Source organism: Streptomyces sp. NPDC048111 (assembly GCF_043202815.1).
Classification (GTDB): domain Bacteria; phylum Actinomycetota; class Actinomycetes; order Streptomycetales; family Streptomycetaceae; genus Streptomyces.
Window position 1 is genome coordinate 1 of the sequence record NZ_JBIDBD010000041.1, and the last position, 47,665, is coordinate 47,665.

The 47,665-nt window shown below is 72.0% G+C and carries 40 protein-coding genes, 1 tRNA gene and 1 pseudogene; 19 read left to right on the forward strand and 23 right to left on the reverse strand.

Translation table 11 applies throughout. The annotated features are described in order from the left end of the window. Window positions 1-309: 309 nt before the first annotated feature. Window positions 310-1,527: an extracellular solute-binding protein gene (locus ACGF3I_RS32855; protein WP_393138552.1), complete on the reverse strand. Its 1,218-nt coding sequence runs from the start codon at window positions 1,525-1,527 to the stop codon at window positions 310-312. A 283-nt stretch (window positions 1,528-1,810) separates the two neighbouring features. On the opposite strand from ACGF3I_RS32855, the gene ACGF3I_RS32860 reads away from it, so the two are divergent. From ACGF3I_RS32860 to ACGF3I_RS32870, 3 genes are all read left to right on the forward strand, one after another. Continuing rightward, entirely contained in the window at window positions 1,811-2,869 is a 1,059-nt protein-coding gene (locus ACGF3I_RS32860) for an ROK family protein (protein ID WP_393138554.1), read from the forward strand. Next, complete coding sequence (nagA, locus tag ACGF3I_RS32865; protein WP_393138556.1) at window positions 2,869-4,014, forward strand: N-acetylglucosamine-6-phosphate deacetylase; 1,146 nt, start codon at window positions 2,869-2,871, stop codon at window positions 4,012-4,014. The genes ACGF3I_RS32860 and nagA overlap by 1 nt, the downstream gene beginning before the upstream one ends. A gap of 77 nt (window positions 4,015-4,091) precedes the next feature. Further along, the gene (locus ACGF3I_RS32870) at window positions 4,092-5,012 is read left to right on the forward strand and encodes a 1-phosphofructokinase family hexose kinase (protein ID WP_393138558.1); all 921 of its coding nucleotides are present in this window, start codon (window positions 4,092-4,094) and stop codon (window positions 5,010-5,012) included. Between the two features lie 27 nt (window positions 5,013-5,039). Here ACGF3I_RS32870 and ACGF3I_RS32875 read toward each other — a convergent pair whose 3' ends face one another. Both ACGF3I_RS32875 and cdgB read right to left on the reverse strand, forming a co-directional pair. Further along, window positions 5,040-6,035 carry a CBM35 domain-containing protein gene (locus ACGF3I_RS32875; RefSeq protein WP_393138560.1) on the reverse strand — a complete coding sequence of 332 codons (996 nt, stop codon included), beginning with the start codon at window positions 6,033-6,035 and terminating at the stop codon, window positions 5,040-5,042. Between the two features lie 111 nt (window positions 6,036-6,146). Continuing rightward, the gene (cdgB, locus tag ACGF3I_RS32880; protein WP_393138562.1) at window positions 6,147-7,820 is read right to left on the reverse strand and encodes a diguanylate cyclase CdgB; all 1,674 of its coding nucleotides are present in this window, start codon (window positions 7,818-7,820) and stop codon (window positions 6,147-6,149) included. A 329-nt stretch (window positions 7,821-8,149) separates the two neighbouring features. Here cdgB and ACGF3I_RS32885 point away from each other — a divergent pair, with 329 nt between their 5' ends. Both ACGF3I_RS32885 and ACGF3I_RS32890 read left to right on the forward strand, forming a co-directional pair. Next, complete coding sequence (locus tag ACGF3I_RS32885; protein ID WP_393138564.1) at window positions 8,150-8,716, forward strand: flavin reductase family protein; 567 nt, start codon at window positions 8,150-8,152, stop codon at window positions 8,714-8,716. Between the two features lie 175 nt (window positions 8,717-8,891). After that, entirely contained in the window at window positions 8,892-10,547 is a 1,656-nt protein-coding gene (locus tag ACGF3I_RS32890; RefSeq protein WP_393138566.1) for an FG-GAP repeat domain-containing protein, read from the forward strand. Window positions 10,548-10,631: 84 nt separating this feature from the next. Here the strand turns inward: ACGF3I_RS32890 and arfB are convergent, their stop codons facing one another. After that, window positions 10,632-11,066, reverse strand: coding sequence for an alternative ribosome rescue aminoacyl-tRNA hydrolase ArfB (gene arfB / locus ACGF3I_RS32895; protein ID WP_393138623.1), 435 nt, complete (start codon window positions 11,064-11,066; stop codon window positions 10,632-10,634). Between the two features lie 171 nt (window positions 11,067-11,237). Here arfB and ACGF3I_RS32900 point away from each other — a divergent pair, with 171 nt between their 5' ends. Further along, entirely contained in the window at window positions 11,238-11,813 is a 576-nt protein-coding gene (locus ACGF3I_RS32900) for a TerD family protein (RefSeq protein ID WP_393138568.1), read from the forward strand. A gap of 368 nt (window positions 11,814-12,181) precedes the next feature. Then, window positions 12,182-13,684, forward strand: coding sequence for a M4 family metallopeptidase (locus tag ACGF3I_RS32905; protein ID WP_393138625.1), 1,503 nt, complete (start codon window positions 12,182-12,184; stop codon window positions 13,682-13,684). 56 nt (window positions 13,685-13,740) lie between these two features. Here ACGF3I_RS32905 and ACGF3I_RS32910 read toward each other — a convergent pair whose 3' ends face one another. Together ACGF3I_RS32910 and ACGF3I_RS32915 are read right to left on the reverse strand one after the other, a co-directional pair. After that, window positions 13,741-15,183, reverse strand: coding sequence for a M1 family metallopeptidase (locus tag ACGF3I_RS32910; protein ID WP_393138570.1), 1,443 nt, complete (start codon window positions 15,181-15,183; stop codon window positions 13,741-13,743). 64 nt (window positions 15,184-15,247) lie between these two features. Further along, window positions 15,248-15,865, reverse strand: coding sequence for a heme-binding protein (locus ACGF3I_RS32915; protein WP_393138572.1), 618 nt, complete (start codon window positions 15,863-15,865; stop codon window positions 15,248-15,250). A gap of 244 nt (window positions 15,866-16,109) precedes the next feature. On the opposite strand from ACGF3I_RS32915, the gene ACGF3I_RS32920 reads away from it, so the two are divergent. From ACGF3I_RS32920 to ACGF3I_RS32930, 3 genes are all read left to right on the forward strand, one after another. Continuing rightward, entirely contained in the window at window positions 16,110-17,345 is a 1,236-nt protein-coding gene (locus tag ACGF3I_RS32920; RefSeq protein WP_393138573.1) for a sensor histidine kinase, read from the forward strand. After that, window positions 17,342-18,013: a response regulator gene (locus ACGF3I_RS32925; RefSeq protein WP_393138575.1), complete on the forward strand. Its 672-nt coding sequence runs from the start codon at window positions 17,342-17,344 to the stop codon at window positions 18,011-18,013. Before ACGF3I_RS32920 ends, ACGF3I_RS32925 begins: the two co-directional genes overlap by 4 nt. 810 nt (window positions 18,014-18,823) lie before the next feature. Further along, complete coding sequence (locus ACGF3I_RS32930; RefSeq protein ID WP_393138577.1) at window positions 18,824-19,324, forward strand: hypothetical protein; 501 nt, start codon at window positions 18,824-18,826, stop codon at window positions 19,322-19,324. Between the two features lie 158 nt (window positions 19,325-19,482). Here the strand turns inward: ACGF3I_RS32930 and ACGF3I_RS32935 are convergent, their stop codons facing one another. Together ACGF3I_RS32935 and ACGF3I_RS32940 are read right to left on the reverse strand one after the other, a co-directional pair. Beyond that, a complete protein-coding gene (locus ACGF3I_RS32935; RefSeq protein WP_393138579.1) occupies window positions 19,483-20,166 on the reverse strand; it encodes a pentapeptide repeat-containing protein in 684 nt (227 codons plus the stop codon). Between the two features lie 347 nt (window positions 20,167-20,513). Beyond that, window positions 20,514-20,996 (reverse strand): GNAT family N-acetyltransferase, encoded by a 483-nt coding sequence (locus ACGF3I_RS32940; RefSeq protein ID WP_393138581.1) that lies wholly within the window; start codon window positions 20,994-20,996, stop codon window positions 20,514-20,516. Between the two features lie 277 nt (window positions 20,997-21,273). Between ACGF3I_RS32940 and ACGF3I_RS32945 the strand changes: the two genes are divergently transcribed. Continuing rightward, window positions 21,274-22,020, forward strand: coding sequence for a rhomboid-like protein (locus tag ACGF3I_RS32945; protein WP_393138583.1), 747 nt, complete (start codon window positions 21,274-21,276; stop codon window positions 22,018-22,020). Here ACGF3I_RS32945 and ACGF3I_RS32950 read toward each other — a convergent pair. Next, window positions 22,017-22,745 carry a DsbA family protein gene (locus tag ACGF3I_RS32950; protein ID WP_393138585.1) on the reverse strand — a complete coding sequence of 243 codons (729 nt, stop codon included), beginning with the start codon at window positions 22,743-22,745 and terminating at the stop codon, window positions 22,017-22,019. The two genes, ACGF3I_RS32945 and ACGF3I_RS32950, sit on opposite strands and share 4 nt — an antisense overlap. A 191-nt stretch (window positions 22,746-22,936) precedes the next feature. Here ACGF3I_RS32950 and ACGF3I_RS32955 point away from each other — a divergent pair, with 191 nt between their 5' ends. Beyond that, on the forward strand, window positions 22,937-24,331 hold the full coding sequence (locus ACGF3I_RS32955; protein WP_393138587.1) for an NAD(P)/FAD-dependent oxidoreductase: 1,395 nt from the start codon (window positions 22,937-22,939) through the stop codon (window positions 24,329-24,331). Window positions 24,332-25,140: 809 nt separating this feature from the next. On the opposite strand, the gene ACGF3I_RS32960 is transcribed toward ACGF3I_RS32955, so the two are convergent. After that, on the reverse strand, window positions 25,141-27,315 hold the full coding sequence (locus ACGF3I_RS32960; protein WP_393138589.1) for a restriction endonuclease: 2,175 nt from the start codon (window positions 27,313-27,315) through the stop codon (window positions 25,141-25,143). Window positions 27,316-27,754: 439 nt separating this feature from the next. Here ACGF3I_RS32960 and ACGF3I_RS32965 point away from each other — a divergent pair, with 439 nt between their 5' ends. Beyond that, entirely contained in the window at window positions 27,755-29,104 is a 1,350-nt protein-coding gene (locus ACGF3I_RS32965; protein ID WP_393138591.1) for a VWA domain-containing protein, read from the forward strand. 101 nt (window positions 29,105-29,205) lie between these two features. On the opposite strand, the pseudogene ACGF3I_RS32970 reads toward ACGF3I_RS32965, so the two are convergent. Together ACGF3I_RS32970 and ACGF3I_RS32975 are read right to left on the reverse strand one after the other, a co-directional pair. Next, a pseudogene (locus ACGF3I_RS32970) lies at window positions 29,206-29,766 on the reverse strand (GntR family transcriptional regulator); the annotation flags it as partial. A 43-nt stretch (window positions 29,767-29,809) separates the two neighbouring features. Then, a tRNA-Thr gene (locus ACGF3I_RS32975) sits at window positions 29,810-29,883 on the reverse strand. A 297-nt stretch (window positions 29,884-30,180) separates the two neighbouring features. Between ACGF3I_RS32975 and ACGF3I_RS32980 the strand changes: the two genes are divergently transcribed. The 3 genes from ACGF3I_RS32980 to ACGF3I_RS32990 all read left to right on the forward strand — a co-directional run bounded on the left by ACGF3I_RS32980 (window position 30,181) and on the right by ACGF3I_RS32990 (window position 32,700). Next, entirely contained in the window at window positions 30,181-31,317 is a 1,137-nt protein-coding gene (locus ACGF3I_RS32980; RefSeq protein ID WP_393138593.1) for an ABC transporter ATP-binding protein, read from the forward strand. A gap of 210 nt (window positions 31,318-31,527) precedes the next feature. After that, a complete protein-coding gene (locus ACGF3I_RS32985) occupies window positions 31,528-31,935 on the forward strand; it encodes a hypothetical protein (protein WP_100577781.1) in 408 nt (135 codons plus the stop codon). A 33-nt stretch (window positions 31,936-31,968) separates the two neighbouring features. Then, the gene (locus tag ACGF3I_RS32990; protein ID WP_393138595.1) at window positions 31,969-32,700 is read left to right on the forward strand and encodes an NDP-sugar synthase; all 732 of its coding nucleotides are present in this window, start codon (window positions 31,969-31,971) and stop codon (window positions 32,698-32,700) included. Between the two features lie 479 nt (window positions 32,701-33,179). Here the strand turns inward: ACGF3I_RS32990 and ACGF3I_RS32995 are convergent, their stop codons facing one another. The 7 genes from ACGF3I_RS32995 to ACGF3I_RS33025 all read right to left on the reverse strand — a co-directional run bounded on the left by ACGF3I_RS32995 (window position 33,180) and on the right by ACGF3I_RS33025 (window position 39,819). After that, entirely contained in the window at window positions 33,180-34,667 is a 1,488-nt protein-coding gene (locus ACGF3I_RS32995; RefSeq protein ID WP_393138597.1) for a DoxX family membrane protein, read from the reverse strand. A 75-nt stretch (window positions 34,668-34,742) separates the two neighbouring features. Further along, window positions 34,743-35,699 (reverse strand): 23S rRNA (guanosine(2251)-2'-O)-methyltransferase RlmB, encoded by a 957-nt coding sequence (gene rlmB / locus ACGF3I_RS33000; protein WP_393138599.1) that lies wholly within the window; start codon window positions 35,697-35,699, stop codon window positions 34,743-34,745. A gap of 110 nt (window positions 35,700-35,809) precedes the next feature. Further along, a complete protein-coding gene (gene cysS, locus ACGF3I_RS33005) occupies window positions 35,810-37,210 on the reverse strand; it encodes a cysteine--tRNA ligase (RefSeq protein ID WP_393138601.1) in 1,401 nt (466 codons plus the stop codon). 81 nt (window positions 37,211-37,291) lie between these two features. Beyond that, window positions 37,292-37,696 carry a PPOX class F420-dependent oxidoreductase gene (locus ACGF3I_RS33010; RefSeq protein ID WP_393138603.1) on the reverse strand — a complete coding sequence of 135 codons (405 nt, stop codon included), beginning with the start codon at window positions 37,694-37,696 and terminating at the stop codon, window positions 37,292-37,294. Window positions 37,697-37,760: 64 nt separating this feature from the next. Continuing rightward, a complete protein-coding gene (ispF, locus tag ACGF3I_RS33015; RefSeq protein WP_393138605.1) occupies window positions 37,761-38,270 on the reverse strand; it encodes a 2-C-methyl-D-erythritol 2,4-cyclodiphosphate synthase in 510 nt (169 codons plus the stop codon). Next, the gene (ispD, locus tag ACGF3I_RS33020) at window positions 38,260-38,997 is read right to left on the reverse strand and encodes a 2-C-methyl-D-erythritol 4-phosphate cytidylyltransferase (RefSeq protein ID WP_393138607.1); all 738 of its coding nucleotides are present in this window, start codon (window positions 38,995-38,997) and stop codon (window positions 38,260-38,262) included. The genes ispF and ispD overlap by 11 nt, the downstream gene beginning before the upstream one ends. 339 nt (window positions 38,998-39,336) lie before the next feature. After that, window positions 39,337-39,819 carry a CarD family transcriptional regulator gene (locus tag ACGF3I_RS33025; RefSeq protein WP_003953493.1) on the reverse strand — a complete coding sequence of 161 codons (483 nt, stop codon included), beginning with the start codon at window positions 39,817-39,819 and terminating at the stop codon, window positions 39,337-39,339. 613 nt (window positions 39,820-40,432) lie between these two features. On the opposite strand from ACGF3I_RS33025, the gene ACGF3I_RS33030 reads away from it, so the two are divergent. After that, on the forward strand, window positions 40,433-41,104 hold the full coding sequence (locus ACGF3I_RS33030) for a DUF461 domain-containing protein (protein ID WP_393138609.1): 672 nt from the start codon (window positions 40,433-40,435) through the stop codon (window positions 41,102-41,104). Between the two features lie 91 nt (window positions 41,105-41,195). Here ACGF3I_RS33030 and ACGF3I_RS33035 read toward each other — a convergent pair whose 3' ends face one another. Further along, entirely contained in the window at window positions 41,196-41,876 is a 681-nt protein-coding gene (locus ACGF3I_RS33035) for a response regulator (protein WP_393138611.1), read from the reverse strand. Further along, entirely contained in the window at window positions 41,873-43,195 is a 1,323-nt protein-coding gene (locus ACGF3I_RS33040) for a sensor histidine kinase (RefSeq protein WP_393138613.1), read from the reverse strand. Before ACGF3I_RS33040 ends, ACGF3I_RS33035 begins: the two co-directional genes overlap by 4 nt. Before the next feature lie 198 nt (window positions 43,196-43,393). Here ACGF3I_RS33040 and phoU point away from each other — a divergent pair, with 198 nt between their 5' ends. Beyond that, complete coding sequence (gene phoU, locus ACGF3I_RS33045; protein ID WP_393138615.1) at window positions 43,394-44,071, forward strand: phosphate signaling complex protein PhoU; 678 nt, start codon at window positions 43,394-43,396, stop codon at window positions 44,069-44,071. Between the two features lie 395 nt (window positions 44,072-44,466). Here the strand turns inward: phoU and ACGF3I_RS33050 are convergent, their stop codons facing one another. Next, on the reverse strand, window positions 44,467-44,880 hold the full coding sequence (locus ACGF3I_RS33050; RefSeq protein ID WP_393138617.1) for a hypothetical protein: 414 nt from the start codon (window positions 44,878-44,880) through the stop codon (window positions 44,467-44,469). Window positions 44,881-45,192: 312 nt separating this feature from the next. Beyond that, window positions 45,193-45,951 (reverse strand): phosphoglyceromutase, encoded by a 759-nt coding sequence (locus ACGF3I_RS33055; RefSeq protein WP_393138619.1) that lies wholly within the window; start codon window positions 45,949-45,951, stop codon window positions 45,193-45,195. A 175-nt stretch (window positions 45,952-46,126) separates the two neighbouring features. On the opposite strand from ACGF3I_RS33055, the gene ACGF3I_RS33060 reads away from it, so the two are divergent. After that, entirely contained in the window at window positions 46,127-47,500 is a 1,374-nt protein-coding gene (locus ACGF3I_RS33060; protein WP_393138621.1) for an MDR family MFS transporter, read from the forward strand. Window positions 47,501-47,665: the final 165 nt, after the last annotated feature.

Genomic DNA, 47,665 nt, shown 5'->3' on the forward strand with positions numbered 1-47,665 from the left:
GGGCGGAGCCCCTCAGCGGGTCTGGGGCGCAGCCCCAGGGCTCAGCCGGTACAACCCGCTGCACGGGCGGGCGGGTGGGCAAACCCCCCGGGGTCCGAGGGGCGGAGCCCCAGGGAGCCGGGGCCCATCCAACCCCCGTCACGGGCGGGCGGGTGGGCAAACCCCTCGGGGGGTCTGGGGCGGAGCCCCAGGGAGCCGGGCCCCCGGCCCTGGGCAACCGCCGGGGCCCGGGGCGCAGCCCCAGGGGTCGGCTCGGGCAGCGGGTGCGGGGGCGCTTCGGGGTTTGGGGCGGGCCCCAAGGGACCAGGGTTATTCGGCGTTCTCCGCGTCCATCGCCACCTTGGCCACATCCTGCAGCACCGCCTTGGGCGACCCCCCCGGCGCCACAGCCGAGCCGATCTTCTTCTTCACCGTCTCGCTCACCTTCGGCCACGACGTCTTGCCCACCGGCGGCAGCTCGGACGTCGGCAGTGCGGCCAGGAACGGCTTGAGCTCCTTGTGCTTGGGGTCGGCCGCCATCGCCGAGGACGCCGACACCGTGGACGGCAGCAGGTCGTACTGGTCGGCGAACTTCAGCACGTTCTCGTCGGAGAACGTGAAGTCCAGGAACTTGCCGATCTGCGCCCGGTGCCCGCCCTGCTTGAAGCCCATGATCCAGTCGGCGACGCCCATCGCCGCCTTGGCCTGCCCGTTCTGGCCGGGCAGCGGGACCATGCCGAACTTGATGCCCTTCTTCTTCGCCTGCTCCATCAGCGAGGGGTGGCCGTTCAGCATGCCGACCTCCCCCTTCGCGAACGCGTCGAACGCGTCCTGCCGGTTCAGCTTGGCGGGGGCGACCGGGCCGGTCAGCTCGGGCTCGACCAGGTTGCTCTTGAGCCAGTCGAAGGTCTGGATGTTCTCCGGCGAGTCGATGTCGTAGCCGTCGACGGTGTTCGTGTAGCCGCCGTTGCCGCTGAGCATCCACATCATGGTCTCGGCCTGCGCCTCCTCGCTGCCCAGCGGCAGCGCGAAGGGGGTCTTGACGCCCTTGGCCTTGAGCGCCTTGGCGTCCGAGGCGAGCTCGGCCCAGGTGGTGGGCGCCTTGATGTGGGCCGCGTCGAACAGCGTCTGGTTGTAGAAGAGCAGGCGCGTGGAGGCCACGAACGGCATGCCGTACTGGACGCGCTTGACGTTGCCCGCGTCCGCGAGCGGGGAGAGGAAGTTGGCCTCGACCGGGATGGAGAGCAGCTGGTCGACGCTGTAGAGCTTGCCGCTCGCCGCGTAGTCGGAGTACGCGCCGATCTGGGCGATGTCGGGGGCGTTGCCCGCCTTCACCATCTCCGCGACCTTGGCGTCGACCACGTCCCAGGAGAAGATCTGGACGTCGACCTTGATGTTCGGGTTCTTCTTCTCGAAGTCGGCGACAACGTTGTGCCAGTACGTCTTCGTCGTGTTGCCGCCGGATATGTCGTAGTCGGCGGCCACCAGTTTGAGGGTGACGTCACCGGAGCCGCTCGACCCACCGCACCCCGAGAGCACTGCCGTCATACCGAATGCGGCAACCGCCGCGGTCAAGCCCAAGAAGCGCCTGCGCACGCGCTATCCCACCCTCGTTGTGATCCTGACGGATCCAGTCGGTCCCCCGTGACGTCCTGTATGTGAGCTGCGATGTTCCCTCATACGGGGGGATGAGGTCTACACCAGTCGCATATCGCTTCCGCAACGCCCGGTGCAAGAGTACATTGGGGCGCTTTCCGCGCAGAAAGCGCTTTCTACTCCGCTCGGTGAGTGGACTAGACCTTTAGTGGGTGTTGGCGCGAGACTGTCACCCGTGAGACACGTCATCGCCCTGGATGTGGGCGGCACCGGGATGAAGGCCGCCCTGGTCGGGGCGGAAGCCGCGCGCTCCGGGGGCAACCCCCCGGGACCGCCCGAGCTCCTGCACGAGGCCCGCAGACCGACCGGCCGCGAGCGCGGCCCGGAGGCCGTCGTCGAGTCGATCCTCGCGTTCGCCGCGGACCTGCGGGCGTACGGCGAGGAGCACCTCGGCGAGAGCGCGCTCGCGGCCGGCGTCGCCGTGCCCGGCATCGTGGACGCCGAGAACGGCATCGCCGCGTACGCCGCCAACCTCGGCTGGCGGGACGTACCGATGCGCCGGCTGCTCAGCGAGCGGCTGAACGGCGTACCCGTCGCGCTCGGCCACGACGTACGCACCGGCGGCCTCGCCGAGGGCCGGATCGGCGCGGGCCGGGGCGCCGACCGCTTCCTGTTCGTGCCGCTGGGCACCGGCATCGCGGGCGCCATCGGCATCGACGGCCGGGTCGAGCCCGGGGCACACGGCTTCGCCGGCGAGATCGGCCACATCGTCGTCCGCCCCGGCGGCATCCCCTGCCCCTGCGGTCAGCGGGGCTGCCTGGAGCGGCTCGCCTCCGCCTCCGCCGTGACGCTGGCCTGGGCCGAGGCGAGCGGCGACCCCGACGCGGACGCGGCCGACTGCGCCAAGGCCGTCGAGTCCGGGGACCCCCGCGCCCTCGCGGTGTGGCGCGAGGCGGTCGAGGCGCTCGCCGACGGCCTGGTCACCGCGCTCACCCTGCTCGACCCCCGGGTGCTGATCATCGGTGGCGGACTCGCCGAAGCCGGGGAAACCTTGTTCGTACCGCTGCGGGCGGCCGTCCAGGAGCGGGTCACCTTCCAGAAGCTGCCCGAGATCGTCCCGGCGGCCCTCGGCGACACGGCCGGCTGCCTGGGCGCGGGCCTGCTCGCCTGGGACCTGGTCGCCCAGGCCGCTCCCCCCTCCCCCGCCGCTCCCGGCCCCGACACCCGCACATCCGACACCGGCTCCCACACCGACACCGACTCCGGCTCCGACTCCAGTGAGGTAACCGCCTGATGGCCGCATCGAAAGTTCTCTCCGGCGCCCGCGTCGTCCTCCCGACCGGGGTCGTCGAGAACGGACGCGTGATCGTCGACGGCACCGTCATCGCCGGAGCCGCGCCGGGCGACGCGCCCTCGATCGACCTCTCGGGCCACTGGGTGGTGCCCGGCTTCGTCGACATGCACAACCACGGCGGCGGCGGCGCCTCGTTCACCAACGGCACGGTCGAGGACGTCCTGAAGGGCGTGCACACCCACCGGCTGCACGGTTCGACCACGGTGGTCGCCTCCACCGTGACCGGCGAGATGGACGTGCTGGCCCAGCGCGCCGGGCTGCTGTCCGAGCTGGTCGAGCAGGGGGACCTGGCGGGCATCCACTTCGAGGGCCCGTTCATCTCGCCGTGCCGCAAGGGCGCGCACAGCGAGAGCCTGCTGCGCCACCCGGACCCGGCCGAGGTCCGCAAGCTGATGGACGCGGCCCGCGGCACCGCGAAGATGGTCACCCTCGCCACCGAGCTGCCCGGCGGCCTGGACTCGGTGCGGCTGCTCGCCGAGCACGGCGTGATCGCCGCGATCGGCCACACCGACGCCTCCTACGAGCAGACCGTCGAGGCGATCGACGCGGGCGCCACCGTCGCCACCCACCTCTTCAACGCGATGCCCCCGCTGGGCCACCGCGAGCCCGGCCCGATCGCGGCCCTCCTGGAGGACGAGCGGATCACCGTCGAGCTCATCAACGACGGCACCCACCTCCACCCCGCGGCCCTCGAACTCGCCTTCCACCACAAGGGCGCCGACCGCGTCGCGTTCATCACCGACGCGATGGACGCGGCCGGGTTCGGCGACGGCCTCTACCACCTGGGTCCGCTGGAGGTCGAGGTCAAGGAGGGTGTGGCCCGGCTCGTGGAGGGCGGCTCGATCGCCGGCTCCACGCTCACCCTGGACCGCGCCTTCAAGCGCTCGGTGACCGTGGACGGTCTGTCCGTCGAGGACGCCGTACGGGCCCTGTCGGCCAACCCGGCCCGGCTGCTCGGCCTCGACGACAGGGTCGGCTCGCTCGAACCGGGCAAGGACGCCGACCTGGTGGTCCTGGACGCCGACTTCGCCGTCAAGGGCGTTCTGCGCAAGGGCAGTTGGGTCGTGGAGCCGCAGCTCGGCTGAGCGTGCCGGCCGCGGTGCGCGGACGGCGGCCGGTCCGGGGTCTGGGCCTGCCGCCGTCCGTTTGGCATGATCACCCCGTGATTGTGACCGTCACGCTGAACACCGCACTCGACATCACCTACCGGGTCCCCGCCCTCGTGCCGCACGCGAGCCATCGCGTCGAGGAGGTCGTCGAACGCCCCGGCGGCAAGGGCGTCAACGTCGCCCGGGTGCTCGCCGCGCTCGGCCACGAGGCGGTCGTGACCGGGTTCGCGGGCGGCCCGAGCGGCGAGGTGCTGCGCGCGCGGCTCGCCGGCCTCGCGCCGCGCGACGAGCTGGTTCCGGTCCAGGGCGACACCCGGCGCACCATCGCCGTGGTGGACGCGGCGAGCGGCGACACCACCCAGCTCAACGAGCCGGGCCCGCTCGTCTCGCCCGCCGAGTGGGAGGCCTTCCTCGCGGTGTACGGGCGGCTGCTGGCCGACGCCGACGCGGTCGCCCTGTGCGGGAGCCTGCCGCCGGGCCTGCCGGTCGGGGCGTACGCGCAGCTGGTGCGGCTGGCCCGTACCGCGCAGGTGCCGGTGCTCCTGGACACCAGCGGCGAGCCGCTGCGGAGGGGCATCGCGGCGCGGCCCGACCTGGTGAAGCCCAACCTCGACGAGCTGGCCCAGCTGACGGGTTCGCGCGAGCCGCTGCGGGCCGCGCGGGACGCGCGCCGGCGCGGGGCCCGCACGGTGGTCGCCTCGCTCGGCGCCGACGGCCTGCTCGCCGCGTCCTCCGAGGGCCTGTGGCAGGCGGCGCCGCCTGCCGCGGTGCGCGGCAACCCGACGGGCGCGGGCGACTCGGCGGTGGCGGGGCTGCTGTCGGGCCTGGTCGAGGGCCTCGACTGGCCGCAGCGCCTGACCCGCGCGGTCGCGCTGTCGGCGGCGACCGTACTGGCGCCCGCGGCGGGTGAGTTCGACCGGGAGGCGTACGAGAAGATGCTCGGCTCGGTGCGCGTGAGCGAGCACGCGCACTGAACCGGGCATCCCGGATGTGACGGTGCGTCAGGCGGCGGACAGCCAGAGCTGGTCGAGATTGGCGTTGCACTGGTTGCCCTGCTCGCAGGACAGCTTGATCTCGTTGTCGCCCTTGTCGAGCGTCACGTTGGCGAACGTGGTCTGCCAGCCCTTGGCCCAGTCACCGGCCGGCGAGTGCGCGAAGTTCTTCATGTTCATCGGGCGCGATTCGGCCTTGCCGTTGAGCGTTATCGTCGCGTTCGCGTCCGTGCCGGGGACACCGAAGCGCAGGTTCAGCTTGTACGAGCCGGCCTTGGGCACCTTCACCTTCCAGGTGACCGAGGAGCCCACGCTGTTGAAGTTGGTGACGAACGCCCCGCCGGTTCCCTTGGCGCCCGGCACATTGGTGCCGACCTGCGCCGCGCCGCCCAGGGTCAGCGTCGCCGCGTCGCCCTTGGGAAGTTCCGCCGGGGCCGAGGGCGAGGACGACGGATCGGTGCTGGGGGAGGCCGACTGGCTGGACGTCGACTTGCCCGGATCGGCCGCGTCGTCCTTCTTGTCCTTGTTGTCGCTGTTGCTGACCAGCGCCACCGCGATGCCGACGACGACGGCCGCGACCACGGCGACCGCGCCGATGAGCAGGCCCTTGGTGTTGGGGCCGCGTCCGCCGCCACCGGTCTGCTGCGGCGGCGGGCCCTGACGGGGCGGGCCGCCGGGGTAGGTCTCGGGCGCCGCGTACTGGGCGGTCGGCTGCCCGTAGGGCGCGGCCGGCTGCCCGTAGGGCTGCTGGGGGCCCTGCTGGGGCGGGCCCTGGTACTGCTGCTGCGGGATCTGGCCGCCGTACTTGCGCTCACCGACGGTGCGCACCTGGTTGTAGGACGTCCGCGGGACTCCGGGCTGCTGCCCCACCGTCGGACCCGGGTAGCCGTAGCCGCCTCCCGCGCGGGGCGGGTTGGCCCCCGCGGCCTGCCCGTCCTCGTAGAGGTAGCCGAACGGATCGTCGTCCTCGGGGGTGTTCGCGCCGTTGTTGCCGGGCGTCGTCATCCGGGGTCACTCCTCACTGTCCGCCAGCCGTCGCCGACCGGCCGAGCCTACCCCGAACGGGCCACTGCCCGGTCTGGCCCGGGTCACACGTGACCGGCGGCCCCGGCCGGGTCAGCCCGCGCGGCGGTGGACCTTGGAGCGGGAGCGCTTCTCGATGTACATCCGCTGGTCGGCGGAGCGCAGGACCTCTTCGACGGACATGCCGCAGCTGGCCCAGCCGATCCCGAAACTGGCGCCGACGCGGACCGCGCGGCCGTCCACCCGGATCGGCGGAATGATCGCGTTGCGCAGCCGTACCGCCAGGTCGGCGGCGTCCGCGGCGCCGAGTCCGTCGGCCAGGACGACGAATTCGTCACCTCCGAGCCGGGCGACGGTGTCGCCGTCGCGCACCCCGGTGGTGAGGCGGCGGGCGACCTCGATGAGAACCGCGTCACCCGTGTGGTGGCCGAACCTGTCGTTGATCGACTTGAAGCCGTCGAGGTCGCAGAAGAGCACCGCGAGCCCCTTCGTACCGTCGTCAATCTCACTGTCGGGGGCCACGGTGTGGACGTGGTGGTCGTAGGGCCCGCCGCCGGGCACCGCCTCGAAGTCGAAGCCGTCGGCGCGGAAGGCGTGCCCGTGCGCCTCGGCCTCGGCGGCTCCCGGCGCCCGCCCGTAGGCCGCGTCCAGGGAGTCGGCCGCACCCGCCGGACCGGCGGAGTGCGGCCGGGGACAGAGCCGGGCCGAGAGCCTCGCGCGCAGTTCGGCGCTGTTGGGCAGGCCGGTGAGGGCGTCGTGCGAGGCGCGGTGGGCGAGCTGGAGCTCGTGCCGCTTGCGGTCCTCGATGTCCTCGACGTGGGTGAGCAGGAAGCGCGGCCCGTCGGCGGTGTCCGCGACCACGGAGTTGCGCAGCGAGACCCACACGTAGGTGCCGTCGCGCCGCCCCAGGCGCAGCTCGGCCCGGCCGCCTTCGGCCGAGGTGCGCAGCAGCGTCCCTATGTCCTCGGGGTGCACGAGGTCGGCGAAAGAGTAGCGGCGCATGACGGAGGCGGGCCGTCCCAGCAGCCGGCACAGCGCGTCGTTGGTGCGCAGCAGCCGACCGTGCTGGTCGCCCCCCATCTCCGCGATGGCCATGCCCGACGGCGCATACTCAAAGGCCTGCCTAAAGCTTTCCTCACTGGCGCGCAGGGCCTGCTGTTCACGCTCCAGGCGGACCAGCGCCCGCTGCATGTTTGCGCGCAGCCGCGCGTTGCTGATCGCAATGGCGGCCTGCGATGCATACATCTGGAGGGCCTCGCGCCCCCACGCGCCGGGCTTGCGGCCGTTGCGGGGTTTGTCGACGGAGATGACGCCGAGGAGCTCCTGGGTGCCGCCCGCCGAGTACATGGGGGCGTAGAGGCGGTCCTGGGGGTGCCACTCGTCCGCGAACCGCGGGTCGGGCCCCTCGGTGTACCACTGGGGCACGTCGTCCTCCAGGAGCACCCAGCCCTCGGTGTGCGGGATGAAGCGCAGGCCGTCCCAGTCCTCGCCCATCGCCAGGCGCCGTTCCCAGGACGTCCGCGAGCCGACCCGGCCGGTGATCAGGGCCTCGGCGGCGGCGTTGCCCGCGAAGGCGGCGACGACCAGGTCACCGTCGGGGCGTACGAGGTTGACGCAGGCCAGCTCGTAGCCGAGCCCGGCGATGACGCCGTCGGCGACGGTCTGCAACGTGTCCGCGAGGCTGCGGGCCGTGTTCAGCTCCCCGACCACCTGGTGCAGCTGCCGCAGGGTCGCAAGACGGACGTAGGGCTCCGACTCGGTCTCCATCGCTCGCTCTCCCCGAGACCTCGACAGCAACTCCTGGCTTCAGATCGGCATTCCTTTTCGCACTGTCCCGCCACTGAATCACAGCGAGCTGTCTAGCCGGTACACAGGGTCAACAAATAGTGCCTTCTGTGACTCAAGTCACAGCAGATGATGGGGGGTTGGCCGTTCTTTCCGTCTTTGCCCCCTACCTTTCCTGAACGCAAACTGAGAACGGCCGGTGAGCGGACCGCGCCCGCGGCGCCCGCGCCCCGGCTCGGCCGCGAGACCTAGGTCCCGGCTGGTCCCGGCGCCCGATGCGGCCCGCGGTGGCAGGAGACTAGCGTTCCGGTGTGCCGCAGACACCCCTTACCGCCGCCCTTTCCGCACTTGCCACCGAAACCCCGCATCCTGTGGGGGTGAGCAATGACGAGTTCCGCGCCGCGATGTCCCGGCTGGCCGCCGGAGTGGTCCTGGTGACCGCGCACGACGGCGACCACGGGCCGCGCGGCGAAGACGTCGGCATGACGGCGACGGCCTTCCTCTCGGTCTCCCTCGACCCGCCCCTCGTACTGGTCTCGCTGCGGTGCGGCTCGCGGATGGACGACCTCCTGGCGGAACAGCCGCTGTGGGGGGTGTCGATCCTGTCCGAGAGCCAGCGCCACATCGCGGGCCGGTTCGCCATGAAGGGCCGCATCAGCGACCGCCTGCTGTTCGAGGACATCCCCTACACCCGGGGCGAGGCGAGCGGCGCTCCCCTGGTGGGCGGTGCGCTCGCGACGCTCGAATGCCGTACGGAGCGACGCGTGGAGGCCGGCGACCACACCCTGGCCATCGGCCACGTCCTGACCGCGTCCCTGCCGAGCGCGGAAGGGGGGCCGCTCACGTACTTCCGGGGGCGGTATCGGCAGTTGGGCTGAGGGAGCCGGCGCTCGGGACGACACGGGTGGTTCCTTCTGTGACACGGCTGTCACAAAAGCCCCTTTCCTCTCCCTGATCACATGCGTACGCTCGCTTTACATTCCGGGCACACGCATTTCACAGCCCGGCCATATCCGTACGTCATCCACGTACGCAGTTGTCCCGGGGGGGATCATGCGCAACACCCGACTCACCCATGCCCGTCGCATCGCGGCGTGCACGGCCATCGCCATCGCGGCCGGCACCCTGCTGAGCACGCCGGCGCTGGCCGAGGACAAGGGACCGGGGGCACCGAAGGCGGCCGCGGCGAAGATCAAGCCGAGGTTCGACTGGGACGGCGACGGCAAGGGCGACATCGTCTACCGCAACGCGGCCGGCGTGATCACCACCCTGAGCGGCGGCGGCGCGGTCGACACCGCTCCGCTCGTCCTCGACAACCCGCACGCCGACATCAAGAGCCTGCTGACGCCGGGCGACCTGACCGGCGACGGCAAGCCCGACGTCCTGTGGACCGACTCCGTCGGCAACCTCTACGCCCTCACGGGCGGCGGGCCCCAGGCGGGTGCCCAGGCGTACAAGCGGCTCAGCTCGGGCTGGAACATGTACGACGCCGTCGTCGCGGCCGGCGACCTGACCGGGGACGGCAAGAATGACGTCCTCGCACGCACCGCCACCGGCGATGTGTACCTGTTCCCCGGCACCGGCAACGTCGACTCCCCCTTCGGGGAGAGGACCAAGGTGGCCACGGCCTGGGACGACTACGACCAGATCGTGGGTGTCGCGGACGCGGACGGGGACGGCATCGGCGATGTGTACGTACGCACGCGGGCCGACGACCTCCTGTTCATCGGCGGTACCGGTGACGCGGCCAAGCCCTTCAAGGCTCCGGTCGAACTCGGGGCCGGCTGGCACTCCTACAACCAGCTCCTGACGGCCGACGACACGGACGGGGACGGAATCTCCGACCTGCTGGCCCGCACCCGGGACGGCCGCCTGTACACGTACAAGGGGCTCGGCAACGGCCGTTTCGGCACCCCGGCTGTCACCGCCTCGGGCTGGCAGGCCGCCTTCGTCCTCGGCAACGCGGGCGGCCACCAGGCCGTCGGCAAGAACGTTCTGGTCACCGCGGACCCGGCGGGCCGCAACGAAACGCGCACGGTGACCAACGACGGCCAGTTCACCAACTCCGTGCCGTGGGAGTCTCCGCAGAGCGGCCGGACCACCGTGGCCGTGGCCAACTCGCTGAGCGACTCGGGCGAGGCGACCCGTCTTCAGACGCAGAACGGAGAGCTCTGGGTCGACCACTTCGGCCGGCCGGCGACCAGCCTCGGCAAGGGCTGGGACGCCTACACCTCCCTCGTCGGCCCCGGTGACGTGAACGGCGACGGCCACAACGACCTGCTGGCCCGTGACAAGGCCGGCGTTCTCTGGCAGTACCTGGGTGACGGCTCGGGCACCAAGTTCTCCGCCCCGCAGCGCCTGGGTGCGGGTTGGAACGCGTACAACAAGCTCGTCGGCTCCGGCGACATCAACGGCGACGGCAAGGCGGACCTGCTCGCCCGCGACACCAACGGCCACCTGTGGCTGTACCCGGGAACCAGCGACATCGCCACGCCGTTCGGCGTCCGCAAGGACCTCGGCGCGGGCTGGAACTCCTTCACCAAGCTGGCGGCCGTGGCGGACGCGACCGGTAACGGCACCACCGATCTGATCGCGGTCGACGGGTCCGGCGCCGGGAAGCTGTACGACGGCCAGGGCGCATACGGCGGCAAGTTCAAGCCGGCATACAGCCTGGGTGGCGGCTGGGACGCGTACACCGAGCTGTTCTGAGCCGCTACCGGCTCCGGTCGGCCATGACGGGGCACGCCCCGGCGCGGCCGGCCGCGTCCCGCGGACCGTCTCGGCCGGACGGCTTCACCAGTCCCGCCCCGTCCGCCCCTTCTTCGTCTGCCCCCGGGCCTTCTTCTCGCGCAGCCGCCGCTCGTTGATGCCGCGCGGGATCCTGGTCGGCCGGCGGGGCTTGGGCGGTGGGGCGGTGGCCTCGGCGAGCAGGGCGGCGAGGCGGACCGCGGCGGTCTCGCGGTTGCGCCACTGCGAGCGGTGCTCGGAGGCGCGTACGGAGACGACGCCGCCCACCAGACGGCTCGCCAGCCGCTCCAGGGCCCGGGCCTTCCAGACCTCCGGCAGCGCCTCGGTCCTCGCGAGGTCGAAGCGGAGCTCCACCTGGGAGTCGCTGGTGTTGACGTGCTGGCCACCGGGCCCTGACGACCTGGAGAAACGCCAGATCAGCTCGGCCTCCGGGAGGGAGACGGAGCCGCGGATGACATAGGGCCCGGACATGACATCCATGGTGACGGCTGCGCGGCACCACGTCACCCGCTTTTGTGTGTGCGATGGTCCTGGCAAAGAAAGCAAAGCGGGATGGAACCTCCCGGTCCCCTGCCGACGTTATGGGAGATGACGGTAGCTTCGGGACGGCTCGAAGCCCGCACCCGCAGATCAAGACGAAGGGGACATCCCATGGCTGTAAGCCTGTCCAAGGGCGGCAACGTCTCGCTCACCAAGGAGGCCCCGGGCCTGACCGCCGTCACGGTCGGCCTCGGCTGGGACGTCCGCACCACCACCGGAACCGACTTCGACCTCGACGCCTCGGCCATCGCGGTGAACGCGACGGGCAAGGTCTACTCCGACGGCCACTTCGTCTTCTTCAACAACAAGTCGACGCCGGACCAGACCATCGTGCACACCGGTGACAACACCACCGGCCAGGGCGAGGGCGACGACGAGGCGATCAACGTGAACCTGGCGGGCCTGCCCGCCGACATCGACAAGATCGTCTTCCCGGTCTCCATCTACGACGCCGAGACCCGCTCGCAGAACTTCGGTCAGGTGCGCAACGCCTACATCCGGATCGTCAACCAGGCCGGCGGCGCCGAGATCGCCCGCTACGACCTGAGCGAGGACGCGGCGACCGAGACCGCGATGGTCTTCGGCGAGCTGTACCGCAACGGCGCGGAGTGGAAGTTCCGCGCCGTGGGCCAGGGGTACGCCTCGGGCCTCGTCGGCATCGCGCAGGACTTCGGCGTCAGCGTCTGACGCCCCCACCGCGGCCGCCCGCGCGGCGGTCGTCACCGAAGTGCCCCCGGCCCGTCCGCCGGGGGCACTTCCGCGTGTACGGCCGGATGCCCGCGCCGCTCGCCGCCGGGCGCCCGCCGCGCGCACCCGCCCGCCTCCCCGGACCCCGCTCCCCCGCCTGCCCCAACTGCCGCACGCGCGGCTGGAATTAGTCGCTCAACGGACAGGACCAACCTGTTTTCGGACACGATCAGGTCAAATACTTGTCGGGTCACTGTCAAGAAGTGGTCACCGGCTGGCAGTCTCCAACTCGCCCCCACGGAACGAGTGAAGGAGAACACCGAGTGCGAACCACTCTGCGTGCCGCCGCTCTTGCAGCATCCGCCGCCATGGTCGTCGTCGGCGTACAGGCCGGCTCGACCGCCGGCGCGACCGACCGCGCCGCCGGCGCCACCGCGCTCGACCTGACCAGCGCCCAGCGCTCCGACGCCCTGCGTTCGGCGCAGGACACCGCGCCGGCCACCGCCCAGCGGATCGGCCTCGGCTCCCAGGAGAAGCTGGTCGTCCGCGACGTCATCAAGGACGCCGACGGCACGGTCCACACCCGCTACGAGCGCACCCTCGACGGCATGCCCGTCCTCGGCGGCGACCTCGTCGTGCACTCCTCGAAGGACGGCGCCCTCAAGGGCGTCACCAAGGCGACGGACGCGAAGATAGCCGTCGCCACCACGACCTCGCTCAAGGCCGCCCCCACCGGCTCGCGCAAGGTCGTCTGGGCCGCCACCGGCAAGCCGGTCCTCGCCTACGAGCGCACCGTCACCGGCACCCAGCCGGACGGCACGCCCAGCCGCCGTGACGTCGTCACCGACGCCACCACCGGCGCCCAGCTCTTCTCCCACGAGGAGATCGAGACCGGCACCGGCACCAGCGAGTACTCCGGCACGGTCACGCTCGGCACCACCAAGAGCGGCTCGACCTACAGCCTCACCGACGCCGCGCGCGGCGGTCACAAGACGTACGACCTGAAGGGCGGCAGCTCCGGCAAGGGCACGCTGTTCACCAAGTCGACCGACACCTGGGGCAACGGCTCGCCGTCCAACCGCGAGACCGCCGCCGTCGACGCCCACTACGGCGCCGCCGAGACCTGGGACTTCTACAAGACGGAGCTGGGCCGCAACGGCATCGCCGGCAACGGCAAGGCCGCCTACTCGCGGGTCCACTACGGCAACGCGTACGTCAACGCGTTCTGGGACGACAGCTGCTTCTGCATGACGTACGGCGACGGCGAGGGCAACAAGAAGCCGCTCACCGCGCTGGACGTGGCCGGCCACGAGATGAGCCACGGCCTGACCGCCGCCACCGCCAAGCTGAACTACAGCGGGGAGTCCGGCGGCCTCAACGAGGCGACCAGCGACATGTTCGGCACCTCGGTCGAGTTCTTCGCCAACAACGCCTCCGACAAGGGCGACTACCTCATCGGCGAGAAGATCGACATCAACGGCAACGGCACGCCGCTGCGCTACATGGACAAGCCGAGCAAGGACGGCGCGTCGGCCGACTACTGGTCGAGCGGCGTCGGCAACAAGGACGTGCACTACTCGTCCGGCCCGGCCAACCACTTCTTCTACCTGCTGTCCGAGGGCAGCGGCGCGAAGACCATCAACGGCGTGAGCTACAACTCGCCGACGTACGACGGCTCCAAGGTCACCGGGATCGGCCGGGTCAAGGCCTACAAGATCTGGTACAAGGCGCTCTCCACGTACATGACCTCGACCACCAACTACAAGGCCGCGCGTGCCGCGACCCTGAAGGCGGCGGGCGACCTGTACGGCACCACCAGCACCGAGTACAAGACGGTGGCGGCCGCCTGGACCGCCATCAACGTGAAGTGACCCGCACGCCCTAGGTCACCTCGCACCCAGCTCGACCCACCTGGTTCTACGGGGAGTCACTCGGCGGCCGCTGGCTTGCCGTCCCCGTAGAGCCAGGTTTTCCACACCGTGGACAGACGGCGCCCCGCCGCCTCGTCCACGAAGCGCGTGAAGTCCTTGGTCGAGGCGTTGCCGTGCCGGTGGACGCGGAGCCAGTCCCGCACCAGGGCGGTGAAGCGGGCGTCACCGAGGGCCTCGCGGATCTTGTGGACGACCATGGCACCGCGCACGTACACCGGCCGGCCCGACACCTCGGCGGCGGTCGGCGGCGCGGCCGGCGGGAAGGCCCAGATCTCGTCGTCGTCGCCCTTGGCGTACTCCGTGTCGAAGGTCTCCCGGGCGCTCGGCCCGCCGTGGTCCTCGCTCCACAGCCACTCCGTGTACTGCGCGAACCCCTCGTTGAGCCACATGTCGCGCCAGGTGGCCGGAGTGACGGAATCACCGAACCACTGGTGGGCCAGTTCGTGCACCAGGGTGCCGGCGTCGAAGTGGTCCAGCGGAAGCGTCGGCCGGTTCTGCGTCTCCAGGGCGTAGCCGGAGGCCTTCGCGGGCGCCACGATCACCCCGGTGGACGCGAACGGATAGGGCCCGAACCGCTTCTCCTCCCAGGCCAGTATGTCCGGCAACTGCCGCACCACGTCGGCCGTCTGCTCCTTCACGCCGGGGTCGACCGCGGTGTAGACCGGGATGCCGGAGGGGGTCGTCCCCTTCTCGATCCCGTACGGGCCGATCGCGACCGTGGCGAGATAGGTGGCCATCGGCTCCGCGGTGCGCCAATGAAAGGACGCGCGCCCCGCGTTGACGGTCCGCGACACCAACTCCCCGTTGGACACCACCTGTTGACCGTCGGGCACGGTGACCTTGATGTCGTACGTGGCCTTGTCGCTCGGGTGGTTGTTGGACGGGAACCACGCCATCGAACCGGTCGGCTCGCCCAGCGCCAGCACGCGCTCGCCGGGCGAGCGCAGCCAGCCCTCCTGCGAGCCGTCGAGGTCCGTGATGGTTTTGGGTCGGCCCGCGTAGCGCACGTACGCGGTGAACGTCTCGCCCCGGGTGAGGTCCTCCTCGGGGCGCAGGGTGAGTTCGTCGCCCGCGCGGTTGACGGCGGCGGGCTCGTCGTCGACGGTCGCCGACCGCACCTCCATCCCCGCCAGGTCGAGATCGAAGGCGCTGAGGTCCTTGACCGCCCGCGCCACGATGGTGGCCCCGCCCTCCAGCTGCCCGGTGGCGGGGTCGTAGTCGAGGTCGAGGGCGTAGTGCTGGACGTCGTAGCCGTCGTTGCCGAGCCGGGGGAACAGCGGGTCGCGGGCGCCCGAGGCGCCCGGGGTGCCGAGCACGCCGCCGGTGCAGGAGGTGACGGTGAAGACGGTCAGGAGCACGACGGCGGCGAGGCGCCCGCGCCGGCCGCGGACGGCCACGGGTCGGTGCGGTGCCGTCCGCCTCTCCGGTCGTTTGTCCACGTCTGTGATCCTACGGGCGCCGGTCCTGGGGGCGCCACGGAGTCGCGCCCGGCCGGGATCAGGGCTACTTGCCCAACGTGGCGACGCCCGCCTGCGCGAACTTCTCGTCCAGGTCGCCGCTGGGCGCCCCGGCCACCCCGATGCCCGCGACCGGCGCGCCCTTGGCCTGGACGGGGGCTCCGCCGGCCAGGAAGAGGGTGCCGGGGATGTCCTTGAGGTTCGGCGCCTGGGCGAGGCGCTTGGCCAGCTCGGACGTCGGCGCGTTCCAGGAGACGGCGGTGTACGCCTTGCGCACGGCCGACTCCGGGGACTGCGGGCCCGCACCGTCGCCGCGCAGCGTGACCAGGGTGTTGCCGTCGCGGTCGACGACGGCGACGGACACCTTCTGGTGCTCCTTGTCGGCGGCGTCGAGCGCGGCCTGGGCGGCCTTGGTTGCGGCGGCGACGGTCAGGTGGGTGGTGGTGGTGAGGTTGTGCTGGGAGGCGGGGGCGGGCGCGGCGGGCGCGGCCTTGGCGGGGGTGGTGGCGGCGTTCGCGGTGACGACGCCGAAGGTGCCGGCTGCGGCGATGGCGAGGGCGGCGGCGGAGAGGGCGAGCCGCTTGGTGCGCCTGGAGGCCGGGCTCGTGGCGTTCGGGGTGGTGGTGGTCGGGGTGGCGTCGGCGTTCTGCGGGGTGAGGTTCATGCTTCGATCCTCCCGGCGCACCCGGCCCCGTCCCCTCGGCGTACCGGCTGCTCACCCGCGGCGGGACGGCGGATGGGCCCGTCGGCCGATCGGTTGATGCGGGGGTGGTCCCGGCGGGTCAGGATGAGTACGTGCTGCTTGCATAGGCGCAGGTGGGCGGGCTGCGGCGGGCTCGGGTGGGCCTGCGGCCTGCTCGGCTCGGGTGGTTTGGGTGGTGGACTTCGGTTCGGACGGAGGTGAGCGGATGAGCGGGGTCGAGGACGTACCCGGCGCGCCCGGGGGCGAGGGCGAGCGGTGGCTGCCCCTGGTCATGCACAGCGCGTTCTTCCTGCTGCTCGGCGCCTCGCTCGCGCGGTTCCTGATCCGGCACCCCGGCGAGGCCCGCACGCCCTGGATCATCGCCCTGTCGACGGCCCTCGCCGTGCTGTACGTCCTCGGCCCCGCGCTCGGCTCGCGGCCGACCCCGCGCCGGCTCGGCTGGCTCGGCGGGGTCGTCGCCACCTGGATGGTGCTGGTACTGCTCGCGCCGAGCTTCGCCTGGTGCGCGGTGCCGCTCTTCTACACCGGTCTGCGCACGCTGCGCCCCCGCGCGGCCGTGGTGCTCGTCGCGGTCCTGACGGTGTTCGTCGTGACGGCCCAGGTCGAGCTGTCCCACGGCGGCTTCGACCCGAACCTCGTCATCGCCCCGCCCGCCGTCGCGGCCATCGCGACGGCCGTGTTCGTCCAGATGCAGCGGCACGCCGAACGACAGCGCCAACTGGCCGACCAACAAAGGCAGTTGATCGGCGACCTACTTCGCACGCGGCGCGAACTCGCCGCGACCGAGCGGCGCGAGGGCACGCTGGCCGAGCGGCAGCGGCTCTCCATGGAGATCCACGACACCCTGGCGCAGGGCCTGTCCAGTCAGCAGATGCTGCTCCAGGCGGCCGACCGGGTGTGGGCCGCCGACCCGGACGCGGCGCGCCGCCACGTCCGTACCGCCGAGTCCATCGCGGAGCGCAACCTCGCCGAAGCGCGCCGCTTCGTCCACGACCTGGCCCCGGCCGAACTCGCGGAGGGCGGCGGCCTGGACGCCGCGCTGCGGGCGCTCGCGGCGCGGGAGTCGGCGGAGTCGGGGGCCTTCGAGGTGCGGTGCCACATCGACGGGGCGCCGGCCGCGGCACTGCCCGACCGGGTCGGCTCGGCCCTGCTGCGCATCGCCCAGGGCGCCCTCGCGAACGTACGCGAGCACGCGGCGGCGACCACGGCCGCGCTCACCCTCACCTACCTGGGCGACCAGGTGGTGCTGGACGTCGCCGACGACGGCCGGGGCTTCGTCCCCGGTGCCGGCTCCGCCTCCCCGCCGTCGGGAGTACGGGGCCACGGGCTGCCCGCGATGCACGCGCGGGTCCGCGGTCTCGGCGGCAGCCTGACCATCGAGTCGGCGCCCGGCGAGGGCACCGTCCTGTCCGCGGCGATCCCCCTGGAGCCCCTCCCATGACCGACCGTCCCGCGACCGACCGTCCCGCGACCGGCCGCGCCCCGGCCGAGCCCGTACGGATCCTGCTCTGCGACGACCACGCGGTGGTACGGGCCGGGCTGCTCGCGCTCATCGGCAGCGAGCCGGACATCGAGGTGGTCGGCGAAGCGGGCAGCGGCGAAGAGGCGGTGGCCTCGGCGGCGAAGCTGAGGCCGGACGTGGTGCTGATGGACCTCCAGCTCGGGCCCGGTATCGACGGTGTCGAGGCGACCCGGCGGATCTCGGCGAGCGGGGTGCGCGTGCTGGTCCTGACGACGTACGACACGGACGCGGACATCACCCGGGCGATCGCCGCGGGCGCCACCGGTTACCTCCTCAAGGCGGAGCGCCCCGAGGAGCTGTTCGCCGCGATCCGGGCGGCGGCGCTGGGGCGCACGACGCTGTCCCCGCCGGTGGCGAGCCGCGTCATGAACCAGCTCCGGGGGGCGTCCGGGCCCGCCCTGACCCCCCGCGAACTCGACATCCTGGCCCAGTTGGCGAACGGGCTCGGGAACCGGGAGATCGCGCGGGCGCTGTTCATCAGCGAGGCGACGGTGAAGACTCATTTGGGGAGGGTTTATGGGAAGTTGGGGGTGGATACGCGGGCCGGGGCGGTAGCTGTGGCCAAAGAACGCCGCCTACTCCCTTAGCCCTGGGGCCCGCCCCAGCCCCCCGGGGGTTCGCCCACCCGCCCGCCCGTGCAGGGGGGTGAAGGGTTCAGCCCCTGGGGCTGCGCCCCAGACCCCCAGGAGGCTGCCCACCCACCCGCCCGTGACGGGGGTTGAAGGGTGCCCGGCCCTGGGGCTGCGCCCCAGACCCCCTGAGGGGCTCCGCCCCTCGAACCCCGGCGGGTTTGCCCACCCGCCCGCCCGTGCAGGGGGTTGAAGGGTTCGGCCCCTGGGGCTCCGCCCCAGACCCCCCGAGGGGCTCCGCCCCTCGAACCCCGCCGGGGGCTGCGCCCCCTGCACCCCCCTTTCGCGCCTGAACGGCGCTCGTCCTCAAACGCCGGACGGGCTGAGGATGCGCATGCGGGCCAGCACCGGTGCAGTTAGGGGCGCGGGGAACTGCGCGAGAAGCGACCACGGCCCGCAGACGGCCAGGGTTTTTGGGGCGCGGGGAACTGCGCGAGGCAGGCCGGGATGCGCATGCGGGCCCGCACCAGTCCCGCCAAGGGTGCGCGGAGAACGACGCACACCCCGGGCACCCCCGATCCCGCCGGGGGCGCGGGGAACTGCGCAAACCCCGGGTTCCCCCAGCACCGCCAGGGGCGCGGGGAACTGCGCGAGAAGCGAGCACGGCCCGCACACGACCGCGGAGCCAAGGGGCGCGGGGAACTGCGCAAACCCCGGGCGCCCCCAGCACCCCCAGGGGCGCGGGGAACTGCGCGAACGGGGCCGCGCGCCGGTAGGGGGCTCGGGGGGCGGGGCGGAGCCCCGAGGGGGGCGTGGCACCATCGAGGCGTGCTCGACATCGGCTACTCCCTGTCCCCCCGCTTCCCCGACCCCACCCGCATCGACTACGCCCGCGCAGACACCTACACCCTGCGCCACGACCTCTTCTGCGGAGACGTCTACCTCGCCGACACCAAGGCGGACCGCGAAGTGTCCACAGCCTGGGGATGGGTCCCGGTGCTCGACTTCGCCTGGGCACTGTGCGACACCGTCGAGCGCCTCGACCGCGACCCCATGGGCTCCCGCGCCGCCCGCCCCCAGTACGCCGAGATCGACTTCACCGAGTCCAGCGACCGGATGCTGTTCGAGCGCCGCTTCGGCTGGGTCGACGTGGAGGCCGACTGGATGCCCGGCGACGAACCCCCGCTCACCTTCTCGCACACCGAACTCCGCCGCGAGACACGGGACTTCCTGCACGACCTCGTCGCAGACCTCACCGATCTCCACGAGGGGCTCGGCGACAACCCCATCGTCTGGGACCTCCAGGCCCGCTTCCCCCGAACCGACTGACGCCGCCAGGACGTACCGAAGCCCGAACCGACCGGCACCCACGCCAAGACCAACACCCGGGCCGGGCCGGACCGCCCCAGGGGCCCACCGACCCCCGCGCCCGGCGAACCCCCGAACCGACTGACGCCGCCGGGACGGACTGAGCCGGGACCAAACCGTCACCCCTCCACCCGCACCCCCACCTGCGCCGCGAACGCCGGTGCCAGGTCCAGGAGTTGGGACGGGCTGATCACCGCCCCGGACAGTCGTTCCACCCCGCGTGCGATGTCGAGCAGGGTCGCCCCGCGCAGGTCCACGTCCTTGAGGCGGGCCCCCGTGAAGTCCGCCCCGCGCAGCTCGCACCCGTGGAACTCGACCCGCGCCAGCGAAGCCCCGCCGAAGTCCGGCTCGGTGAGCACACAGCCCTCGAAGACGACGTCGCGCAGCTCCGCCTCGCGCAGGTTCAGATAGTCGATCTTCCCGCCCTTGACGAGCACGCGCTCCAGGACCGAGCCGTGCAGCTGCACCCCGCCCATCCGGACGTCCCGCACCTCCACATCGCGCAGGCTCGCCCGCGCCAGGTCCGTACCCACACCGCGGACCCCCGACAGCACCGAGTCGATGAACCGGGCGCCGGTCAGCTTCGTATCGTCCAGGACGCAGCCGTACAGGCCGCAGTCGAGGAAGCGCGCACCGACCGCCTGCTGCCGCGCCAGATCGAGGTCCCTGAACTCCAGCCCGTCATAATCGCCCTCCGGCTCCAGCTCCCCGGCACCGAACGGCGCCAGGGGTGGCAGTCGCACCTCCACCCTGCGGGCACCCGCCGTAGCCGCCGTCTTCTTCGCACTCCGTGCCGCTGCCATGTCCCCATGCTGGACCATGACACTGACAATCACCCCTGCTCGCGGCAGGGGGAAGCCCCTCCTCCGCACATTCGCGGCCCGGACATGTCACATTCCGGCCCCCCGCGCAGGCCTGTTCCGTACGCCCTTCACGAGCGGCCGGGGCCCCGGCCGGGTCACCTGTGGCCGCGGCACGGGCCGCATCACCCGCGCGGGCGGCGGCCAAGCCCGCGCACCCCCGAACTCGCCCCGCTCGACGCTCACTTCACCACCCTGCCCAGCCGACGAAGGGAACTGGCGGCCCGGTTCATGGTCTGCGTTCCGGACACCCCGGGATGGCCGGAACGCTCCACCGCAGCAGGGCTTCCTCACGGGCGTCCGGCAGTGCCCAGCTCCTCCAGTGCCGTATCCGTCAGGCGGTACACCGTCCACTCGTCCTGAGGACGGGCGCCCAGGGCTTCGTAGAACGCGATCGACGGGGTGTTCCAGTTCAGCACCGACCACTCCAGGCGCTCATAGCCGCGGGCCACGCAGATGCGGGCCAGCTCCGTCAGGAGGGCCTTGCCGTGGCCGCCGCCGCGGGCCTCGGGGCGCACGTACAGGTCCTCCAGGTAGATGCCGTGCACCCCGCGCCAGGTCGAGAAGTTGAGGAACCAGAGCGAGAAGCCGGCGGGGGCGCCCGACGCGTCCTCGGCGATGTGCGCGAAGGCGGCGGGGTGCTCGCCGAACAGGGCCTCCTTCAGCTGCGCCTCGGTGGCGCGGGCCTCGTCCAGGCACTTCTCGTAGTCGGCGAGCTCGCGGATCATCGCGTGGATGACGGGGATGTCGGCGGGGGTTGCGTTGCGGATCATGTCCGCAGGGTAGGCCGCCCATCCGCTCGCCCCTCCCCCGGTCCGCCCCCGTCCGCTCACCTCTCCGCCGTGTCCGCCCCCGTCCGCTCGCCCCTCCCCCGGCCGGCCGTTCGCCCGGTCCGCCGGTCCGCCCGGCCATGCGGACCCACGACAGCCGCGAGAGCCAGGGCCGGGGCCGGGGCCGGGGCGGGCGGGGCCGGGGCCAGGGCGGGGCCGGTCGCCCCGGGGGCGGATGTCGTTCCCGGTGCCCATCCCGCCCCCGTGCGTGAATCGACGCATGAGGCCCTTCCCCCGTGGCGCCCGGCCGCTCCGGTGCGTGGTGCGCTACGTCCGCAGCGCGCCCGGCACCTACCTCTGGCTGGCCGCGCTGTTCGTGACCACCATCGCCATGCACCACATGTCACCGGAGTTCGAGGAGAGCTTCCTGCGGCAGCGCTCCACCAACATCCACGAGCTGTCGACCAACCCGCGCCGGGTGCTCGTCGCCAGCGCGTTCTGGACGGACGGCGGCAGCTGGCTGTCGTACGCCGTGCTCTACAGCGTCTTCCACGCCCAGGCCGAACGCTGGCTGCGCACCCCGCGCTGGCTGCTCGTCGCCTTCGGGACGCACGTGGCCGCCACCTTCATCAGCGAGGGCGCCCTGCTGTGGGCGATCCGGCACGGCTACGCACCGCAGTCCGCCGTCAACACCCTTGACGTGGGCGTGAGTTACGCACTCGCGGGGGTGGTGGCCGTTTTCACGTACCGGATCGCCGTGCCGTACCGCTACGTCTATCTGCTCGGCGTCCTCGCCGTCTACGGGCCGCCGCTGGTCGGCGGGCGCACCTTCACCGACCTCGGGCACTTCGCGTCCGTACTCATCGGACTCGCCTTCTACCCCCTCACCCGCGGCGTGGGCGGGGCGCCCTGGAACCCGGCCGACGGCGTCCGGCGGACCTGGGCGGCGGCGCGGCGGCGCGGGCGGGCCCGGCGTGCGGCCCGCCGGGGGGTCGGATCCCCCGACCGCCGCCCCGGGAGCGACTAGGAGACGCCGGCGTCGGCCAGCACCTTCTGGAAGGCGTCCGCGGTCAGCATCGCCCGGCCGTCGCCGGACGGACGCTCGCCGTCGATCAGGACCGTCGGGGTGCCGGTGAAGCCCGAGCCCTCGAAGGCCTTCTCCGACGCGCTCACGAAGTCCTTGTACGCGGTGTCGCGCACGGTCTTGTCGAAGGCGGCGCCGCGCAGCCCCGGCACCTTGGCGGCGATCTTGAGGAGGTTGTCGGCGGTGAAGGCGTCGTCCGTCTCCTCCGCCGGCTGGCTGGCGAACACCGCGGCGTGGAACTCGGCGAACCCGCCCCGGTCCACCGCGGCCCGCATCGCGTTGACGGCGCTCTTCGAGCCGCTGCCGCCGAAGTTGCGGTCGAGGAACGAGGCCAGGGTGTAACGGACCTTGACCTTGCCCTCGGCCGCGAGCCGCGCGACCGCCACCCCGCCGCCCTCCTCGAAGTGGCGGCAGATCGGACAGCGCGGGTCCTCGAAGACCGTCACGGTGTGCGGCGCCTTCGGGTCCCCGACGACGATTTCCGCACCCTCGACCCGGGCGGGCAGTTTCGCGAGCGTGGCGGCGAGGGGCGAGGTCTTCGCGGTCAGCTCCGCGTCCTGCGCCGAACCGCCCGATCCGGAGCCACCGGAGCAGGCGCCCGCGGTCAGGCCGAGCGCGGCGGCCACCACCGCCGCGACGGCGGCACGACGGAAACTGCGGACACCCATGACGACCCAACCCTTCGGCGCAAACCGCGCGAAACGACCCGACCTTCGACACTAAACACCCACTTCGACCCCCCGGCCCGCCAAAGGTCCCGCCCCGTACCGCCGTTGGTCCCGCGAATTCCGCAACCGGCCCGCCACCTGCGGATTCCAAGGGTGGACAGCGAGCGGGGGCGGGTGTACGAACAAGCCCCATGAGCGCGATCAACGGTGGAATCTCCTTCTGGTACGCAACCGACGGCCTCCCCACCCCCCGCGAGCCGCTGCCCGGCGACAGGACGGCCGACGTGGTGATCGTCGGCGGCGGCTACACCGGCCTGTGGACCGCGTACTACCTGAAGAAGGCCGCCCCCTTCCTCGACATCGCCGTCCTCGAATCCCGCTTCTGCGGCTACGGCGCGTCGGGACGCAACGGCGGCTGGCTCTACAACGGCATCGCGGGTCGCGACCGGTACGCGAAGCTGCACGGCCAGGACAGCGCGGTGCGTCTGCAACAGGCGATGAACGACACCGTGGACGAGGTGGTGCGGATCGCCGGCGAGGAGTCCATCGACGCCGACATCCATCAGGGCGGCGTCCTCGAAGTGGCGTACACGCCGGCCCAGTTGGCGCGCCTCAAGGACTACCACGCGGCCGAGGTCGCCTTCGGCGAGAAGGACCGCGTACTGCTCGGGGCGCGCGAGAGCGCCGAGCGGATCCGGGTCAGCGGGGTGGTGGGCGCCACCTGGACCCCGCACGGCGCGCGCATCCACCCCGTGAAGCTCCTCAAGGGCCTGGCGGACGCGGTCGAGCGGCTCGGGGTGCGGGTGTACGAGTCGACGCCGGTCACCGAGATCCGCCCCGGGCACGCCGTCACCCCCTACGGCACGGTCCGTGCGCCGTACGTGCTGCGCTGCACGGAGGGCTTCACCGCGTCCCTCAAGGGCCGGCGCCGGACCTGGCTCCCGATGAACTCCTCCATGATCGCGACGGAGCCGCTCGGCCCGGAGGTGTGGGACGCGATCGGCTGGGCGGGGCGCGAGACGCTGGGCGACATGGCGCACGCGTACGTGTACGCGCAGCGCACCGCGGACGACCGCATCGCGCTGGGCGGCCGGGGCGTGCCGTACCGCTTCGGCTCGCGCACCGACAACGACGGCCGCACCCAGCCGGCCACGATCGAGGCGCTGCGGGACATCCTGGTGCGCTTCTTCCCCCAGCTGGCCGGGGCGCGGATCAGCCACGCCTGGTCGGGCGTGCTCGGGGTGCCGCGGGACTGGTGCGCCTCGGTCACCCTGGACCGCACGACGGGACTCGGCTGGGCGGGGGGCTACGTGGGCTCGGGCGTCGCCACGGCGAACCTGGCGGCGCGGACCCTGCGGGACCTGGTCCGCCAGGACTCGGGCCAGGCCGGCCCGACCGCCCTGACGGCGCTGCCGTGGGTGAACCACAAGGTGCGGATGTGGGAGCCGGAGCCGTTGCGGTGGGTGGGGGTTCGGGGGATGTACGCGCTGTACCGCGGAGCGGATCGGCGCGAGCTCCTCTCCCACCGCCCGACCACGGACCCCGCAGCAACCCTGGCCAACCGAGCCACCTCCCGCCACCCCTGACCCGGGCCCACCCGGCCCCGCCCTGCCGCGACCTGTTCCGCCCTGCCGCGCCCTGCACCGGGGCCGACCCTGCGCCCGGGTTCCCCTGGCGGCCCCAGCCCCGTCGGGTGCGTGCGGACCGCGCCCGCCGGCTCGCGCAGTTCCTCGCGCCCCTGGGGGTGTTGGGGGTGCCCCGGGTGCTGGGGGTGCCCGGGGTTTGCGCAGTTCCCCGCGCCCCTAACCCCTCGGCCGTCTGCGGGCCGTGGTCGCTTCTCGCGCAGTTCCCCGCGCCCCTGGCAGGACCGGTCCTGGGCAGCATGTGCGCCCCAGCTTGCCTCGCGCAGTTCCCCGCGCCCCTTGGCTCCGCTGTCGTGTGCGGACCGCCCCTGGCAGGACCGGTGCTGGCCCGCATCAGGCCACCTCAGCCCGTCCGGCGTTTGAGGACGAGCGCCCTTAAGGCGCGAAAGGGGGTGCAGGGGCGAAGCCCCGCCGGGGTGAGAGGGGCGGAGCCCCTCAGCGGGTCTGGGGCGCAGCCCCAGGGCCCGGCACCCTCCAACCCCCGTCACGGGCGGGCGGGTGGGCAAGCCCCCCGGGGGTGCAGGGGCGAACCCCCGCCGGGGTCAGAGGGGCGGAGCCCCTCAGCGGGTCTGGGGCGCAGCCCCAGGGCCCGGGCCTATCCAACCCCCTGCACGGGCGGGCGGGTGGGCAAATCCCCCGGGGCCTGGGGCGGAGCCCCAGGGAGCCGGGCCCGTCAAACCCCCCGCACCGCCGCCAGGCAAACCCCCCGGGGGCCCTGGGGCACAGCCCCAAGAACCCAGCGGGTCGGGACCTCACCCCACCGCAACCCCAAACTCCCCCACCACCTCCCCCAACCCACCCCGATACCCCCTCCCCCCCGGGACGAAGTCCCAGTCCCCCGCCCCCCGCCGTCGAAAGGACCCCAGCACCAACGCCCTCTCCCCCGCCCGCCCGTCCGCCACGGGCAACCGGTCCAGCTCGACCCCCGCCGCATCCCGCAGGCAGATCGCCGCCGAGGTGAACCCCGCCAGATCGCCCTCCGGATCGGCCTCAGGGTCGACGGCCGCGACCAGCACCAACCGATCCGCCTCCGACGGCAGCGCGTCGAAGTGGACCCGGACCGCCGCCCGGTCACCCCCGACCCCCGGCACCATGCGTACCGAACTCCCGGGATTGGACGGGTTGTTGAAGAAGACGAACTGGTCCTCGGCCAACACCCGCGACCCCCGGCACACCAGCGCACACACATCGAGCGCGACCGCACCGGCCCACACCATGCCGAGCAGGTTGAAGTCCCCGGACCCGTCCGCGTCCGCGACCCCGTCCGCGCCCCCGCCCGAATCCCCCCGCTGCCCCGGCACCCCACCCGCACGCACGGCACCCAAGGCCGCACCAGCACCAACCTCGCCCCCCGCACCACCACCAGCAGCACCACCACCACCAGCACCAGCAGCAAGCCGCCCCCGCAACCCATGCTGATGCAACAGCTCGACCAGCTCCGCCCCCGACACCAACGTCAACGGCTTGCCCTCGGCGAACCCGTACGACCCGGGCCCGAACCCCGAAGTCGTCACCAGCACCCCCTTGTTGGCCCCGGCCCCCTGCACCGTCCCGTACAGGTCGCGCACCGCCGTAGGCGGGACCGTATTGCGGTAGCGCTTGACCTGGACGATGATCCGGCCCCCGCTGATCGGGTCGGGGTCGAGCGCCTCGACGTCGACCCCGCCGTCGTTGGAGCGCTGCGTGGTGAGCGCCTGCATGCCCCGGGCCCGGAACAACTCCGCGACCAGGCCCTCGAATTCAATGGGGTCCATCGTGAAGAGATCGGGCTCGTCCCCACCCCCGTGCGACACCACCCCCGAGCCCACATCGGCGGGCCGGCGCCCCGGACGTACCGCCGCCCGCTGGTCGGGCCGCGCCGACAGCTGCCCGCGCAACGCCTCGACCAGGCACTCGACCGCACTGACCTGCCCGAGGTTGAGCGGCTCGAACACGGCCCGCGGCACACTCACCGCCGCCAGGAAGATCTCGGCGCGCCGCCCCGTGGCGGGATCGACGTCATCCACGAAACCGTTGACGACGACCGACTCCAGCACGCCGAACTCATCGGCCGCGTACAGGTCCCGCAGCACGAGCAGCACGCACTGCGCGAGCGCGTCCCGGTAGAGCGCGCGCCGCTGCGTGACGGGACGGGCGGTCTCCTTCTCCTGGTCCGAACCCACCACGTACCGAACGGACTTGACGTCCGGGACCACGTCGATGGAAGGCAGCTCCCAGTCGAGTACGAGCTGACGCGCCCCCCGGTCGAAAGCGGCGGCGACCTGACGAGGAAACCCCTCGGGCCAGGCTCCCGACGCGTACAGCGCGGCCGAGAAGTAGTCGACCGCCGCGCCCGGCTCACCGGCCCGCAACGCGTCGACGAGTTGGGCGAGCCCCGCGTTGTGCGCACGCACCTCGGCGAGCTGCTGCGCCGCCCACGCGTCGTACTGGGCGCGGTAGTCGGCGAGTTGGCGCTGTCGCTGCGCTTCGGCGGCCTGCGCGGCGTGCCAGTCGTACTCGTAGCGGGCCTGCGCCTCCTGCTGGGCCTGCGCCCGCCGCCCGGCCGTCCAGCCGCCCTGGGCCTGGTAGTGCGCGGGGTCCGGCATCGGTACGGGGTGCGCGAGCGGCCCGGGCTCGAACGGCGCGAGCGCCTCGGGCCGCGTCAGCGCCGCCACCCGGAACGGCGCGGCCCGGCACCCTTCGCTCAACAGCGCCCCCAGCGCGGCTACTTGAGCCTCCAACTCCTCGGTCCGCAGCCGCGCGTCCGCCTCCCGCCCCTGCCGGTACGCCGCCTGCTGCTCGCGCTGGGCCCGCGCGAGATCACGCTCGTACGCCCGCTGCTGCCGCTGCTGCTGCACGACCGCCCGCTGCTGCGCCTCCTGCTGGCGCTGCTGCTGCCGCTGCGCCTCGGCCCACACCCCGACAAGACCACTGGAACGCCGGCTCATCCGCTGACTGCCTCTCTCCCCACACCCCGACCCCCCAAGTGTCCCGGACCTGGACGGATGGGCGCACACCCGCATCGAGATCGCCGGCAGACACCATCATCAAGCTCAGCGAAACAGCCGCCGGAAAGGACAGACCTCCCACGCCCCGTCGCCCCCCCGATCGACCGACCTCCACCAGAGGTGCCGACCGGCACACCCCGCGAGCGCGTGGCAGGCCCGCCTCCCGTCGTCCTCCCGAGTGCCGAGCACGAGCCCACGGCCGGTCATGGGTTCACCACACTGGGGACACCCCAGGACACCCTCGCTCACGACCGCGCCGTCGCCGCCACTTATGACCGCCCCGTCGCTCAGCCCGCACCCTAACCAGCCGCCCCGACCACCCACCTCGGCCCGCCTCACCCCGTCCGTCCAAGTTGCTCAGCACGAGGAGGCAAACACCATGACCCAAGCCCTCACCAAAGGCGCCAACGCCCCACTCCCCAGCGGAAGATGCACGGTCACCCTCACCATCCCCCTCACCGCCAACCACACCGGCATCGACGTGTGCGCCGTACTCCTCTCGCGGGACGGCAAGGTGCGCGGCGACGACGACTTGGTGTTCTTCAACCACCCGTCCCAGGACGGCGTCACCCTCACCGGACGGTCGGTGAGCGCGGACCTGTCGGCGATACCCGCCACGGTCGACCGCATCGCCATCGCCGCGAGCGTCGACCCCCAGACCCCGAACGCACACTTCGACGCCGGCACCACCCCCGCCGCGGCCGTCGACTCCGAGGGCACCCGCCTCACCTTCACACCCCCACCGTTCACCCACCGTGAGACCGCCGTCGTCCTGATCGAGCTCTACCGGCGCGCGGAGGGTTGGAAGGTACGCGCCGTGGGCCAGGGCTGGGACACCGGCCTTGCGGGCCTCGCGACCGACTTCGGGGTCACCGTGGACGACGACGGCTCGGCTCCGCAGCCCGCCACACCGGCCCCCGAACCGAACAACGGAGCCCCGCCCACACCCCCGCCCACGCCCACGGCCGCACCCTCACCCACACCCGCACTGGCACCCGCATCCTCGACCCAGCCCACACCAACGCCTTCTCCGGCCATCAGCCTCGACAAGATGCAGCGATCCGCGCCGGGTCTCGTGAACCTCTACAAGGCCGCGCACGTCGCCCTGGAGAAGAACGGGCTCGCCGGCCGGCGCGCGGCCGTCTACCTGGTCCTCGACCACTCCGCGAGCATGTCCGGGTTCTACCGGGACGGCACCGTGCAGCACCTCGCCGAGCAGGTACTGGGACTGTCGGCGAACCTGGACGACGACGGCACCGTGCCGCTGGTCTTCTTCTCCCACGGGGTCGACCTGGTCGCGGACATCGGCCTGGACAACCACGCGGGCCGCGTCGACACCCTGCACAGGTCACTGGACTGGGGCGGCACCCGCTTCGCGCCGGCCATGCAGGCCGTGATCGACCACTACCGGGCCGGCGGCTCCACCGACCCGGCCTTCGTGATCTTCCAGACCGACGGGGAACCCTTCGACCGCAAGAAGACCCGCGAACTGCTGCGACAGGCCGCCACCCTGCCGATCTTCTGGCAGTTCGTCGGCTTCGGCCCCGCCCGCCACCTGCGCTTCCTGCGCAGCCTGGACACCCTGGACCACCGAGCGGTGGACAACGCGGGCTTCTTCGCGGCGGGCCAACACCCGAGAACCCGCCCGGACGGGGAGCTGTACGACCTCCTGATGACCGAATTCCCCACCTGGCTCAGGGCCGCCCAATCCGCAGGCATCCTCCACTGACGCGGCGCGAACACCGGCCGACGACCCACGCATTACCCCGCCCGACACCCAGCCGACCGCCTGACCGAGTCGGCCCGGCGTTCCCGAACCGGCCGGCCCGATCAGGCGTCGAAGTCGTACTCCAAGACGTAGGAGGCCGCGTCGAGAGTCATCTCGTTGACCTCGACCGGCCGCCCCTCCGCCGTGAACGCGGTACGGCAGATGAGGATGACCGGGGTGCCGGACGCCATGCTCAACCGTGTCGCCTCGTCCTTCGACGGCATCCGAGAGCGGACCTCTTCGCGGAAGTGGACGGGCCCGTGGCCGAGTTCGGCGAGCCGCGCGTAAATGCCACCCGGCCCCGTGTCTTCCTGGGTGATCGCGGACCCGGCCACCACCGACAGGGGTAGGTAGCTCGCGGCCAGCAGCACAGGCTTCCCATCGAGCACGAAGCGTCGGCGCCTGACGCAGACGGCTTCGTCGTCCCCCAACTCCATGACCGCACCGATGTGTTCGGGCGCCGCCTCCTCGAAGACGGACACCTGGTCGACGTCGAGCGCACGGTCACCGGCGTCCGCGCTCCGCGACGACCGCACCGACCCCCTCGGGCGGCGACGCCCTCCCGAGACCCCCGAAAACGCCCGACCACCAGTGACCGTCCGAGCCGCCACCCCGAACCCACGACAAAGGGCCCCGGCCGCACCCGGCCAGGACCCTTCACCCTTGAGCCCCCTGTCGGGTTCGAACCGACGACCCCCGCTTTACAAGAGCGGTGCTCTGGCCAGCTGAGCTAAGGAGGCAACGCGTGAAGTGTAACCAACGCTCGCCCGGGCGCGGCCGAAAATCCGCTGGGGCCGGACCGGCCCGGCCCAGGCAAGGCGCCCCAGCCCGGCCCGGCCCGGTCAGAACGCCCGGGCTCGGCCCGAGTCAGGCACACCGCCCCGGCCAAGGCCCCCGGAACTTCGCGCCCCAGAAGTGCTGACAACCCGGACGACCCCGGGTAGCGTCCTGACCCAGTCCACCCAGGTGGACTACACCACTTCTCCCTCTACTCGGATCGTCCGGCACGTTCCTGCCGGTGAAGGGACACATCAGTCATGGCCACTGTCACGTTCGACAAGGCGACCCGGATCTACCCGGGCTCCACCAAGCCCGCGGTCGACGGGCTGGAGATCGAGATCGAGGACGGCGAGTTCCTCGTCCTCGTCGGTCCCTCCGGATGCGGAAAGTCCACCTCCCTGCGCATGCTCGCGGGCCTGGAGGACGTCAACGGCGGAGCCATCCGCATCGGCGAGCGTGACGTCACGCACCTGCCGCCCAAGGACCGGGACATCGCGATGGTGTTCCAGAACTACGCGCTGTACCCGCACATGACCGTCGCCGACAACATGGGCTTCGCGCTCAAGATCGCCGGCGTCAACAAGGCGGAGATCCGCAAGAAGGTCGAGGAGGCGGCGAAGATCCTCGACCTCTCCGAGTATCTGGACCGCAAGCCCAAGGCGCTCTCCGGCGGTCAGCGCCAGCGTGTGGCGATGGGCCGTGCCATCGTGCGCGAGCCGCAGGTCTTCCTCATGGACGAGCCGCTGTCCAACCTCGACGCCAAGCTCCGCGTCTCGACGCGTACGCAGATCGCCTCGCTCCAGCGCCGGCTCGGCATCACCACCGTCTACGTCACGCACGACCAGGTCGAGGCCATGACGATGGGCGACCGCGTCGCGGTCCTCAAGGACGGTCTGCTCCAGCAGATCGACTCGCCGCGCAACATGTACGACCGCCCCGCCAACCTCTTCGTGGCCGGCTTCATCGGCTCGCCCGCCATGAACCTGGTCGAGGTGCCGATCACGGACGGCGGCGTGAAGTTCGGCAACAGCGTCGTCCCGGTCAGCCGCGAGGCGCTGGCCGCCGCCGCCGACCGCGGTGACCGTACGGTCACCGTCGGCGTCCGCCCCGAGCACTTCGACATCGTCGAGCAGAACGGCGCCGCCGCGACCTCCCTCACCAAGGAGTCCGCGGACGCCCCGGCCGGTCTCGCCGTCACGGTCAACGTCGTCGAGGAACTCGGCGCCGACGGCTACGTGTACGGCTCCGCCGACGTCGGCGGAGAGACCAAGGACCTCGTGGTGCGCGTCAACGGCCGCGCGGTGCCGGACAAGGGCACACAGCTTCACGTCGTCCCGCGTCCGGGTGAGACCCACGTGTTCTCCACCTCTACGGGCGAGCGTCTTACAGACTGATACCGGTACGCGGCCACCACCAGGGGGTCTTCGGCTGGGGCGGTCCCGCACTCGCGTGCGGGGCCGTCGTCCGTTGTCGACAAATACCCCGGCGCACCGCCCATTTCGAATCACGTTCGTCAACACGTGATTCGAAAAGCGACGTCGAACCATCCCCCGACAGGGTGACTAAATGTCGCCAAATCATCACTCCCCGCTACGCTCGCCTCCGTGACGCACACAGCCCGCCGAATCGGCCGAACCCTCGCCCTCGTCCTGCCCGTAGTCCTCGTGCTCTCCGGGACGCTCGCCGTCACCCGGGTCAACTGGGCCGGCAACGAGTCTCAGATCCTCACCGCCTCATCCGAGAACGTCTCCGTACGGGCCAAGTCCCGTGCCCCGCAGGACGTCCTGCGCGACGCGCTCCTGACCGAACTCCAGGAGAAGGACCCCGGCACCGCGCTGACGCACCTCCAGCGCGAGGTCGAGCACCGCCCCTCGCTCGCCCAGCACTGCATGTCCATCGCCCGGGCGCTCGGCAGGGCCGCCGTGGAGCACTACGGCCCCGTGAAGGCCCAGTCCTTCTCCCGCCCCGTCTGCGACACCTCCTTCGCATCCGGCGTGGCCCAGGAGCGGTGACGTCCCGCTGCGGGGACGCCTATCGTTCACCGCATGACTGCGAGCGCAACCGCGACATTCCCGACACAGGCCGTGGTCCTGGCAGGCGGCCAGGGCTCACGGCTTCGTCCGTACACCGACGACCGCCCCAAGCCGATGGTCGAGATCCCGGGCACCGGGGTCCCGATCATCGGCCATCAACTGGCCTGGCTGGCCGCCGAGGGCGTCACTGACGCCGTCGTCTCCTGCGGCCACCTCGCCGACGTCCTGAAGGACTGGCTGGCCCACGCCGACCTTCCGCTGCGGGTCACCACGGTCGTCGAGGACGAACCGCTGGGCCGGGGCGGGGGCCTCAAGTACGCGGCGGCTTCGCTGCCCCACCCCGACCGGCCCTGGTACGCCACCAACGGCGACATCTGGACGCGGTTCTCGCTGCGCGAGATGGCCTCCTTCCACGGCGAGCGCGACGCGACCGCCACGCTGGCCCTGGCCCGCCCCCGCATCCCGTGGGGCGCCGTCGAGACCGACGCCTTCGGCCACATCACCGACTTCATCGAGTCGCCGCCCTCGCCCTACCTCATCAACGCGGGCGTGTACGTCTTCTCCGCGGCCTTCACCGCGATGCTGCCCGACGTCGGCGACCACGAGCGCACCACGTTTCCCCGGCTCGCCCGGGAGCGCCGGCTCGCCGGGTTTCCGTTGCCGCACGGGGCGTACTGGCGGGCGATCGATACCGCCAAGGATCTCACTGAGGCTGCCAAGGAGCTTGCTCTGCACCGCAGTTGAGGCTGCGGTCACCTACGCGGGGCTGCGCCCCGGGCCCCGCCAGGTCCTCGCGTGCGGGGCCCGGGTGCCGGGTCGCGCAGTTCCCCGCGCCCCTGGCAGTGCTGGGGGCGCCCGGGGCCCATCCAGCCCCCGGCACCCCCAACCCCCCGTCCGCCCGCGGACCGTGCCCGCTTCTCGCGCAGTTCCCCGCGCCCCTGGCAGCGCTGGGGGCGCCCGGGGCCCAACCAGCCCCCCACGCCCCCAACCCCCCGTCCGCCCGCGGACCGTGCCCGCTTGCTCGCGCAGTTCCCCGCGCCCCTGGGGTGCGGGGCTGACGGCGCCGGTAAGTCCGGCCCCCTGGGGGCGCGGGGCACTGCGCGCCCAGCCACGCACGGTCTGCACGTGAAAACGGGGTTGGGGGCGCGGGGAACTGCGCGAGCGGCCACGCAGGTGGAGGGGGCCGGGTTGGTTCGGCCCCCTCCGACTCTCAACTCCCGGCGCTAGCCCAGCAGTCCGCCGATCGGGTTGCGGTTGGTGCCCGTGCCGCCTCCGTGGGTGGCGCCCGAGCCGGTGCCGCCCGAGGACGTCGGGCCCGCGCTGGTGGGGGCCGGGGCCTTCGGGGTGGTGCCTCGGTGGTGGGTGGGGGCCTGGCCGCCGGTGCCGGCCGAGTGGCTCGGCTGGCCCGTGGTGCCGGCCGTGGCCGTCTGGTGCGCCTTCGGCTTCTTCGACGGCTTCGCCGACGGGCTCGCCGAACTCTTCGCCTTCGCCGAGGGCTTGACGGCCTTGGGCGTCGCACGGGGCGCCAGCGCGGGGCCCGTCTCGCTCGGCAGCGGGGTGCCGGGGAGGTAGTTGGTCGGGTCGTCGTCGGGGCCCGGCACCGTCACCACGGTGGTCGAGCGGACCGCGCCGCCGAGCAGCGCCCCGGTGGTCAGGGTCAGACCGATGACGACGGTCGTCATGACCAGACCCCGGCGCAGCACCCGCCGCCGCAGTTCCCAGAGTTCGGAGCGCGGACCCAGCTTGCGCCAGGCTTCACCGGCCAGCCGCGCGTCCAGCGAGTACACCGGGGCGCCCGCGATGATCAGCGGGGACCAGGCGGCCAGGTAGATGATGTCGGGCGCGTCGTAGGCGCGTACGGTCTGCCAGCTCACCGTGACCAGCAGCGCCGCGGAGAGCAACGCCCCGAACACCGCCGCCACTCGCTGCCACAGGCCGAGCATCGTCAGTACGCCGACGACGACTTGGAGGAAGGCGACGGTGAGGCCGGCGCCCACCGGGTGCTGGAGCGCGGAGTCGCGCAGCGGCTCGGCGAGGGCCCAAGGGTGCAGCGAATGAAGCCACTTGACCATCGAGCCGCGTTCGCCGCCGTCGAAGTACACGGGGTCGCACAGCTTGCCCATGCCGGCGTAGACGGAGATGAAACCGAGGAAGACGCGCAGCGGGAGCAGCACGACACCGAGGTTCATCCGGCGCCCGGGGTAGTAGGCGTGCCGGACGGGATCGGCGCCGCGCCGCCTGGCGGGCGAGCCGTCGTCGAGCTCGCCGTCCGGGCCGTCGAAGTCCTCGAACTCGGCCTGCTCGTACGGCTGTTGGCCGTACGGCGTGCGCATCTGCGGGAGCAGTGCGGTCTCCGGGCCCGCGCCGGGTCCGGAGACCAGCGGCGTCGGCATCGTGTCCTCGACGGAGACGCGCGGGATGGTCTGCGTGGCGCCGGTCTCGTAGCGCTCGCCGCCGCCGGCCGAGGTGGCGCGGACCGCCTGGAGCAGTCCGCTCGCCCCCGGCGCCGACTTCCCGCTCCACACCACGGGCGCCCTGCGGCGCGCCGTGGTGCTCGACATCACGGGCTTGGGCAGCGACTTGGGCGCGAGCTGCACCCTGAAACTGGCGTGGTTGACGATGACCTGCGCGGGGTCGCAGTCCACCTTGGCCATGCTCAGGGCAGGCTGGTCGTCGAACCCGGGCCGGGGCGTTCTGGTGTCCACACTCATCTAACCGAGTGACGGGTGTTTAGGACACTGCTTGACGGGTCCGAATCTGTCCGAGACCCGTCAAGATCACCCAGCTCAGCCGCGTCGGCGGGCCGCCTCGTAGAGCACGATGCCCGCCGCCACACCGGCGTTGAGGGACTCGGCGCCGCCCGGCATCGAGATCCGCACGCGGAAGTCGCAGGTCTCGCCGACGAGTCGGCCAAGTCCCTTGCCCTCGCTGCCGATCACGATGACGACCGGGCCGCCGAGCTGCTCCAGGTCCTCGACCGTGTGCTCGCCGTCGGCCGCGAGACCGACGATCGTGAGGCCTTCCTTCTTGTACGCCTCAAGGGCGCGCGTCAGGTTGGTGACGCGCGAGACCGGGGTGCGCGCCGCGGTGCCGGCGGACGACTTCCAGGCGCCCGCCGTCATGCCGGCCGCGCGCCGCTCGGGCACGACCACGCCGTGGCCGCCGAACGCGGACGTGGAGCGGACGATCGCACCGAGGTTACGCGGGTCGGTCACGCCGTCGAGGGCGACGATCAGCGGGTCCTCGCCGTTGTCGTACGCGTGCGCCGTCAGGTCCTGCGGGTCGGCGTACTCGTACGGCGGGACCTGGAGGACCAGGCCCTGGTGGTTGAGGCCGTTGGTCATCCGGTCCAGCTCGGCGCGCGGGGCCTCCATCAGGTTGATGTTGCCGCGCTCGCCGGCGAGCTGGAGGGCCTCGCGGACCCGCTCGTCGTTGTCGATGTACTGCTGCACGTAGAGCGTGCTGGCCGGGACGCCGTCGCGCAGCGCCTCGAAGACCGGGTTGCGGCCCACGACCATCTCGGACGCGCCCTTGGCACCACCGCGCCGCGGGGCGGGACGACGGGTCGCGGCCTGCTTGGCCTTGGCGGTCGCGATGCGGTTCTTCTTGTGCTTCTTGCGGTCCTCGGCCTTGGGCGTGGGGCCCTTGCCTTCCAGACCCCTGCGCCGCTGGCCACCGCTGCCGACCGTAGCGCCCTTCTTGTTGGACGTGCGGCGGTTCCTGCGCTGGCTGTTCCCGGCCATGACCTACCTATTTCCTCAGTGAATCCGCGATCCACATGCGGATGCAGATCGTGTACGTACGTATATGCAGTGTGCCGCCCGATCGCCCGGGCGGCACATCGCGCGGGGTTTCAGCGCGGGCCCAGCGTCCAGCGGGGGCCGCTGGGGCCGTCCTCGATGACCAGGCCGGACTGGGTGAGCTGGTCGCGGATCGCGTCCGCGGTCGCCCACTCCTTGCGGGAGCGGGCCGCCTCGCGCTGCTCCAGGACCAGGCGCACGAGCGTGTCGACGGCCCCGTGCAGGTCCTCGCCGCGGTCGGTCTCCTCGGCCCAGTGCGCGTCCAGCGGGTCGAGGCCCAGGACGCCCAGCATGGCGCGGACCTCGGCCAGGCGCTCGGTCGCCGCTTCCTTGTCGTCGGCGGCGAGCGCGCTGTTGCCCTGGCGGACCGTGGTGTGGATGATCGCGAGGGCCTGGGGCACGCCCAGGTCGTCGTCCATGGCCTCGGCGAACGCCGGGGGCACCTCGGCCGCGGGCTCGACGACGCCCCCCGCCTTCTCCACCACGCGCTGGACGAAGCCCTCGATGCGCGCGAACGCCGACTCGGCCTCGCGCAGGGCCTCCTCGCTGTACTCGATCATCGACCGGTAGTGCGGGGTGCCCAGGTAGTAGCGCAGGACGATCGGGCGCCACTGCTTGACCATCTCGGAGACCAGCACGCTGTTGCCCAGCGACTTCGACATCTTCTCGCCGGACATCGTCACCCAGGCGTTGTGCACCCAGTACGACGCGAAGTCGTCTCCGAAGGCCTTGGCCTGGGCGATCTCGTTCTCGTGGTGCGGGAAGATCAGGTCGAGGCCGCCGCCGTGGACGTCGAAGGCGCTGCCCAGGTACTTGTGGGCCATCGCCGAGCACTCCAGGTGCCAGCCGGGACGGCCGCGTCCCCACGGCGTCTCCCAGTCGGGCTCGCCCGGCTTGGAGGCCTTCCACATCGCGAAGTCGCGCGCGTCGCGCTTGCCGGAGATGCCTTCCTCGGCGGGCTGGCGCAGGTCGTCGATGTCCTGGTTGGACAGCGCCAGGTACTCGGGGAAGCTGCGCACGTCGAAGTAGACGCTGCCGTCCGCCTCGTAGGCGTGGCCGCGCTCGATGAGGCCGCGCATCATCTCGACCATCTCGGTGATGTGGCCGGTCGCCCGCGGCTCGTAGGTGGGCGGCAGGCAGCCGAGCGCCGTGTAGCCGTCGTTGAAGGCGCGCTCGTTCTCGTACCCGATCGACCACCAGGGGCGGCCCTGCTCGGCCGACTTCTTGATGATCTTGTCGTCGATGTCGGTGACGTTGCGGATGAACGTGACGTCGTAGCCGCGGTACTCGAACCAGCGGCGCATGATGTCGAAGTTGAGGCCCGAGCGGATGTGGCCGATGTGCGGGGCCGCCTGAACGGTGGCACCGCACAGGTAGATCGAGACACAGCCCTGCGTGAGCGGGACGAAGTCACGGATCTGCCGGGCGCTGGTGTCGTACAGGCGAATGGTCACCACACCAGGGTAGTGGGCCCATACCAGTGCCCCGCGACCCTTTACGGGCCTCGGGGCACACAATTTGGCGACTGTTGGGTGTCAGAGCATCCCGACGATCTTGTGCGGGGTGATCCGCACGACGACACGGGTGCCGTCGTTCACCGAGTCCGGGTTGAACTCCCGGTACTTCTTGCCCGAGTACTTCACCGACAGCTCGTCGATGAGTTCCTGGCCGCCCTCGGTCGTGAGTTCCGCGGTGCCCCGGATCTCGGCGTACGTGTACGGGGCGTCGAAGGGCTGGACGAGCACGGTGACCCGCGGATCGCGGCGCAGGTTCTTCTCCTTGCGCCGGTCCGCGGTCGTCGAGATGAGGACGTCGTCGCCGTCCCGCTTCACCCACACCGGGGACACCTGGGGGCTTCCGTCGGGCTGGATGGTGGCGATGTTGACGAAGACGGGGCTGTCGAGCAGCTCCTTGAGCTTGTCGCTGAGTGCAGCGGACACGGGGCGGTCCTTCCGGGAGGAGTCGGAATGGTCGCCTCCTCTACTACCCCACGGCGTCGCGTTTCTACGGCAACCGGTACACCATCGCCGTGGCGATCGCGGCGAGCCCTTCGGCACGGCCGGTCAGGCCGAGCCCGTCGGTGGTGGTGCCGGAGACCGAGACGGGCGCGCCGGCCGCGGCCGACAGCGCCTTTTGCGCCTCGTCGCGCCGCTTGCCGATCTTCGGGCGTACGCCGATGACCTGCACCGCGACATTGCCGATCCGGTACCCCTCGGCCCGCACGATCCGGGCGGCCTCGGCGAGCAGGGTCACACCCGACGCGCCGGACCACTCGGGGCGGTCGGTGCCGAAGTGGGCGCCGAGGTCGCCGACGCCGGCCGCCGAGAACAGGGCGTCGCACGCGGCGTGGGCCGCGACGTCACCGTCGGAGTGCCCGGCCAGGCCGTACCCGGCGTTCTCGGGACCGTCCCAGAGCAGCCCCGCGCACCACAGCTCGCGGCCCTGCTCGAAGGCGTGCACATCGGTGCCGATCCCGACGAGGGGGATCACCGGGGCGGGGGTCTCAGAAGCCATCGTTGGCCCTCCGTCGTGCGAGTACGGCCTCGGCGAGGACGAGGTCGAGCGGCCGGGTCACCTTGAAGGCCTCCTCGTGGCCGGGCACCACCACGACGGTCAGGCCGAGCTGCTCGATCATGCTCGCGTCGTCGGTGACGTTCTCGGTGACGCTCTCGTGGGCGCGCACCAGGGTGGCGTGGTCGAAGCCCTGCGGGGTCTGCACGGCGCGCAGCCGGGCCCGCTCGGGGGTGGCGACGACCGGCTCGGGCGAGCCGTCGGCGCGCGGCTCGACCTGCTTGACCGTGTCGGCGAGCGGGAGCGCGGGCACCACGGCGGGCGCTCCGTCGCGCACCGCCTCGATGACCGCGTCGACGGTGTCGACCGGGACCAGGGGGCGCGCCGCGTCATGGACCAGTACGGCGTCGAAGCCGGGCGGCAGCGCGTCGAGGCCGAGCTTCACGGACTCCTGCCGGCTCTCACCGCCGGGCACCACCAGCACGTCGGTGCGCTCCGGCAGGGCGTGCTCGGCGAGCAGGTGCTTGACCTCGGCCGCGCCGTCCGGCGGGGCCACCACCACGACCAGCGAGACGGACCGGGACGCGGCCATCGCCCGGACCGCGTGGATCAGCATGGGGGTGCCGCTCAGCGTGCGGAGCGCCTTGGGGGCACCCGGGCCGAGCCGTACACCGCGACCGGCCGCGGGGATCACCGCGGCGGTGCGGAAAGGGCGCGATTCGTCAGACAAGGTTTGTGTCCTCAAACGACATGGGTATGGCCTGGGAGTACCCCCGGCTCCCGGAGCCTGGGGGTGTGCCCGGCGCGACGCCCTGACCGGCCCTTCCGTGACGTCCGGTCAGGCGAACCGCCCGGGCCCGGCACACCGCACCGTGTGGATGTGAACGGTGCGGGCATGAGCGGTACGAGCGTGAACGGTGCCGGTGCGAGCGGGCCGGGGATACGAACATGCCGCAGCGCCCGGCGACGCAGCAGTTCTCACTGCTGGTCAGCGGGCACCACGGCAAAGCCGGGCATTCCGGGGCGGGCTTCCGCTTCGCGGGCGGTGTGGTCCCCGGAACTAACGGCGTCAGGACGCGAGAACCTCGTCGAGAAGGGCCTCGGCCTTGTCTTCGTTGGTGTTCTCCGCGAGGGCGAGCTCGCTCACCAGGATCTGGCGCGCCTTGGCGAGCATGCGCTTCTCACCTGCGGACAGACCCCGCTCGCGCTCGCGACGCCACAGGTCGCGCACGACCTCGGCGACCTTGATCACATCGCCGGAGGCGAGCTTCTCCAGGTTCGCCTTGTAGCGACGCGACCAGTTCGTGGGCTCCTCCGCATACGGCGCGCGCAGCACCTCGAAGACCCGGTCGAGCCCGTCCTGACCAACTACATCGCGGACACCGACGAACTCCGCATTGTCTGCGGGAACGCGCACAGTCAGGTCGCCCTGGGCGACCTTGAGCACCAAGTAGGTCTTGTCCACGCCTTTGATCTGGCGAGTTTCGATGGCCTCGATCAGCGCGGCCCCGTGATGGGGATAGACCACGGTGTCGCCAACCTTGAACGTCATGTGACAGGTACCCCTTCCGTGGCTATCCAGGGTAACACGGATACGGCTTCTTCTGAATGGCGTTTTCGCAGGTCAGGGCATATCTCGGGGCTTGACAACAGCGACAGGAACGTGCTGCGGAGGGCTTCCGGAAGGCGGTATTCGCAGGTCGGAGCAGCTGCGAAGGGCTTGCGAAACGCGTACGTTTCCCACCCGCCAGGGGCCTCCCAGGAGGCCGAACGTCCCGGTTTGCCGGGTTCCAGGCGGTGAACTTCATCTACTCCGTTCGGCGCTCGTTCACTCGTTCGGCCGCACGGGATTCTTTCCGGAATTGATCAACGAACAGCGTGGCCGGACCAGTCCGGAGGATTTTCGGTAAGGAATGTGTGGCGGCCCGGCCAATTGATCACCCGCCGATATGTGAACGGCGTGCGAATGACCTGGATGCGCGGGTGATCCACCCGACTTCCTCGGGCCGGTCCCCGGTAGGGGCGGGTCGGGTGCGGGGCGCGCGGAACGGCTCGGTAATCTAGGCCCGCTGACACACCCTTAGCCGGCCACCAGGCACGCGGCCGGCTGACCCGCAGCCCGTCCGAAGCAGTCCGTCTCGTACGTCCAAGGAGTTGCCGCCGCCGTGAGCCGCAGCCTTCGACGCGGCGCCCTCGCCGCTTCTGCCATCGCGTTCTCGCTCCTCTCGCTCTCCGCCTGCGCGGCGGGCAACAAGGCCCAGACCCTCGGAGTCAAGGCGGACAACGCCTACGTCACCGTCGGAGACATCAAGGTCCAGAACGCGACGGTCGTCACCCAGCCGAAGGCCGACGCCGAAGGCCCGGCCGTCGTCGCGGCGACCCTGTTCAACAACGGCGCGGACCCGCAGACCCTGGACTCCGTCCAGGTCGGCAGCGCCGCCGTCAAGCTCTCTCCCGCCAAGGGCGGCGGCGCCATCACCGTCCCGGCGCACGGCTCGGTCGTCATCGGCGGCAAGAACAACGCCTCCGCCGTCGTGGAGAACGGCCGCGAGGCGGCCAAGAACGGCGACGCGCAGAAGGTCACCTTCCAGTTCAGCAAGGCCGGCGCGGTGAGCCTGGAGGCGTTCGTCGTCCCGGCGACCAGCTACTTCGAGGGCGTCGGCCCCAGCCAGCTGCCCAAGCCCAAGGAGACCCCGGCGGGCGAGCCCAGCGGCGAGCCCAGCGGAAAGGCCTCCGGCTCGCCCTCCGGCACCGCCTCCCCGAACGCCGGCACCAGCGGCAAGCCCGCCGGCTCCGGTTCCCCGTCGCACACCGCGGGCACCGGCACGGGTCACTGACACCCGGCGAGCAGACGCAGCGACCACGAAGGAGGGCGGCCCCGGTCGGGGCCGCCCTCCTTCGTGTCGTTCCTCGTGCCTTCTCGCCGACCTACGGCTCGAACTTGTAGCCGAGCCCGCGGACCGTCACCAGATAGCGCGGCGCGCCCGGGTCCGGCTCGATCTTGGCGCGCAGGCGCTTGACGTGGACGTCGAGGGTCTTGGTGTCGCCCACGTAGTCCGCGCCCCACACCCGGTCGATGAGCTGCATACGGGTCAGCACGCGGCCCGCGTTGCGCAGCAGCATCTCCAGGAGGTCGAACTCCTTGAGCGGGAGGTCGACCTTGGCGCCCGAGACGGTGACCACGTGGCGGTCGACGTCCATCCGGACCGGGCCGGCCTCCAGGGCGGCCGGGGCGACCTCCTCGGGCTCGCCGCGGCGGCGCAGCACCGCACGGATGCGGGCGACCAGCTCGCGCGAGGAGAACGGCTTGGTGACGTAGTCGTCGGCCCCTATCTCCAGGCCCACCACCTTGTCGATCTCGCTGTCCTTGGCGGTCACCATGATGACCGGCACGTTGGAGCGCCCGCGCAGCTGGCGGCAGACCTCGGTGCCCGGCAGGCCCGGCAGCATCAGGTCGAGCAGGACCAGGTCGGCGCCGTTGCGCTCGAACTCGTCCAGGCCGTCGGGCCCGGTGGCCGCGATGGCGACCTCGAAGCCCTCCTTGCGGAGCATGTAGGACAGGGCGTCGCTGAAGGATTCCTCATCCTCGACGACGAGCACTCGGGTCACGGAAGGACCTCCGGGGCAGGAACGATGACTGGGGATTGAGGCACAGCGGATTGAGGCACAGCGGAACTGAAGGTCTCGTACGGGACGTCGTCGTCCTCGTCGACCGTGGCCGGGCCGCGCCCGGCGGAGCGGTCCCGTACGGCGCCGGCCTCCGGCAGCCGCAGGGTGAAGGTGGAGCCCTGACCCTCGGAGCTCCACACCGTGACCTCCCCGCCGTGCGAGGCGGCCACGTGCTTGACGATGGCCAGGCCGAGCCCGGTGCCCCCCGTGGCACGGGAGCGGGCCGGGTCCACCCGGTAGAAGCGCTCGAAGACGCGCTCGCGGTCCTTCTCGGAGATGCCGATGCCCTGGTCGGTCACCGCGATCTCGATCAGTCCCCCAGTACCGAAAGCCTGGGAGGTGCCCCCACCGCCGGGCGCCGCGATGCGCCGCGCCGCGATGCCGACCCGGGTCCTGGCCGGCGAGTAGTTGACCGCGTTCTCGACCAGGTTGCCGAGCGCGGCGGCGAGCTGGCCGCGATTGCCCCACACGTACAGGTCACCGGTGCCGCCGGAGGCCATGGTGATCTGCTTGGTGGAGGCGGGGTGGCGCGAGCGGTCCATGGCCTCGGCGACGAGTTCGTCGACGCGGACCGGCTCGGCGTCCTCCAGGGGGTCGTCGTTCTGGACCCGGGAGAGGTCGATGAGCTCCTGGACCAGATTGGTGAGCCGCGTCGCCTCGATCTGCATCCGGCCGGCGAAGCGGGTCACCGCCTCGGGGTCGTCCGAGGCGTCCATGACGGCCTCCGACAGCAGCGAGAGGGCCCCCGTCGGGGTCTTGAGCTCATGGCTGACGTTGGCCACGAAGTCACGGCGTACGGCTTCGATGCGGCGGGCCTCCGTGAGGTCCTCCACCAGGAGCAGCACCAGCCGCGAGCCGAGCGGGGCGACCCGGGCCGAGACCGCGAGGGCCTCGCCGCGGCCGGTGCCGCGCCGGGGCAGATCGAGCTCGACCTGGCGTATCTCGCCGTCGCGCCGGGTGTCGCGGGCCATGTGCAGCATGGGCTCCACGGCCAGCTTGCCGCCCCTGACCAGACCGAGCGCGTACGCCGCCGAGCTGGCCTTGACCACCGAGTCGCCCTCGTCGAGGACGACCGCGGAGGAGCGCAGTACGGACAGCACGGTGTCCACGCCCGGGGGCAGGACCGCGTCGGTGTGCAGGGACGTCCGGGTGGGCCGCGCCTGGTCGCGCTCGCTCCAGCGGAACGCCAGCATGGCGATCACGCCGGTGCACACCCCGGCGATCGCTGCCAATGCGGCAACCGCCGCGTTCACGTCCATGCGTCCAGGTTATGCGGGGCGCCGGGCACTCTCCCAGCCAAAAGGGTGGGCGCTCGAACGTTCGTCGCCCAGAGTTCACCGAGGTGACGGGGACGGTTCACTTCCTATGGCCGAGTCGGACGCGTAGCGGACCGAACGTGGGAGCGTGGGGGTCACAGGCACCCCCGGCCCCCGGAGACCGTTGAGAGAGGGACACCCATGCGGGACGCGTACCACGAGGAACTGGACTCGATCGGCGAGGGTCTGGTCGAGATGGCCCGCCTCGTCGGGTCGGCGATCGGGCGCGCCACCACGGCCATGCTCGACGCCGACCTCAAGCTCGCCGAGACCGTGATCGCGGCCGACCAGAAGGTCGACGACCTCCAGCACGATCTGGAGGCCCGCGCGATAGCACTGCTGGCCCGCCAGCAGCCGGTCGCCACCGATCTGCGGATCGTGGTGACGTCGCTGCGCATGAGCGCCGACCTGGAGCGCTCGGGCGACCTCGCCCAGCACGTGGCCAAGCTGACCCGGCTGCGCTACCCCGACCGCGCCGTGCCGCACGACCTGCACGCCACGATCCTGGAGATGGGCCAGCTCGCGCAGCGCCTGATGGCGAAGGCGGCCGAGGTCATCATCACCAAGGACGTCGACCTGGCGCTCCAACTGGAGCAGGACGACGACGAGATGGACCTGCTGCACCGCACCCTGTTCCAGCACCTGATGGACGACCGCTGGAAGCACGGCATCGAGACGGCGGTCGACGTGACGCTGCTCGGCCGCTACTACGAGCGCTTCGCGGACCACGCCGTGTCGGTCGCCAAGCGCGTGGTGTACCTGGTCACGGGCGAACACGCCGACGAACTCCAGGCGTCCGCGCCGATCGAGGGGGCGTGAGGGCGGGGGCGGCGGCCTGACGCCGGCCACGGTCCCGGCCGCGGGGGCGGGGCCCCCGGGCCGTCCGCCCCCAACAGGCTTGCGCACATGCGCCGTTGACACGCCCGCTTCCGTGGGCATGCAATGGGCGAAGGCTCGTCGCGTCTGGCTGACCCCGGGAGGGACCCATGGCCGATTCACCCACGAACGAACCACGCCGGGAAGCACCCGTCACACCCGTAGAAGTGCTCCGGCTCCCCCTGATCGGCGCGTGCGGCTGCGGCTCGGGCTGCGGGTGCGGCTGCCAGTCGGGCGCACCCTGCCAGTGCGGGGGCTGCTCCGGCTGACGGCGCCACTGCCCGCGTGAGGGGCCCCGCCCGTTCCCGGGCGAGGCCCCGATCTGCGTCCCTACGGGGTTACTTCACCGTGACGGTGACCGTCGGCGAGGTCACCTCGCCGTACTTGACCCGCAGTTCCTGCTTGCCCTTGTCGTTGAGCTTGGCGTCGAAGGTGTAGCTGCTGCCCTGCTTGACCGTGCCGCCGGCCTGCAGGGTCGTCCACTTGCCGCCCTTCTTGTGCTGGAGCACCAGCTTGCTGCCTATCGGCATGCCCTTGGTGCGGCCCGTGAAGGTCACCTTGTCGCCGGACTTCACCGAGGTCACCGAGGCCTTCACGGTGATGGAGCCGGACGCCGCGGAGGCGGACGGAGTGGGCTTGGGGCTCGCGGCGGCCCAGGCGAAGGTGCCGGCGCCGCCCCCGGCGAGCAGGCCGGCGGCCAGCGCCCCGGCCGCGAACGTCCGGACACAGCGGCTGCGCAGAGTGGCTTTCACGTCGTGGTCTCCCGTCGTGGCGAACCCCCCGAACGATGCGCCCCGCACGCGGCCGGACCGGAAGGGGTGGAGTGCCCGGGCCGCGCGGATCACGCGCCTTCGAGGCTATGCGGAGGGGGGCGGGTCGGCGACCGGAGAGCAACCGGCGCTCACGGACCGTGACGCACGGAGCCCCCCGCCGCGCCTGAGCGCGAGCGGGGGGCATCCAGCGAACCAGGTCGTCCCTTCACGGCAACGGGCGACAGGCCACGCCGCCGCCGGGGGCCACGCGAGGTGCCGACCCTTGAGTGGAGCGGATCGGAGCGGTCCGGGCTACTTCTTGCCCTGGTTCTTGACCGCCTCGATGGCCGCGGCGGCCGCGTCCGGGTCGAGGTAGGTGCCGCCCGGCTTGACCGGCTTGAAGTCGGCGTCCAGTTCGTACACCAGCGGGATGCCGGTCGGGATGTTCAGGCCCGCGATGTCGGCGTCGGAGATGCCGTCGAGGTGCTTGACCAGGGCGCGCAGGGAGTTGCCGTGCGCGGCGACCAGGACGGTCTTGCCGTCGAGCAGGTCCGGGACGATGCCGTCGTACCAGTACGGCAGCATGCGCGTGACGACGTCCTTGAGGCACTCGGTCTGCGGGCGCAGCTCCGGCGGGATCGTCGCGTACCGGGCGTCCTCGCTCTGCGAGAACTCCGTGCCGTCCTCGAGCGGCGGCGGCGGGGTGTCGTACGAGCGGCGCCACAGCATGAACTGCTCCTCGCCGAACTCGGCGAGCGTCTGCGCCTTGTCCTTGCCCTGGAGCGCCCCGTAGTGGCGCTCGTTCAGGCGCCAGCTGCGGTGCACCGGGATCCAGTGGCGGTCGGCGGACTCCAGCGCGAGCTGGGCGGTGCGGATCGCGCGCTTCTGGAGGGAGGTGTGCAGCACGTCGGGGAGCAGGCCGGCGTCCTTGAGCAGCTCACCGCCGCGCGCCGCCTCCTTCTCGCCCTTCGGCGTGAGGTTGACGTCCACCCACCCGGTGAACAGGTTCTTCTCGTTCCACTCGCTCTCGCCGTGGCGGAGCAGGATCAGCTTGTACGGTGCGTCGGCCATGCGTCCGAGCCTAATCGACGTCCGGAGGCCACCGCGCGCGCGGGGACCGAAGGGGCGGGGGCGTCTCGATTGACGGACGCCGTCAATTCGGTGGCCCCCGCAAGCGGCGCCCTTGTAACTTGCGAGCGTCGATCGCACCACTTACATGAGTGCCACAGTCCCCGGGGGAAGCCGTATGTCAGTCGCCAGTCTCAGGCGCGCCGCGCGAGAAACCGTCTCGGGTCTGCCCCGGGAGTTCTGGTGGCTGTGGACCAGCACCCTGATCAACCGGCTCGGGGCGTTCGTCGCCACGTTCATGGCCCTCTACCTCACCCTGGACCGGGGCTATTCGGCCTCGTACGCGGGGCTCGTGGCCTCGCTGCACGGGCTCGGCGGGGTCGTGTCGTCCATCGGCGCGGGCGTGATGACCGACCGGTTCGGACGCCGCCCCACGCTGGTCGTCGCGCAGACCGCGACCGCCCTGTCCGTCGCGCTGCTCGGCTTCATGACGGACCCGGCGGCCATCGCGGGGGTGGCCTTCCTGGTCGGGATGGCGAGCAACGCCTCCCGGCCCGCGGTGCAGGCGATGATGGCGGACATCGTGCGGCCCGAGGACCGGGTGCGCGCGTTCTCCCTCAACTACTGGGCGATCAACCTGGGGTTCGCCGTCTCGTCCATGACGGCGGGCTTCATCGCGCAGTACAGCTACCTGGCCGGCTTCCTCGGCGAGGCGACACTGACGATGGTCTGCGCGGTCGTGGTCTTCCTGAAGCTGCCGGAGTCCCGCCCGGTGCAGACGGCCGAGGAGAAGGTGGCGGAGCCTGCGATCGGCATCGGAACGGTGCTCAGGGACGGCCGTTTCATGGGTGTGGTCGGCCTGTCCTTCCTCATCTCCCTCATTTTCCAGCAGGGTTACGTGGGTCTGCCCGTCGCGATGGGCACGGACGGCTTCTCCAGCGCGGACTTCGGCCTCGCCATCGCGGTCAACGGCATCCTGATCGTGGCGGTGCAGATCCCGGTCACCCGCTACATCCAGCACCGCGACCCGCGCCGCCTCCTGATCATCTCGGCACTGCTCGCGGGGTACGGCTTCGGCCTGACGGCGTTCGCGGGTTCGGTCGCGGTGTACGCCCTGACGATCTGCGTCTGGACCCTGGCCGAAATCGTGAACGCCCCGACCCAGACGGGCCTGGTGGTCCGCCTCTCCCCCCTGCACGGCAGGGGCCGTTACCAGGGCGTCTACACGATGTCCTGGTCGGTGGCGGCCCTGGTGGCCCCCCTGATGTCGGGCTACGTGATCGACCACTTCGGCGCCCAGTGGCTGTGGGCCGCGTGCGCGGTGCTGGGGACGGGGGCGGGGGTGGGGTACTGGGCCCTGATGCGCGGCCTGACGCCGGAGCCCAGCACGCCGGCTCCGACGGGGGTGGGCAACGATTCGGCTCGGGTTGGCGGGGATACGTCTTCGGCTCCGGCCGGTGGGGCTATGGGTTCGGCTCCGGCCGGCGGGGCTGTGGGTTCGGCTCCGGCCGGCGGGGCGGTGGCTGCGGGGGCGGAGGCTTCGGCGGTTTGAGGGGCGAGGCCCCGCCCGGGGGTGCAGGGGGCGCAGCCCCCGCCGGGGTCAGAGGGGCGAGGCCCCGCCCGGGGGTGCAGGGGGCGCAGCCCCCGCCGGGGTCCGAGGGGCGGAGCCCCTCAGGGGGTCTGGGGCGCAGCCCCAGGGCCAGGCACCCTCCAACCC

Coding starts and splice junctions, on each gene's coding strand:
- ACGF3I_RS32855 (WP_393138552.1), bottom strand. CDS start 1,527: ATGACGGCAGTGCTCTCGGGGTGCGGTGGGTCGAGCGGCTCCGGTGAC.
- ACGF3I_RS32925 (WP_393138575.1), top strand. CDS start 17,342: ATGACCGACCGTCCCGCGACCGACCGTCCCGCGACCGGCCGCGCCCCG.
- rlmB (WP_393138599.1), bottom strand. CDS start 35,699: ATGGCCGGGAACAGCCAGCGCAGGAACCGCCGCACGTCCAACAAGAAG.
- ACGF3I_RS32945 (WP_393138583.1), top strand. CDS start 21,274: ATGAGGCCCTTCCCCCGTGGCGCCCGGCCGCTCCGGTGCGTGGTGCGC.
- ACGF3I_RS32905 (WP_393138625.1), top strand. CDS start 12,182: ATGGTCGTCGTCGGCGTACAGGCCGGCTCGACCGCCGGCGCGACCGAC.
- ACGF3I_RS33040 (WP_393138613.1), bottom strand. CDS start 43,195: ATGGACGTGAACGCGGCGGTTGCCGCATTGGCAGCGATCGCCGGGGTG.
- ACGF3I_RS33025 (WP_003953493.1), bottom strand. CDS start 39,819: ATGACGTTCAAGGTTGGCGACACCGTGGTCTATCCCCATCACGGGGCC.
- ACGF3I_RS32960 (WP_393138589.1), bottom strand. CDS start 27,315: ATGAGCCGGCGTTCCAGTGGTCTTGTCGGGGTGTGGGCCGAGGCGCAG.
- nagA (WP_393138556.1), top strand. CDS start 2,869: ATGGCCGCATCGAAAGTTCTCTCCGGCGCCCGCGTCGTCCTCCCGACC.
- ACGF3I_RS33060 (WP_393138621.1), top strand. CDS start 46,127: ATGTCAGTCGCCAGTCTCAGGCGCGCCGCGCGAGAAACCGTCTCGGGT.
- ACGF3I_RS32950 (WP_393138585.1), bottom strand. CDS start 22,745: ATGGGTGTCCGCAGTTTCCGTCGTGCCGCCGTCGCGGCGGTGGTGGCC.
- ACGF3I_RS32955 (WP_393138587.1), top strand. CDS start 22,937: ATGAGCGCGATCAACGGTGGAATCTCCTTCTGGTACGCAACCGACGGC.
- phoU (WP_393138615.1), top strand. CDS start 43,394: ATGCGGGACGCGTACCACGAGGAACTGGACTCGATCGGCGAGGGTCTG.
- ACGF3I_RS32920 (WP_393138573.1), top strand. CDS start 16,110: ATGAGCGGGGTCGAGGACGTACCCGGCGCGCCCGGGGGCGAGGGCGAG.
- ACGF3I_RS32940 (WP_393138581.1), bottom strand. CDS start 20,996: ATGATCCGCAACGCAACCCCCGCCGACATCCCCGTCATCCACGCGATG.
- ACGF3I_RS32900 (WP_393138568.1), top strand. CDS start 11,238: ATGGCTGTAAGCCTGTCCAAGGGCGGCAACGTCTCGCTCACCAAGGAG.
- ACGF3I_RS32935 (WP_393138579.1), bottom strand. CDS start 20,166: ATGGCAGCGGCACGGAGTGCGAAGAAGACGGCGGCTACGGCGGGTGCC.
- ACGF3I_RS32995 (WP_393138597.1), bottom strand. CDS start 34,667: ATGAGTGTGGACACCAGAACGCCCCGGCCCGGGTTCGACGACCAGCCT.
- arfB (WP_393138623.1), bottom strand. CDS start 11,066: ATGGATGTCATGTCCGGGCCCTATGTCATCCGCGGCTCCGTCTCCCTC.
- ACGF3I_RS32875 (WP_393138560.1), bottom strand. CDS start 6,035: ATGACGACGCCCGGCAACAACGGCGCGAACACCCCCGAGGACGACGAT.
- cdgB (WP_393138562.1), bottom strand. CDS start 7,820: ATGGAGACCGAGTCGGAGCCCTACGTCCGTCTTGCGACCCTGCGGCAG.
- ACGF3I_RS32890 (WP_393138566.1), top strand. CDS start 8,892: ATGCGCAACACCCGACTCACCCATGCCCGTCGCATCGCGGCGTGCACG.
- ispF (WP_393138605.1), bottom strand. CDS start 38,270: ATGGCTTCTGAGACCCCCGCCCCGGTGATCCCCCTCGTCGGGATCGGC.
- ACGF3I_RS32915 (WP_393138572.1), bottom strand. CDS start 15,865: ATGAACCTCACCCCGCAGAACGCCGACGCCACCCCGACCACCACCACC.
- ACGF3I_RS32990 (WP_393138595.1), top strand. CDS start 31,969: ATGACTGCGAGCGCAACCGCGACATTCCCGACACAGGCCGTGGTCCTG.
- ACGF3I_RS32965 (WP_393138591.1), top strand. CDS start 27,755: ATGACCCAAGCCCTCACCAAAGGCGCCAACGCCCCACTCCCCAGCGGA.
- ACGF3I_RS33055 (WP_393138619.1), bottom strand. CDS start 45,951: ATGGCCGACGCACCGTACAAGCTGATCCTGCTCCGCCACGGCGAGAGC.
- ACGF3I_RS32980 (WP_393138593.1), top strand. CDS start 30,181: ATGGCCACTGTCACGTTCGACAAGGCGACCCGGATCTACCCGGGCTCC.